The organism is Erwinia amylovora (assembly GCF_017161565.1).
In the GTDB taxonomy this organism is placed as follows: Bacteria; Pseudomonadota; Gammaproteobacteria; order Enterobacterales; family Enterobacteriaceae; genus Erwinia; species Erwinia amylovora.
Genome location: NZ_CP066796.1, coordinates 2,933,543 through 2,991,213, shown reverse-complemented (window position 1 = coordinate 2,991,213; position 57,671 = coordinate 2,933,543). Strand labels below are relative to the sequence as shown.

The following is a 57,671-nucleotide window of genomic DNA, read 5'->3' as shown; positions in this document are numbered from 1 at the left end:
CCGCGCGTCATCGTCCGCTTCTGGATTATTTCGCTGATGCTGGTGCTGATTGGCCTGGCAACGCTGAAGGTACGATAACTATGGCTGACTATCAGGGTAAAAAAGTGGTCATTATCGGGCTGGGGCTGACCGGCCTGTCCTGTATTGATTTCTTTATCGCGCGCGGCGTTGTGCCACGCATGATAGATACCCGTGTCGTGCCGCCGGGGCTGGAAAAGCTGCCGAAAAACGTTGAATGCTGGTTGGGGTCGTTCAACGACAAATGGCTGCTGGATGCCGATCTGATCGTTGCCAGCCCCGGTGTGGCGCTGGCGCATCCTTCGCTGATGGCTGCGGCGATCGCCGGGGTGGAAATCATCGGTGATGTTGAGCTGTTTTGTCGTGAAGCGCAGGCACCGATTGTGGCAATCACCGGTTCCAACGGCAAAAGCACCGTGACAACTTTAGTTGGCGAGATGGCACAAGCCGCGGGCTGGCAGGTTGGCGTGGGCGGCAATATCGGCCTGCCCGTGCTAACGCTGTTACAACAGCCCGCGCAGCTTTATGTGCTGGAGCTGTCGAGCTTTCAGCTGGAAACCACCCGCAGTCTGCATGCGGCGGCGGCGACCATCCTCAACGTGACTGAGGATCATATGGATCGCTACCCGCTTGGCATGCAGCAATATCGTGCGGCCAAGCTGCGCATTTATGAAAACGCCACGGTCTGCGTGGTCAATGCCGATGATGCGATGACCATACCGGTGCGCGGTGCGGATGCGCGCTGTCTCAGTTTTGGTGCCGACGTCGGCGATTATCATCTCACGCGCCAGCAGGGCAGTACCTGGCTGCGCGTGCAGGGCGAAAAAGTCCTGAATACCGACGAGATGCACCTGGTCGGGCAGCACAACTACACCAATGCGCTGGCCGCGCTGGCGCTGGCAGATGCGGTTGGCCTGCCGCGAGCTTCCAGCCTGACAGCACTAACCACCTTTAAGGGCTTAGCGCATCGCTTCCAGCTGGTTCATGAACATAACGGCGTGCGCTGGATCAACGATTCCAAAGCCACTAACGTCGGCAGCACCGAAGCGGCGCTGAATGGTTTGCATCCCGCTGGCATTTTATGGCTGCTGCTGGGCGGTGACGGCAAGTCGGCTGATTTCAGTCCTCTTACCCGATATCTGCAGGGCGACCGCATCCGAATTTACTGTTTCGGTCGTGATGGTGCTGAACTGGCGGCATTGCGCCCGGAGATCGCGGTACAGACAGAAACGATGGCCGCAGCGGTGCGGCAGATTGCCACGCGGGTGCAGCCGGGCGACATGGTACTGTTATCGCCAGCCTGTGCCAGCCTTGACCAGTTTAAAAACTTCGAGCAGCGCGGCGATCAGTTTGCCCAACTGGCGCGGGAGGTTAACTGATGCGTATACCAGGCATCAGCCTTGCCGGCGGTCTTTCAGATCGCCTGAGATCCTGGGTCATGGGTTCGCGCGAAAGTGATACCAGCTCAATGGTGCTGTATGACCGTACGCTGCTGTGGCTGACGTTCGGTTTGGCGATTATTGGTTTTGTCATGGTGACATCGGCATCGATGCCGGTCGGCCAGCGTTTGTCCGCCGATCCGTTCTATTTTGCCAAGCGCGATGCGTTCTACCTGCTGTTGGCGCTGGGGATGGCGCTGGTCACGCTGCGCATTCCAATGGATTTTTGGCAGCGCTACAGCAATATCATGCTGCTGGCGACGGTGGTGATGCTGCTGGTGGTGCTGGTGGTGGGCAGTTCGGTTAACGGGGCATCGCGCTGGATCGCGCTCGGCCCGCTGCGCATCCAGCCCGCGGAGCTGTCCAAGCTGTCACTGTTCTGCTATCTCGCCAGCTATCTGGTGCGCAAAGTTGAAGAAGTGCGCAACAACTTCTGGGGTTTCTGCAAGCCGATGGGCGTGATGGTGGTGCTGGCGGTACTGCTGCTGGCACAGCCGGATCTGGGAACGGTGGTGGTGCTGTTTGTCACCACGCTGGCCATGCTGTTCCTCGCCGGGGCCAAGTTATGGCAGTTCCTGGCGATTATCGGCTCCGGTATTTTCGCCGTTTGCCTGCTGATTGTGGCTGAACCTTATCGTATGCGCCGCGTGACCTCATTCTGGAACCCGTGGGAAGATCCGTTTGGCAGTGGTTACCAGTTGACCCAGTCGCTGATGGCTTTCGGGCGTGGTGAATTATGGGGCCAGGGGCTGGGCAACTCGGTGCAAAAGCTGGAGTATCTGCCCGAAGCCCATACTGATTTTATCTTCTCGATTATCGGCGAGGAGCTGGGTTATATCGGTGTGGTTTTAGCGTTGTTAATGGTATTCTTCGTCGCTTTTCGCGCGATGTCCATTGGCCGACGCGCACTGGAACTCAATCAGCGTTTTTCCGGGTTTCTTGCCTGTTCTATTGGCGTCTGGTTTAGCTTCCAGGCACTGGTCAACGTAGGAGCCGCAGCGGGCATGTTACCGACCAAAGGGCTGACGTTGCCGCTGATCAGCTACGGGGGGTCGAGTCTGATTATTATGTCGACCGCCATCGTATTTTTGTTACGCATAGATTATGAAACGCGTCTGGCAAAAGCCCAGGCGTTTACGCGAGGGTAGTCGATGAGTGGAAAGCGACTGATGGTGATGGCTGGCGGAACCGGCGGGCACGTTTTCCCCGGGCTGGCGGTAGCACGCCATCTGATGGCGCAAGGCTGGCAGGTGCGCTGGCTTGGTACCGCTGACCGGATGGAAGCGGATTTAGTGCCGAAACACGGCATCGACATTGAATTTATCCGCATCAGCGGGCTGCGCGGCAAAGGCATCAAAGCGTTACTGGCCGCCCCGCTGCGTATTTTTAACGCCTGGCGTCAGGCGCGGGCCATTATGAAGGCCTGGAAGCCGGACGTGGTGCTCGGCATGGGCGGCTACGTTTCCGGCCCGGGCGGCCTGGCCGCGTGGAGCTGCGGTATTCCGGTGGTGCTGCATGAACAAAACGGCATTGCCGGATTAACCAACAAATGGCTGGCAAAAATTGCCACGAAAGTGATGCAGGCGTTTCCGGGGGCATTTGTCGATGCGGACGTTGTCGGCAATCCGGTGCGTACTGACGTGCTGGCGTTACCGTTACCGCGCGAACGCTTAAGCGGGCGTGAAGGCCCGACCAGGGTACTGGTCATCGGCGGTAGCCAGGGCGCACGCGTGCTGAATCAGGTGGCGCCCCAGGTGGCGGCTAAGCTCGGCGACAGCATCAGCCTGTGGCATCAGGTCGGTAAGGGGGCGCTGGACGAGGTGAATCAGCTCTATATTAAGGTGAACCAGACGCAACATCGGGTGTCGGAGTTCATCGACGATATGGCAAGCGCCTACGCCTGGGCTGATGTGGTGCTGTGCCGATCGGGTGCGCTGACCGTCAGCGAGGTAGCCGCCGCCGGGCTGCCGGCGATTTTTGTGCCATTCCAGCATAAGGATCGCCAACAGTACTGGAATGCTTTGCCGCTGCAGCAGGCCGGCGCCGCGGTGATATACGAACAGCCGCAGTTTACCGCCGAGGCGGTCGCTGCGACGCTGACTGGCTGGGATCGGCCCACGCTGCTGGCGATGGCTGAAAAAGCGCGGGCGGTGGCCATCCCGGATGCGACAGCGCGCGTTGCTGCTGAAGTTTGCAAGGCGGCGCGCTAAAGATACTTTACGTGGGGCAGATAAGCCCGCCCCGGAACAAAAGGTGTGATATCACACCGGCAGGCAGAAGAGATGAATCCACAACAACTGGCAAAACTGCGTTCTATCGTGCCCGAGATGCGTCGCGTCCGGCACATCCATTTCGTTGGCATCGGTGGTGCCGGCATGGGCGGTATTGCCGAAGTGTTAGCCAATGAAGGTTATGAGATCAGCGGTTCCGACCTGGCTCCTAACGCCGTAACCCGGCATCTGAGCGCGCTGGGCGCCACGATTTATTTTAATCATCGCCCGGAAAACGTCAGCGATGCCAGCGTGGTGGTGGTATCAACCGCCGTCTCACAGGACAACCCGGAAGTGGTTGCCGCGCGTGAAGCGCGTATTCCGGTGATCCGCCGTGCCGAGATGCTGGCTGAACTGATGCGCTTCCGTCATGGTATTGCCGTGGCCGGTACGCATGGCAAAACCACCACCACCGCGATGGTGTCGAGCATTTACGCCGAAGGGGGCCTCGATCCCACCTTCGTCAATGGCGGGCTGGTGAAAGCGGCGGGAACCCATGCGCGCCTGGGAAGCAGCCGTTATCTGATAGCGGAGGCGGATGAGAGCGATGCGTCGTTCCTCCATCTGCAGCCGATGGTGGCGATTGTCACTAATATCGAAGCCGATCATATGGATACCTACCACGGCGACTTCGAAAATTTAAAGCAAACCTTTATTAACTTTTTGCACAATCTGCCGTTTTACGGTCGTGCGGTACTCTGTGTTGATGATGCGGTGATCCGCGATCTGATCCCACGTGTGGGACGCCAGATCACCACCTACGGCTTCAGCGACGACGCCGACGTGCGCGTTGAGAACTACCAGCAGCTGGGGGCGCAGGGGCACTTTACCCTGGTGCGCCATGACAAGCCGCTGATGCAGGTCACGCTCAACGCGCCGGGACGTCATAACGCGCTGAATGCCGCCGCAGCGGTGGCGGTGGCCACCGAAGAGAATATCGAAGATGAAGACATTCTCAACGCGTTGGAGAGCTTCCAGGGCACCGGACGGCGCTTTGACTTTCTCGGCGAATATCCGCTGGCGCCAGTGAACGGCAGCGCCGGTACGGCGATGCTGGTTGACGATTATGGCCATCATCCAACGGAAGTGGACGTCACCATTAAGGCGGCGCGGGCTGGCTGGCCAGATAAAAATCTGGTGATGATTTTCCAGCCGCACCGCTATACCCGTACGCGCGATCTGTATGACGATTTCGCTAACGTGCTGTCGCAGGTAGACGTGCTGCTGATGCTGGATGTCTATTCTGCCGGTGAGTCACCGATAGCGGGCGCGGACAGCCGTGCGCTGTGCCGCACCATCCGCGGTCGCGGCAAGGTGGATCCGATTCTGGTCTCCGACCACGATGCGGTGCTGGAAATGCTGTTGCCTAAGTTAACCGGCAACGATCTGATTTTGGTTCAGGGTGCCGGAAACGTCGGACGTATTGCCCGCACCCTGGCAGAGGTTAAATTACAGTTAAAGACCCACAGTGAGGATCATCATGGCTGAGAAAGTAGCGGTATTGCTGGGTGGAACCTCCGCAGAGCGTGATGTTTCGCTGTTGTCCGGCACTGCGGTCCTGAAAGGGCTGCAGGAAGCAGGCATTGATGCATATCCGGTAGACATTCGTGATTTTCCGGTGACGCGCCTGAAAGAAGAGGGCTTCGAAAAAGCTTTCATCGCGCTGCACGGGCGCGGTGGTGAAGATGGCACCTTACAGGGCGTACTGGAGTTTCTGAACATCCCTTATACCGGCAGCGGCGTGATGGCCTCGGCGATCACCATGGACAAACTGCGCAGCAAATATTTGTGGCAGGGCTGTGGGCTGCCGGTATCGCCCTTTGTGGCGCTGACCCGTGCACAGATGGATGCCGGATTGGATGCACAGGTGATGGCCAGTATCGACGCGCTGGGGTTACCGCTGTTCGTCAAACCCAGCCGTGAAGGCTCCAGCGTCGGTATTTCACGCGTGAATCAGGCGTCAGAGTTACAGGCTGCGCTGGAAGAGGCGTTCCGTTTTGACCACGAAGTGCTGGTAGAAGCGTTTCTTAGCGGCCCGGAGTACACCGTGGGCGTACTGGGCACAGACATTCTGCCCTCCATCCGTATTCAGACCGCCAGTGAATTCTATGACTACGATGCTAAATACTTTTCTGACGAGACTCAATATTTCTGCCCGTCAGGACTGAGCGCCGATCAGGAAGCGGAATTACGCGAACTGACCATTTCGGCATGGAATGCGCTCGGTTGCAGCGGCTGGGGCCGCGTAGATGTGATGATGGGGGGCGACGGGCGTTTTTACCTGCTGGAGGTTAACACCTCCCCGGGGATGACCAGCCACAGCCTGGTGCCGATGGCGGCAAAACAGGCCGGTATGAGTTTTTCGCAGCTGGTAGCACGCATTCTGGAACTGGCCGACTGATATGTCTCAGGCAGCTCTGAATGTTCGTCAGCGTGAAGCGCAGGAAAAAGCGCGCACCGGGCGCAGCAACGGCTCACGGCTTGCCGGGATCGTCTTTCTGCTGATGGTGATAGGCGTGATGCTGGCGGGCGGGTTGGTGGTACTGAAGTGGATGAACGATGCCTCACGGCTGCCGCTGTCGAGGCTGGTGGTCACCGGGCAGAAGCACTTCACCACTAATGATGATATTCGTCAGGCCATTTTATCGCTTGGCGAGCCGGGCACATTTATGGCGCAGGATGTCAATATTATCCAGCAGCAGATCGAGCGCCTGTCGTGGATCCAGCAGGTTAGCGTACGCAAGCAGTGGCCGGACGAATTGAAAATCCATCTGGTTGAGTATGTTCCGGTTGCGCGTTGGAACGATGTGCATCTGGTTGATGCGGACGGTAAATCATTCAGCGTTCCCACCAGTCATATCGGCAAGGAGAGCATGCCGATGTTATATGGGCCAGAGGGGAGTGAGTCAGAGGTGCTGGCTGGCTTTCGTCAGATGAGCGATGCGCTGGCCGTCAGCAAACTGAAAGTGAAAGCGGCATCCATGACCGCACGGCGTTCATGGCAGCTGGTGTTAGAGGACGATATCCGTCTGGAGTTAGGGCGTAACGACGATATGAAGCGGCTGCAGCGCTTTATCGCCTTATTCCCAACCCTGCAACAGCAGGCGCAGGCGGAGAATAAACGTGTTACCTATGTAGACCTGCGTTACGACTCTGGCGCGGCAGTAGGGTGGAAGACGGCTCCCGTGGCGGCCGCTGACGATAATCAGCAACAGAATCAGGCACAGGTTAAACAACAATGATCAAGTCGACGGACAGAAAACTGGTAGTTGGACTCGAGATAGGTACGGCTAAAGTTGCCGCCCTGGTAGGAGAAGTGCTGCCTGATGGCATGGTCAATATCATCGGGGCGGGCAGCTGCCCGTCGCGCGGTATGGACAAAGGCGGCGTCAACGATCTGGAATCGGTGGTGAAATGCGTGCAGCGCGCCATCGACCAGGCAGAACTGATGGCGGACTGCCAGATTTCCTCAGTTTACCTTGCATTATCCGGTAAACATATCAGTTGCCAGAACGAAATAGGGATGGTTCCTATTTCCGAAGAAGAAGTAACCCAGGAAGATGTGGAAAATGTGGTACATACGGCTAAATCCGTCCGTGTGCGCGATGAACACCGCATCCTTCATGTGATCCCGCAGGAATATGCGATCGATTACCAGGAAGGCATTAAAAACCCGGTCGGCTTATCCGGCGTGCGTATGCAGGCGAAAGTCCACCTGATCACCTGTCATAACGACATGGCGAAGAACATCGTCAAAGCGGTAGAGCGCTGTGGTCTCAAGGTGGATCAATTGATTTTTGCCGGTCTGGCATCTAGCTTTGCAGTATTGACGGAAGATGAGCGCGAGCTGGGCGTCTGCGTGGTGGATGTCGGCGGAGGGACGATGGATATTGCCGTTTATACCGGCGGCGCATTGCGCCATAGCAAGGTGATCCCGTATGCGGGTAACGTCGTAACCAGCGATATAGCCTATGCTTTTGGTACGCCACCTACTGACGCGGAAGCGATCAAAGTGCGTCATGGCTGTGCGCTTGGCTCTATCGTCGGTAAAGACGAAAATGTCGAAGTGCCCAGCGTGGGCGGCCGGCCTCCGCGCAGCCTGCAGCGCCAGACGCTGGCGGAAGTCATTGAACCGCGCTACGCCGAGCTGCTTAACCTGGTCAACGATGAGATCCTGCAATTGCAGGAACAGCTGCGCCAGCAGGGCGTTAAACACCACCTTGCCGCCGGTATCGTTCTGACCGGCGGCGCGGCGCAAATTGAAGGACTGGCGGCGTGCGCCCAGCGCGTATTCCATACCCAGGTGCGTATCGGGCAGCCGCTGAACATTACCGGATTAACGGATTATGCGCAGGAGCCGTATTACTCAACGGCGGTTGGCTTACTGCATTACGGCAAAGAATCTCACCTTAATGGCGAAGCCGATATAGAAAAAAGAGCCTCAGTCGGTAACTGGTTCAAGAAAATCAACAGCTGGCTGAGAAAAGAGTTTTAATTTTTACCAAAGGGGATCATGCTATATGCACTTAGTGATCTCCAGGCGAACGGCACATAACGGAGAGAAATTATGTTTGAACCAATGGAACTAACCAATGACGCGGTGATTAAAGTCATCGGCGTCGGTGGCGGCGGCGGTAACGCTGTAGAGCATATGGTGCGTGAACGTATCGAAGGTGTTGAGTTCTTCGCGGTAAACACCGATGCTCAGGCGTTGCGCAAAACGGCTGTGGGACAGACCATTCAGATCGGTAACGGCATCACTAAAGGCCTCGGCGCGGGCGCCAACCCGGAAGTCGGCCGCAACTCGGCAGAAGAAGACCGTGAAGCATTGCGTCAGGCGCTGGAAGGTGCAGACATGGTGTTTATCGCCGCAGGTATGGGCGGCGGTACCGGTACCGGTGCTGCGCCGGTCGTCGCGGAAGTGGCAAAAGATCTGGGTATTCTGACCGTTGCGGTGGTCACTAAACCGTTCAACTTCGAAGGCAAAAAACGCATGGCCTTTGCTGAACAGGGTATCGCCGAGCTGTCCAAGCATGTTGATTCCCTGATCACCATTCCTAACGACAAGCTGCTGAAAGTGCTGGGCCGCGGAATTTCTTTGCTGGACGCATTCGGTGCCGCTAACGATGTGCTGAAAGGCGCCGTGCAGGGTATCGCTGAACTGATTACCCGTCCGGGCCTGATGAACGTTGACTTCGCCGACGTGCGCACCGTGATGTCCGAAATGGGCTACGCCATGATGGGTTCTGGCGTGGCCTGTGGTGAGGACCGTGCGGAAGAGGCGGCTGAAATGGCTATCTCCAGCCCGTTACTGGAAGATATCGATCTCTCCGGTGCGCGTGGTGTGCTGGTTAACATCACCGCCGGTTTCGATCTGCGTCTGGATGAGTTTGAAACCGTGGGTAACACCATCCGTGCATTCGCCTCGGACAATGCGACCGTGGTGATCGGTACCTCTCTGGACCCAGAGATGAACGATGAGCTGCGCGTGACCGTCGTTGCCACCGGTATCGGCATGGATAAACGCCCGGAAATCACCCTGGTCACCAACAAACAGCCTGCTCAGCCGGTGATGGATCATCGTTACCAGCAGCACGGCATGTCCCCGCTGCCGCAGGAACAGAAACCTGCTGCGAAAGTGGTCAACGAGCCGGGTACACAACCAAACAAAGAGCCAGACTATCTGGATATTCCGGCCTTCTTGCGTAAGCAGGCAGATTAAGAATGTCCTGAAATTGGGTTGCTCCGCTCTTTGTGTTAAAATACTATCCTGTCAGTAGCATATTCTGACGGCAGTATTTCTAATTATTGCGAGATAACGAGATGATCAAACAACGGACATTAAAACGTATTGTTCAGACGACTGGCGTCGGGTTACATACCGGCAAAAAAGTCACGCTGACATTACGCCCGGCGTCGGCTAATACCGGGGTCATCTATCGCCGCACTGACTTGAATCCCCCGGTTGACTTCCCGGCTGATGCTAAATCCGTACGTGATACCATGCTGTGTACCTGCCTGGTCAACGAGCATGATGTACGGATTTCAACAGTCGAGCACCTCAACGCTGCCCTTGCCAGCCTCGGTATTGATAATATCGTGGTTGAAGTGAACGCGCCTGAAATCCCGATTATGGATGGCAGCGCGGCACCCTTTATCTATCTGCTGATGGATGCCGGCATCGAAGAACTCAACAGCGCCAAGAAGTTTGTGCGCATCAGGCAGCCTGTCCGGGTTGAAGATGGCGACAAATGGGCCGAGTTTTCGCCGCATAATGGTTTCTCACTGGATTTCACCATTGATTTTAACCATCCGGCGATTGACGCCAGCACGCAGCGCTACCGCATGGACTTCTCTGCTGAAGCCTTTGCGCGTCAGATCAGCCGTGCCCGTACATTCGGCTTCATGCGCGATATCGAAGCGCTGCAGTCCCGCGGCCTGTGCCTGGGTGGCAGCTTTGACTGTGCCATCGTGGTCGATGACTATCGCGTGTTAAACGAAGACGGTCTGCGCTTTGAAGATGAGTTTGTTCGTCACAAAATGCTGGACGCCATCGGTGACCTGTATATGTGCGGTCACAACATCATTGGTGCGTTTACCGCTTACAAATCCGGCCATGCGCTGAACAATAAGCTGTTACAGGCAGTTCTGGCTAAGCAGGAAGCGTGGGAATGGGCCACATTTGAAGATGAAGCGGCACTGCCGGTGACCTTCAAAGCACCTAATCTGGTCCTGGCATAAGCACTATTTATTACGACTGGTTGAGTTGGCACTCTCTCCGGCCAGCGAGGCCAGTCGTTCTAAAACATTTTTCAGTTTTTCCGGGCTTCGGCTCGCTACTCCGCGTAAAACCTCCGCGCTTTGTTCACTAAGCTGTCTTAAAGGCGGTTTATCTTCTTTTGCCAGCCGAGTGCTGCTTTCTTGCACAGTTTGCTGACCTTTTGCCGCCAACGATGGATTTATCCTGATGTCGATCGACGTCAATGATGGTAATATTTGCGCTCGTAAAGCTGACAGCAAACTGGATTGCTCATAGCGTAAGCGCATCATCCAGTTGGCGTTGGCCGTTTCGATCACCAGAATGCCCTGACGGAAATTGGCCACGCGGCACCAGGGATGCAGCTGTGCGGGGATCGCTCCCTGAACAGCGCGATTCAGCTTGTTCAGCGCGATGGCGCGCTGCTGCACATGTTGCAGCACGCTCTGTTCCTGAGCCTGATCGAAGAAACTTTCAATAGATTGTGGGCGACTATCGCGCATAGATAAGCTCCGGCGGAACACAGTGATCGGTATTCTAAATCGTTGGCGACAATTTGGCAGACGCTATTTCTGGCCGCATCTCCTGTTGGGGATGGTCGCGGCGAGTTTTGGTTTGCCCCAGGCGTCAGCACACGATCGCATTACCTTAGCAGAAACCTCGTCACGAAGCCTGAATATTGGCAGCGCTACGCGTATTGACCGTCTGGTCATGCAACAGGATGGCGTGCGTCGGTCCTCGTTCAGCGTGGATTACTGGCATCAGCATGCGATCCGCACGGTGATCCGCCATCTCTCATTTTCTCTTACGCCTTCTGTTTCACCGGTGGCCGCAGCCGCCCCGCTGGAAGCGCATAAGCTGGCGCTGCTGGAAACGTTAAACACCCTGTTGACGCGCGAAGCCAGGCCGCCGGTAATTATTCGCCATACCACCCGGCGCCCGATCACCGTCTCCACGCACCATCACATCGGCCTGTGGCTGGCCCAGGTTTGCGGCATTCGCGCCGGGCCGTCCACGCGACTTCGTTAACAGACGCGTCTTTTCAAATCAAATATTAAGTGCTTACTGCCTGTGGCAGTGACTGAGAGAAATTATTAACCATGTTAATCAAACTATTAACCAAAGTCTTTGGTAGCAGCAATGACCGTACTCTGCGCCGCATGCGTAAAGTAGTAGAGCAAATCAATAAAATGGAAGCGGATTTCGTCAAGCTGTCCGACGACGAGCTGAAAGCGAAAACCGTTGAGTTCCGTGCGCGTCTGGAGAAAGACGAAGAGCTGGAAAGCCTGATCCCGGAAGCATTTGCCACCGTGCGCGAAGCCAGTAAGCGCGTATTCGGCATGCGTCACTTCGATGTGCAGCTGCTGGGCGGCATGGTGCTGAACGATCGCTGTATTGCCGAGATGCGCACCGGTGAAGGTAAAACCCTGACGGCCACGCTGCCTGCTTACCTTAACGCGCTGTCCGGCAAAGGGGTTCACGTTGTTACGGTTAATGACTATCTGGCCCAGCGCGACGCGGAAAACAACCGCCCGCTGTTCGAATTCCTTGGCCTGAGCATCGGCATTAACCTGCCGGGCATGCCGGCACCGGCCAAGCGTGAAGCCTATGCGGCAGATATCACTTACGGCACTAACAACGAGTATGGTTTTGACTATCTGCGCGATAACATGGCTTTCAGCCCGGAAGAGCGCGTACAGCGTAAGCTGAACTATGCGCTGGTGGATGAGGTCGATTCGATCCTGATCGACGAAGCGCGTACGCCGCTGATTATCTCCGGCCCTGCCGAAGACAGCTCAGAGTTGTATATCAAGGTTAACAAAATCATCCCCAACCTGATCCGTCAGGAAAAAGAAGATTCCGACAGCTTCCAGGGAGAAGGTCACTTCTCGGTGGATGAAAAGGCGCGTCAGGTGCACCTGACCGAGCGCGGGCTGGTTGCCGTTGAAGAGCTGATGGTCAGCGAAGGGATCATGGCCGAGGGCGAATCGCTCTACTCGCCGGGCAACATCATGATGATGCACCATGTGACCGCCGCGCTGCGCGCCCATGTGCTGTTTACCCGTGACGTTGATTACATCGTCAAAGAGGGCGAGGTGATCATTGTTGATGAGCACACCGGCCGTACCATGCAGGGTCGTCGCTGGTCTGACGGCTTGCACCAGGCGGTGGAAGCCAAAGAGGGCGTGGAGATCCAGAACGAGAACCAGACGCTGGCCTCTATCACCTTCCAGAATTACTTCCGTTTGTACAACAAACTGGCCGGGATGACCGGTACGGCGGATACCGAAGCCTTCGAATTCAGCTCCATTTATAAGCTGGACACCATCGTTATCCCGACTAACCGTCCAATGGTGCGTAAAGATCTGTCCGATCTGGTCTATATGACCGAAATGGAGAAGATCGGCGCGATTATTGAAGACATCCGTGAGCGTACCGCAAACGGCCAGCCGGTGCTGGTCGGCACCATTTCGATTGAGAAATCTGAACTGGTGTCGCGTGAACTGACCCGCGCCGGTATTAAGCACGAGGTGCTGAACGCCAAATTCCACGCGCGTGAAGCTGACATTGTTGCCCAGGCGGGCCAGCCGGGCGCGGTGACCATTGCCACCAACATGGCGGGTCGTGGTACGGACATCGTGCTGGGCGGCAGCTGGCAGGCAGAGATTGCCGCGCTGGGAGAAGACGCCAGCGCTGAACAGATTGAAGCGATTAAAGCCGCGTGGAAAATTCGCCACGATGCGGTACTGGCCTCCGGCGGTTTGCATATCATCGGTACTGAACGCCATGAATCACGCCGTATTGATAACCAGCTGCGCGGCCGTTCGGGCCGCCAGGGGGACCAGGGCTCTTCCCGCTTCTATCTGTCGATGGAAGATGCGTTGATGCGCATTTTCGCCTCGGATCGCGTCACCAATATGATGCGCAAGCTGGGGATGAAGCCAGGCGAAGCGATCGAGCACCCGTGGGTGACCAAAGCGATTGCCAACGCCCAGCGTAAAGTCGAGAGCCGCAACTTTGACATCCGTAAACAGCTGCTGGAATACGATGATGTGGCTAACGATCAGCGCCGGGCCATCTACTCGCAGCGTAACGAACTGCTGGACGTTTCGGATGTGTCAGACACCATCGCCAGCATTCGCGAAGACGTCTACAAAACCACCATCGATAGCTATATTCCGCCGCAGTCGATGGAAGAGATGTGGGACATCGCGGGCTTGCAGGAGCGCTTAAGCAATGACTTCGACCTGACATTGCCGATTGACGAATGGCTGGTTGCAGAACCCAATCTGCATGAAGAGACGCTGCGTGAGCGCATCATGCAGCAGGCGCAGGAGCAGTATCAGCGTAAAGAAGAAGTGGTTGGCGCGGAGATGATGCGCAACTTCGAGAAGGGCGTGATGTTACAAACCCTCGACTCGCTGTGGAAAGAGCACCTCGCGGCGATGGACTATCTGCGTCAGGGGATCCATCTGCGTGGCTACGCGCAGAAAGATCCGAAGCAGGAGTACAAGCGTGAATCCTTCGCCATGTTTGCTGCGATGCTGGAATCACTGAAATATGAAGTGGTCAGCACCCTGAGCAAGGTACAGGTGCGGATGCCGGAAGAAGTGGAGCAGATGGAAGAGCAGCGCCGCCAGGAGTCCGAACGCCTGGCGCAGCAGCAGCAGCTTAGCCATGTGGACGCCGATACCGAAGCAGCGCAGTCGCTGGCTGAACAGAGCGGAGAGCGCAAAGTTGGGCGTAACGACCCTTGTCCGTGCGGTTCGGGTAAAAAATATAAGCAGTGCCACGGTCGCCTGGCGTAACAACGCCAGCCTGGCAGCACAGAGGGGACGAGCCTGGCTCGTCCCTTTTTTTATCGCTAAACCGCTGACGGTCACTCATCTTGACCTGCCGGCTCCCGCCCGTCGATGCACCTGCATCACTCATCCCGCTTTGCTCTGCCGCCCGGTTTGTATCGCGATGAGTCAAAAGCTTGTTATCAGATAGCACTGCCCTTGATGGCTGCATGGCTGGCGGGTTATCAGCGGGCGGACAGGCTGCCAGCCGCCCTTGATCGTCACAGCCTGGCAAGCGACGATAACATCGCGTCAGTATGGCATGTCACCCTCCTGATGCAGGCCGTGACACGGGTTTGTACCAACAACAGCGGCAGACAGCATTCCCCGTCAGGTGCAGATGGTCGCAGTAGAGGGGTTAAGGCGGTCAACTGAGTGAGTTCAGCGCGGCTAAGCTGGCGGTGTCACCACGCAGTGATCCGTTTTGATGCGGTAAGCGATATCAGAGGGAAAGGCAATCAGGCGCAGCGTTATTGCCGACTGGCAGGGAGATAAAAAAACGCCCTGCCAGCGAATGCTGACAGGGCGTGGGTGACCATCTTAATCAGGCCCGTACTGCGGCCAGATGGTTATTCAACATCACGGATAACTGGGTGAGTCTTATTTAGCTGCGCCCACTTCGGTCCATGCATCACCCCAGTTAGAACCTAAGCCTGGCTCATAGTGGTTAGCGCTTTTAGCGTAAATTTTGCACCAGCCAGCGACCGGACCTTCTTTACACTGATAGACTTTACCATCTGCAGGCTGCAGTACTTTCGTTCCGGCCACGTAGCTGCCGATGTTATCAGGATAGGTAAAGTCAGCGTCAACATTGCCGCCACCTGCATTTTCCACCAGCTTAATGCTCTGGTTTTTCGCCACAGGTTCAGCATTACCAGCCCTGACGGCAACAGCCACGGTATAGTCGCCCGCTTTCAGCTTAGAACCTTCAAGTGACAGAGCAAATTTACCATCTGCACCGACGATCACTTTTTGGGAGTCTATCTGCTTACGAGTTTTGCTGGTTAAGGTTGCGGTGAGATTGGATTGAGCAGTTGCAGTACCGGTAACTTCAATCTTCGCCGCTCCTTTATTCAGCTTGTACTCATTGTTCAGTTTATTGACGTCCAACTCCAGCTGCATAACCTGCTTGCTGTCGATGTCAATTTCAACAGACTGAATTTTGCTGTCTTTCTTGGTATAAATGGTGTTTACACCAGCAACCGCCTCTACGCCACCATCGTCATTTGGTGAACCGGCACGCAGGTCTTGATACTCCTTGTTGATTTTTTCCGCCAGCGCCTTACTCCAGAGATCTTTTTTACCAGCGGCATCGCTGTCGATATTCAGAGTGATGCTGCGCTCGGTCATTTCGGTGTCTTCGAATACGCGGACCTTCACGCTGTCACCCGCTTTCAAATCCATATATGGATTAACTGTACCGACCTGTTTTGGCCATTCAGAAGACACGGCGCCATCAAATTCGACATCAATCACTTTATAGAAGGTGTTGGAGGTATCCGCGACTTCCCATGTGGCATAAATCACATGATAACCGGTACGTTCCGGGACGACACATTCATGAGTCGGTTTTGGCTCTGGAGTTTCGCCATTGCCCTCAATAGTACAGAACGGTACTAAATCAAATGACGCGCGCGTCAACGGCTTATTAGCATCCCAGCCCTGCTTGGTAATAAAGTATTTGAAGTTGGCCGTTTTATGCGGGGCAGTCAGCTCCCATGTGAAATTGTTTTTACCCGCGGTAATTTTGTTTTTGGTCCAGATATCGGCATTTTGTACGTTAAGTGCATAGCCCTTCGCATTGTCACCGCTGGCAAGGAAGCCGTCTGGCGGCGTACCTTCAGCCGGGAAGCCTTTCGTTGACTCACCGATGGCTGATGTATCGTAACGTACTGAGGAACTGCAGATCTCCTCGCTATTTTTAGACAGTTTGCACATGGTGTCACGTGAAGGTGGGTTAGTGACAAAACCGTGCGCAAAAACACTGCCGCTGACTAATAAAGTAGTAATGGCAAGGGCGAGTTTGTTAACTTTCATCATTTCAAATATTCCGTATTTGCTAATATCTATAAATAGAGGCCGGACGATCCATGCCTCTGGCTACAACTGCAAACCGCAGCTAAGCCAGTGAAGAATAGGGGTAAATTCAGGAGGGCGGTACTTAATGATTCTTATAGCGCGTTAAAATCCCCTTTCCCTGTTTTTAGCGCGAAATTCTGTTTATTGGATTTGTTTAGGATGCCTTATTTTCCTGTTTCCTTAAAAACGCTTAAATCAACTTATTAAAACGCCAACAAATCCTGACAAAGGTATAATTACTTATCTTCTATCGGTGTGATGATTATGAATATTAAAAACCTGAGTCCCATTCTGCTGTTTCCCTTGTTGACCTTAGTCAGCTGTCAAAACCAAAACAGTGGCAAACACGCCACGGTACCGGTGGCCAGTCAGCTGGATCAACTTTCTTCCCTGGTTGCTTCTGCCAGCTGGCTAAGGCAGCACTGTGACCGTAATGATATTCCTGCGGACGCGACATTAGCGACTAAGGCGCTGGCGCTGGCGAAAGAGCGCGGATGGCCGGTTGATAGCAGCTTCCGTCAACAGCTGGCACAGCAGGTCTCAGTGCGTATCAGCGCACTGGACGCAGATCGGCCGTCGCAGTCGGCGAAATGTGCCGCGCTGAATCAGGCTGCCGTTCCTTTTATTCAGTACGTGCAAAAATAAGCCTGGCCGCTGGCAGCGAACGCCGGCAGTCAACGCATGGCCGCAAGGAAGGGGCCAAAAGTCAGTGGGATATTGATTTACCGGACTGGATCAGGCCACGGGGCCTGATGCAGAGGTTCAGAAAAATGCGAAGCGGTTAGCAGAGATCAACAGCAGCAGGCCAGCGGCGGCCAGCAAGGGGCCAAAAGGTAGCGGCGCATTGAGCGAACGCCGGAACAGCAGACGGGCTACCAGCACCCAGACAATACCGCTAACGGAAGCCAGCAGCAGCAGCAAGGGCAGCGGCTGCCAGCCCAGCCAGGCACCCAGTGCCGCCAGCAGTTTGGCATCCCCCAGTCCCAGCGCATCCTTACCTGACAGCAGACGATAACCCTGTGCCAGCAGCGCCAGGCTTAGATAGCCTGCTATCGCTCCACTTACCGCAGCAGTAAGGGTGAGGTGGGGCAACCACTCCAGCAGGTTGACCAACAAACCAAGCCACAGCAGGGGCAGCGTCAGCGCATCGGGCAGCAGCTGGTGTTCGGCATCAATCAATACCAGCGCCAGTAACAGCCAGCTAAACAGCAGCACCGCCAGCAATAACCCGCCAACAGGAAACAGCCAGCCGATCGCCAGCGTTAACAGCAGCGTGGCGAACTCGGTCAGCGGATAGCGGCGCGATACCGGCTGGCAGCAATGACGGCAGCGCCCTTTAAGCACCAGCCAGCTCAACAGCGGAATGTTGTCACGCCAGCGTACCGCCGTTTTACATTGCGGGCAGTGCGAAGCGGGCAGCCACAGGTTGAAGCCCGGCGGGGCATCCGCGCCGATCATCAGCGGCAAGCGGTACGTCACCACATTGATCAGGCTGCCTGTTGCTGCCCCCAGCAGGCCCAACAACAGCCAGTAACAGCCATTATCGGTCACGGTTAAGTTCCATATGCACCAGATGCAGCTGGGGGCCTTTCTGTTCCATCAGCAACCGCGATGGCTGCAGCGCGTAGCGCTGCTCCAGTTTCACCAGCGCGCTCAGCAAAGGCCCCAGCGAGACAGCCCCCCTGGCAGCCACCCAGATATCGGGTGACGGTTGCGACAGCACTAACCCCGGCGGCAGCAGCTTATTCAGCTGCTCAAGACCGGGGTTTTTTTCTGGCTGGCGAGCCAGCACCGCCTGCATGCGGTTTTCCAGCTGCTGTATTTGCTGCGACTCAAGCTGGCGTTGTTGCAGATGATTCGCCGCCCGCTGTTGCCAGGCAATCGCCTGCTCTCTGGCGATATAGAGCCCGGCAGCGATGGCGCTAATCAGGCAGAGAACCAGCAGCCAGCGCTCACGGGGCTGTCTGCGTTGCCAGAAGTTAAGAGGTTTGTCGCTCATGATTTCCTGCCAATAGTGATGCTGCGCTTACCCTGTCGGGTCAGCTGTAAGCCCTCTGGTGCCACCAGCGGGTTATCGGTTGGTATGACTGCAGCGAAGTGTAAACTTAGCTGCTGTTTTTTCGCATCCCACTCCAGCGTTTGCAGCGGGATTTCTTTCACATTTGCGAGCAGCTCCGAACATTCAGTCAGAAGTACCAGCAGGCCAGCGGTGGGCTTATGGGTTTCCTGTTGCTGTATGTGCTCAAGTAGCGCCTGAGCGGGTTTGACCGGTCGCTCATGCGGAAAATAGCGCTGATAGCGTTGTAGCGTCTGTTGGGTAAGCTGTTCAGCGGCCATATTCAGCTGCCAGCCGTGATAAAGCGGGAACGCCGCCAGACAACAGCCGGAAAGCAGCAGCGCAACGATCAGGCAGCCTATGCTGTTACGCCAGCTGACCGTCGGGCCAAACTCACCGTGCAGCAGTGAAGGCAGGCTGGTTTTCCCCGTTTCCTGCGTTAACCACTTACGCGTTTGCTGCTCCTCAACCTGCCCGGCAAGCGTGCTGTCGTGAGCGGTAAGCAGCGGCAGGTCGGCAACGGCGACGCTAACGCCGCTGAACGGTTCGGTGCGTGCCAGCCACTGCTCCTCCAGACGAAAAGCCTGGCCATGCGGCAGCATTAACACATCCGGCAAGGCGTAGTCGGGGGTGAAACCGCTCTGTCTGACCGCGTTGATGGCGGCCCGCAGCCTGGCCGGTTCAATGGCTACCAGGTGATTGTCCTGCGCGGTGCGTGCCAGCACGGTGATGTGTAACGCATCAACATCACCGATCGCGGTTCCTTCCAACTGCCATTTGAGCGCTTCTGCCGGCATTTTGCCGCCGCTCACGCAATAAAACAGGCAGTGCCCGGCGGGGATGGCCAGCCATACGCTGTCTTTCTTACCGCCGGGGATCGGATCGTCCGCCGTGCCGCTGCTGTATGCGCCGCCAGCGCTGCGGTATTCCCAGCGCAGCCTGTCGCGCGGCTGCCCGCTAAAATAAAAACAAAGCAGCCCCTTGTTTTTTCGTGGTTTTTTGGCCATCTGATTTACTCGCTTAATCCATAGAGACGTGCGGTGACGTGGTATTGCTCGTCCTGTTTTTGAATACGACTGCGCAGCGCGGCAAATATCGTCGGATGATCGCTCCACATCAGCAGCTCGTAGTAATCACTGCGGGTCGCCAGCACGCTTTGCAGCGTGACGATCGCCGGGGCGATAGTGGTCATACTGAGGGATTTGGTCAGTGCGCTAAGATCCGCCCAGCCCTGCTGCGGACGCGAGTTGAGCAGAGAATCGAGCTGCGACACAGACAGGGTATTGGCAAATAGTGCCCGCATCAGGGGTAATTGCCGGGTGGTCAAACCGTTAACATTGACTGCCAGCCTGGTTTCCGGCATGACGCACAGCAGCGGTTGCAGCTGCCGCCACCGTTCGGGCGTGACCGCTGGCAGCTGTTTTATCTGGCTGATTTCATCAAACAGACGCCATTCATTCACCAGCGGATCGGGTTTGACGAGGGCAATCACCTGCTGCATTAACGCTTCAGCCTGCGGTTTAGCGAGGTCAAGATTGACTAACATATGCAGAAAAACCTGACGCGCCATTGAGGGTGCCACCTGGGGATCTTTTTCCGCAACCCGCTGTGGCAGCAGGGCGTTGAGATTAAAGCACGCCTGACGGTCCAGCAGTTCAAAGTGGATGAGCTGTTCGCCGAACTGACGCTGGCGCACCAGAGTATGGGGTTGATCCAACTTTTGTGAGGTGGTAAACCAGCGTTCAGCGCTCAACAGGTTCCATTTACTGTGCTGGAATGCCTGGCTGCTTTCCGCGCGCATAAACGCCTGCATCCCATACTGGTTAGCGGTGGTGGCCAGCAGTGCCATAATGGCGATCATCAGCAGAACTACCAGCATCGCCATTCCCCGTTGCAATCCCGGCATTATTTTTCCCCGCTCAACAGGATGACCCGCGTCAGCTTGCCGTAATCGGCAATACTCAGGGTCACTTCAATGGCTTGCGGCAGTGAAAATGCGGCGGACCACTTTGGCGTCCATTTGCCCGCAGACCAGTAACGCATACTGACCTGCTTAATCTCCCTGAAACGGGCGGTGATAATGCGGTCGTCCACGGTTTCCCGTATCAGCTCGTTATTCACCAGCCGCCAGCGGATGGTTTGCAGGGTTGAGCGTGCTAACGGCGAGCCGGGCAGGGTGCCGTTTCGGCGGGTCAGCTGCAACAGCGCTTCTGGCTTCTCGCTGATAAAGCCCGGCTGGTTGAGCGATATTTTCTCGTCCTGAGCCGGGATCATCGCCTGCGAGATATCGCGATCGAGCAGGGAGAACAGGCGCTGCATCTCTTCCAGCCGCGTCACATGCTGGCGCGTCAGCTCTCCGTTGCGCATCACCCCTTGCAGTATTTGATAACCCATCAGGCTGAGCACTGAAAAGATAGCCAGCGCCAGCATCATCTCAATCAACGTAAAGCCATGTTGTTTGTGCATTATTCCTTTACCTGCCAGCTGTGCAGCGCGGCGATAGCATGCTGACTGCTTTCATCAAGACGTACTTCAATCTCCAGCCCGCGAATGCCGGGATCGCCGGTACTGACACCTCGCCAGCGCCAGAACCAGCGCTGTTCTGCCATCAGGGTATTGCCGTGCTGCCACTGCTGTGCCGGCCACGTACGTTGCAGATAAAGTTGAGCCAGCTGGTTGTCCGCCACCCAGTGAGCAAACTGCTTCTGCTCCAGCCGGGTCAAGTTACGTACCTGCTCCCCGCTGGTTTTCATTAATGCCAGCCCGGCAATCGCCAGTATCGCCATTGCCACCATCACTTCCAGTAGCGTCATGCCCCGCTGTTTCATGGTAACTCCCGTAGCACCAGCTCGCCCTCTGCCGCGCCGATTTCACTGCCTGTGAGATCGGCTCCGTTCAGTTGCAGGGTAAAGGGCGGCTGGTCACCATCGGGCAGAAACAGCAGCGTGGCCGGCAGCGTCATCACTTTTCCCTGCTGGCGGAGCGTGAAAGACATATTGCCCGGCAGGCGAAAACGTGCCAGCCGGTTTTTGATCGGCTGCCAGTGATAGCCGTAAAACAGGCTGTCGCCAGAGGTTTTGCCCGGTGCCAGGCGCGCCAGATCTACCCGGTGAGGGTTCAGCTGCAAACGGATCACCGCCCCGTCAAGCTGCGCCTGGCCAGCGGCCCAACGCATCATCACCAGCAGTTTTTCTGCTTCGGGACGGGTGCTGGCAGCGGGCTGTGTTGCCACGGCCAGCAGCGCAATGCCACTGAACAGCAGCAGTACCAGCATCACTTCCAGCAGGGTAAATCCGGCGTGGCGCTGCATTACGGCTCTTCGGTATCTGGCTGCCAGTTAGTCACGTCGTCTGCCGTCTGTGGTGCGCCATCAGGGCCGGCAGAGAAAATATCTACCGGACCATGCTGACCGGGGCTGATCAGCTGGTAATCATTACCCCACGGGTCCTGCGGCAAACGGCGGACATAGCCATCGCTGCGGTAATTACGCGGCACCGGTTCTGCCGTTGGCCTGGTCACCAGCGCTTTCAGCCCCTGTGCGGTGGTGGGATAGCGGCTGTTATCCAGCCGGTACATATCCAGCGAGTTTTCCAGGGTAATAATGTCACTGACGGCTTTCTGGCGATCGGCGCGGTCCTTATTGCCCATCAGGCTGGGGATCACCAGGCTGGCAAGAATGCCAAGAATGACGATCACCACCATAATTTCCAGCAGGGTGAAGCCGCTCTGTTGGCGGCGGCGAGCAGATGATTGTTCCATTGAGATTTATCCTATCAGGCTGTTGAGTTGTAAAATGGGTTGCAGAATGGCCAGCACGATAAACAGCACCACGCCAGCCATCACCACCACCAGCAGGGGTTCAAACAGGCTGACTGCCAGCGTCATCTGGCTAAGAAAGGCGCTGTCCTGAATATCGGCCGCTTTGGTCAGCATGCTGTCCAGTTCACCGCTGCTTTCGCCGCTGGCGATCATATGGCCCATCATTGGCGACAGCAGCCTGGTTTGTTCGAGCGCCAGCGTCAGGGTGGTGCCTTCGCGTACCCGTTCGGCGGCGAGCTGTAACTGTTGGCGTATAAACAGATTGGTTAATACGGTGGCGCTGATATGCATGCCTTCCAGCAGCGGTACGGCGCTGTTGGTCAGGATGCTCAGGGTGCGCGCATAGCGTGCCAGGTTGAGATTAAGGACGATACGGCCAATGAGCGGCAGCCGCAGCTTGGCCTGGTGCCAGCGTAACTGCTGTGCCGGGCGGCGCAGTATGATGCGGGCGCAGAAACCCGCCAGCAGAATAACCAGCAGCACCGGCAGGCCGATGGCGCGCGTTATTTCGCTGATGCTCATCAGCAGGCGGGTAGACAGCGGTAAAGCCTGTTTCATGTGTACGAACTGTTCGACCACGCTGGGCACCACGGCGGTCAGCAAAATGGTGATCACGCTGATGGCCACCAGCGTCAGCAGCAGGGGGTAGATCATTGACTGGGTAAGCTTACCTTTGATCTGCTGCGTCTTTTCGCTGTAATCAGCTAATTGCTCCAGCACGTTATCCAGTTTGCCCGATGCTTCTCCGGCGGCGATCATCGCCTGATAGAGCGGAGGGAACGTGGCAGGATAAAGGCCAACGGCATCCGCCAGTGAAGCACCTTCCAGCACCTTCTGGCGGATGGCATGCAGCATGGTGCGCCCCGCTGGTTTGGTAGTCTGCTTTTCCAGCGCCAGCAGCGCCTGTTCCAACGGCAACGCCGCGCCAACCAGCGTTGCCAGCTGGCGCGTCATCAATACCCGCTCGCTGGCAGACAGCGAACGGCGTGACGACGATCCAGAACGCAGTACGCCCGGTTTTACCGGCTGTAAGCGCAATGGCTGTAGCTGCTGTTCGCGCAGCAGCTGGCGTGCCTGCTGTGGCGTATCGGCTTCGGTTTCGCCCTGAACTTTGACGCCACGCTGATTGAGCGCCTGATAGCGGAAACGCATATCAATGTGCCTCGCGCGTGACGCGAAGGATCTCTTCGAGCGTGGTCATACCGCTGAGCACCTTTTGCAGGCCGTCCTGTTGCAAAGAACAATAGTCCGCGTTGACCAGCTGGCTCAGTGCATTCTCACTTTTGTTCTGACCGATCGCCTGGCGGAGTGCATCATCAATGGTCAGCAACTCATAGATGCCGACGCGCCCGCGATAGCCGTTGTTATTACACTGTTCGCAGCCGACAGCGCGCCACAGCTGAATGCCAGACGGTGGGCTGGGAGAAAAATGCGCCAGCTCAACGGCGGTTGCCGCGCCCGGCTGACGGCAGGCGGGACACAGCCTGCGTACCAGGCGCTGGGCCAGCACGCCTATCAGCGAGTTGGCGAGCAGGAAGGGCTCGACCCCCATATCGCGCAGACGCTCAATGGCGCCAAAAGCGCTGTTGGTGTGCAGCGTCGAGAGCACCAGGTGCCCGGTGAGTGAAGCCTGAACGGCGATCTGCGCGGTTTCGCCATCGCGGATCTCACCAATCATCACGATGTCCGGGTCCTGGCGCAGAATGGCGCGCAGACCACGAGCAAAGGTCATATCGACCTTGCTGTTGACTTGCGTCTGCCCAATTCCTTCCAGTTCGTACTCCACCGGATCTTCAATGGTCATGATATTTTTGTCGTCGCTATGGATAAGCTTAAGCCCGGCATACAGGGTGGTACTTTTTCCCGAACCGGTAGGTCCGGTTACCAACAGGATGCCATGCGGCGTCTTCAGCAGGCGGTTCATCGCTTGCTCCGCCTGTGGGGACATACCGATATCGGCAAGGTTCAGCGTCAGCCCGTTCTTGTCCAGCACGCGCAGTACGATGCGCTCACCATGCCGCGAAGGCAGAGTGGAGACACGCACATCGATATTTCTGCCGCCCAGGCGCAGAGAGATACGCCCATCCTGCGGGATGCGTTTTTCGGCAATATCAAGCTTTGCCATTACCTTAATTCGCGATAACAGGTAGCGACTGAGCTGCGCTGGCGGGGACAGAATGGTGCGCAGCATCCCGTCAACGCGGAAGCGCACGCTTAGCTTCTTCTCGAATGGCTCAATATGAATATCGGAGGCCCCTTCTTTGATCGCCTCACTGAGAATGGCATTGATCAGGCGGATAACCGGGGCGCCATCGTCACTGTCAAGCAGGTCATTATCTTCAGGCAGGCCGTCTACCAGCTGGTCGAGGTCAAACTCGCTACCCAGCGTCTCGAACATCTGCGTTGAAGACGTATTTTGCTGATAGGCGTCGCTCATCTTCTGACGGAAAACGTCTTCGGAAAGCAGTTGCAGACTGGCTTCGGGAGCATGGCGGCGAGCTTCCAGAATGGCAGTCATACTGCTGCCAGAATGGAAGCACAGCGCCACGGATTCGCCATCCGGTGCCAGCAGCACGTTATGCTGTTGTACCCAGCTGAATGGAAACAGTGGCTGACTCATTACGCTTTTTTCCGGTAGAAATCAGCGATGTGCTTCTGTATTTCCACCAGCGCCTGGTTACCCTGCTTTATTAACAGATTTTCATCGATGGCTTGAGCAACGCGTTTGTCGCCTTCGCCGTTGCCGAGCTTCTCGCGGAATTTCTCCAGCTTGCTGCCGCTGGTGAGGTCAAATTTATCCTGCTGACGAATGATGGTTGGACGGATAAACAGCATCAGGTTGCGTTTACTCTTTTTATCAGAGGTATAGCGGAACAGTCTGCCAATCAACGGGATCTGGCCGAGTACCGGGACGCTGCTCTCCACGTTGCTATGCGTGGTGTCGAGAAGCCCACCGACTACCACGGTCTTGCCGCTTTCAACCAGTACCGCATTCTTCACCAGGCGGGTATTAAAGGTCGCTCCCAGCGGATCGACCGAGCTCTGTTCGGCTACGCTCGACACTTCCTGCTCAATCTCCATCAGCACCGAGTCGCCTTTATTGATTTGCGGCTTCACTTTCAGTTTGATACCGACGCTTTTGCGGTCGACCGAGTTGTACACGCCGTCGGTGTTGGTGGTTTGCGTGCCGGTAAGAATGGGCACATCCTGGCCCACGGTAAATTCGGCCTCCATGTTATCCAGCGTCACAATACTTGGCGTTGCCAGAATATTATTCTGGCTGTTGGTTTGCAGCGCGGTGAATAATCCTGCCCAGTTACCGTGGTAGAATCCGGCGGCCAGACCGTTGGTTTTACTCAGCGCTTCGGCAATGGTACTGCCAATCAGATTACTGACCGGAGCATCGCTTGCCGGGAACTGCGTTCCGCCGCCGTTTTTGTTGAACCACTGTACTCCCAGCGCCAGGCCGTCCGCATCCTGTACCTCAACGATGATCGCTTCTACCTGCACCTGAGCACGGCTGATATCGAGTCGGTTAATAATTTCTTCGAGATCGCCCATCACATCCGGCGGCGCGTTGATAATCAGTGAGTTGGTATAGGTGTCGGCCTTCACAACGATGTCTTTTGACATCGCAACCGGGCTGGCGGATTTAGACTCAGATTTGTCCTGTATGTTACTGCTTACGCCGCTCAGTACCTCTACCAGGTTTTCGGCTTTAGCGTGCTTCAGATAAAACACCCTGGAGTTGCTGCTGCGGTCTTTCTCTTCATCCAGATTTCTTGCTGCATCAACCAGCTGTTGACGTGCCAGCTCGTCGCCGGTAATCAGTACGGCATTGGTGCGCGTATCCGCGACGGCTTTGGCGAACGGTTTATTGCTGCCCGCTGTTTTGCTATCACCGTTGATAAAATTGAGTATTTCCGCAACCTGTGGGGCCGATGCCCACTGCAATTTGACCGTATCGACCGTGGTGTCTTCAGGCAGGTCGATACTGCCGACAATGGCCATCAGCTGGCTGATCACCGCTGCCCGGCCGGTCATTAATAACACGTTACTCGGGTCGTAATGCACCACGCTGCCCGCAGCAGCATCGTTAAGCTGGCGCAGTAAGGGCGCCAGGTCTTTTGCCGTGACGAACTGCAGTGGTACTACCCGGGTAATCACTTCATCGCCGACGGCATTGCTGCCAGCGGTAACAAAGGGTACGGCGGCACCTTTGGTATTTTTAGACGGAATAATTTTAAGGACGCCATTATCCATGCTGATCGCGGTGTAGCCGTAAACCTCAAGCACACTGAGGAAAAACTGATAATACTGTTGCGCATCCAGCGTTTCATAGCTGCGCACGCTGATTTTTCCTTTCACCGCAGGATCGATAATGATGGTTTTATTCAGTGACTTACTCACGGTGTTAATAAATTCTTCGATCTCGGTATTTTTGAAGCTCGCCTGATAGCCATCCGCCTGCACAGGCGCAGAAAATAACGTGCAAATCAGCAGCAGCGGTAACAGCCGCCGGATGCTGGTAGCGGATTGGGGGGATCTCTTCTTCATAAGCAGTCCTTGTTATAATTCGGCTTAATCACTTCATGGTTAAGGCTTCAAACTTTCCCCGGTGACGAATGATGATCCGTTGCGGAAAGATACGCACGATGGTTGCGGTTGTGTCAGGCAGGGCCTCGCCAACGCCGAGAGTCAGCTGTTGCTGGTTGTGTTGCACAATCGCGATGGAGTGCGATTCAACATTACTGCTTAGCAAACCGGTCACCTTGACCGGCAGGGTACTCTCCGGCGCCCGCAGCATTTGATCGTCACTCTCGTCCTGTTGCAGAGGGGCAGGTTCCTTTTGCGGACGCGGTGCAAATAATGAGAGCACTGAAAGCCTGGTGTAGCCATCCGGGGCATTTCCCGCCTCAGGTTCAGGCAGCGGCTGTTGTACAACGGTCAGAGGCAACGGCGGTGGCGCAGAGAACTTAAATGAAAAACCCAGCACGGCGAGCGGCAGCATCACGCTAAGAAAATAGAGTGCGCCAGGTGATGCCATTCTCTTTAAATAAGATATCAGCGCAGAGTCAGACAATGAGTTCATGCTAAAGCCCACAAATTATGTTGTGATAAAAAGAATTAGCGTATTGCATTCAACAGCCATTGCTTCAGCGATGGTTTGTTGTCTTTATCTGTTACATTGTTCTGCGAGGCGAGGGGGGCAGGATCGTGGTGCAGTGCCTCTGCCTCGATCTTTCTTAAAAGAGGCTCATTGATTTTTAAACCGTAGTAAGGGACGGTAATAAGTATGTTAGTGGGTAATTGGTTACGTTGCAGAAGTGCACGTAACTGAAATACCAGCTGATGATAATTGTTATCACGAACGCATTGATGGTTTTCATACCAGACAATATTAATGATGTCTCGCTTGTTGTTAATTTTTTGTGTCAGGCAGATTAGGAGTCTTTTTTGCGTTTCGCTAAGAGATATTGTTAGCTTCTTACAGGGGATCTCAAGCGTGTTCATCTGGCAATCCAGATTGAAAAATGTACCGTAGTGAATGTTTTCAATGTCGAGTATTTTTTCGCATTGTTCAACGCTTAACATTTTCTTTGTTCCTTATGATGTCTCCGCCAGCTGCATAAGTTAGCAGCTATACGGGAGAGAGAATTTCCCATGAAAAACGTTTCTAATAACCTGTCGCTTTTTCTTTAATTGGATTGTTCAGGACCATAACTTGACGGCAAGCATAGGGGGTTAGGTAGTTTTTTTGCAACACGCAATAAGTTTAATTTTTCATTAAAATTTGCCAGCTTATTGATTTTTATCATTTTGTTGTCCTGTTATTTAACGGATAATAAGGTCTTAATCCCTATTAAATTGCCTTATAAAAACATTTGCGATTTGTTTTTGTGCCCTACTTACATAATCTGACAATTATTATTTTCCACTGATTTAATGTGCAGGTTGTGGCGTTGCTTCTTTTTTAATCCGTAAGGTTATATTTTTATTGTCTGCGAATTAGAGGAAATATCATCACCATAGAAATAATATGCAGGGTTGGTAATAAAATGGTGAGGCAGTCTTCTGTATTGTTGCTGGATGAATTTCAATCAATGAAGATTAGGTGGTGAAGGGGACAATGTAACAAATACCGGGAGGGATCATCTGGCTTTGCTATCTGAATTTAACCTGTGAAATATTAATTGTGTTACTGAGTCCAATTGTTGCTGCCGCACGTAACAGATATGTTGCTGTGTTTACAAGCCGACGATGAATAGCAATAACGCCTACCAATGCCCGGTTCAGGGTGAAATTGGCAATCCACTGACAGCGATTGGGTGGTGAAAGTGCCCTGAGGGCCAAGACAGCAACAGGCATCAATGATATTGTTTGTCGCCATTCGGCTTGAATCTTTCTGGAGTGAACGGTGATGAAACATTTACAGGTTGCGGTAGGTATTATCCGCAATAGCCAACGGCAGATTTTTTTAGCTCAGCGTTCAGCCAGCGCGTATATGGGGAATATGTGGGAGTTCCCCGGCGGGAAAATTGAAGCGGGTGAAACGCCTGAACAGGCTCTGAAACGTGAATTGATGGAAGAAACGGGTATCGCAGTGCTGCATGCCGAACCCTATGATATTGTCGACCATACCTACCGCGATCTACATGTGACACTGCATTTTTTTATCGTAGACCGCTGGCAGGGCGAGCCTTATGGCCGCGAAGGACAGCCGCAGCGTTGGGTTGCGCAGAGTCAACTTAACGCTGCGGATTTTCCGCCCGCAAATGCTGAAATTGTGGTCAGGCTGCAAGCAGGCATCTGATCGACTACGCCACTTCAGGCTGCTCAATGGCTATCGAGCGGCTGTTCACTCCAGTCATCGCTGTCATTGAGATCGCTGCTGCTGGGAATACGCTTTTCTTCAGCGGCCCATTCCCCCAGGTCGATAAGCTGGCAGCGTTTACTGCAAAACGGTCGCCAGGTGCTCAGTTCATCCCAGATTACCTGCTTGCCGCAGGTTGGGCAGTTGACTACGGTTACATCATTCATGATACCTACCTTAACAACAAGCCAGCTCAAAATTGAAGCGGGCAGGGACTTCGCCTCGTTCACTGTCCAACGGCAGAAAACGGATGGCATAACGACTCTTATGGCCGGAGACCTGAGGATATAACGCATCCTGAAGCTGAAGCTGCAAGCGCAACAAATCAGCACCTTCAGCATTGTCCTGGAAAAAACCATTGAGGCTGGTGTGGGTGCGTAATATCCCGGACTGACGAATCAGTTCAAGGATAAGCGTTAGCGCATCGCGAATCGGGGCTAACGAATCAAGCCATACAGCTACCTGTTGGTCACGCTGCTGCTGTTCAATATGAAGCCAGATATGCAGGGTGGGAAGATCAAAGCTACAGCAGCCCCCGGGTATGCTTAAGCGCTGGCGTACCAGGCTTATAAGGCGTTCTTCGCGCAACAGTTGCCCCATGCGCGGGGCAGCAATTAAGCAGGCTGCACAGCTTTTAAGTTCAGTTCTGAGCGTATCAATTCGCGTCATATCAACGCCGGGGATTTCAGCCCATGAAAGCAACTTTTGCTGCTGGCGTTCCAGCTCTTTGAGGATCTCGGTACGCAGTTCTCCACGTTCAAACACGTCCAGCAGTTCGGCAGCATTACGGAAGAATGTCAGTGCGCCCAGATGATCGACAATTATCTGGCTGGCAGTTAGCTGTTTTAGCAAAAACTCGATACGCAGCCAGGTACGCATTTTCTCATTCAAAGGGTGCTCAAAAAGAACCGTTGTGCTCATACTGTTAATCCCGATCGGTTGCCGCAGCCAGAGCCGTGTAACGCTCATTAAGTTCGGCAACGCGCGCAATCACCGTTTCCGGCGACCCGCAGTTATCAATAATGTCATCTGCCACGGCCAGACGTGCTTCACGCGTTGCCTGGGCAGCAAGTATGTGTTCAACCTGTTCACGACTGATGTTATCGCGCTCGGTGGTTCTGACTATTTGGGTTGCGCGGTCTACATCTACCAGCAATACGCGATCGGCATGATGCTGCAAATGGTTTTCTACCAGCAGCGGGACAACCCACAAGCACCATACAGAGCGCGCTAATGCTAACTGCTGCTGCGTCCTGCTGTGGATAAGAGGATGTAACAGATTATTAACCCAGCGTTTATCCGCCGCAGAGCTGAATATTTTGTTACGCAAATCTGCCCGGTTCAAGGTGCCATCCGGCATCAGTATTTCATCACCAAAATGCGTATGAATGGCAGCCAGTGCTGGCTGGCCCGGCTCGACAACCTGACGCGCAATAACATCGGCATCAATAATATCGACGCCCAGCCCGGCAAAAAGGTTAGCAATGGTACTTTTCCCGCTGCCGATACCACCGGTCAGCGCCACGATATAGCGCATAGTTCTCCGCTCTCGCTGCCTTGACTGCCCATTATTCGCTGAATGGAAGCAGATAATGTGGCGCAGATCACACGAAAATTCACAGGTAAATTTAGTCAATTGTAACGTAAATAAAGCAAATTTCGCAGTCTTGTCTGCGCGTTTTTAGCGCGTATGATAGCGTCACTGGAGCTGGCACTTTGCCTGCGACCGCAAGCGCAACCCAGACAGGGAACGTATTCGGATCCACGCCATCAACCAGGAAAATTTGTTATGCGCATCGAAGAAGATATTAAGTTAGGTTTTAAAGACGTTCTTATCCGGCCAAAACGCTCGACGTTGCAAAGCCGTTCTCAGGTTGAACTGGAACGCCAGTTCACCTTCAAACATTCGGGCATTGCCTGGTCTGGCGTACCGATAATCGCGGCCAATATGGATACTGTCGGTACTTTCAGCATGGCGGAAGCGCTGTCCTCTTTTGATATTCCCACCGCCGTACATAAACATTACAGCGTTGAGCAGTGGCGGGCGTTTGTTGAGCGTGTCTCGCCAGCGGTGTTGCGCCAGGTGATGGTCTCTACCGGCACTTCAGAAGCTGACTTTACCCGGCTACAGCAGATCCTCGCGCTGTCACCGATGCTTAACTTTATCTGCATCGATGTGGCTAACGGCTACTCTGAACATTTTGTGGCCTTCCTGCAGCGCGCGCGCGAAGCCTGTCCGGGTAAGACCATCTGTGCCGGCAATGTGGTAACGGGTGAAATGGTCGAAGAACTTATCCTTTCCGGTGCTGATATGGTTAAAGTCGGTATCGGTCCCGGATCTGTATGTACGACCCGGGTTAAAACCGGTGTCGGATATCCACAACTGTCTGCGGTTATTGAGTGTGCTGATGCGGCGCATGGCCTTGGCGGTCAGATTGTCAGCGATGGCGGCTGTTCGGCTCCTGGCGATGTGGCGAAAGCCTTTGGCGGCGGCGCCGATTTTGTCATGTTAGGCGGTATGCTGGCCGCCCATGATGAATGTGAGGGTACGCTGGTAGAAGAAAACGGCGAACGGTATATGCTGTTCTACGGTATGAGTTCTGAATCTGCCATGAAGCGGCATGTGGGGGGCGTGGCGCAATATCGTGCGGCAGAAGGTAAAACCGTCAGGCTACCGCTGCGTGGGCCGGTGGAAGAGACCGCGCGCGATATTCTGGGCGGCCTACGGTCGGCCTGTACCTATGTAGGTGCCGAACGGCTGAAAGAGTTAACCAAACGCACTACTTTTATCCGCGTCAACGAGCAGGAAAACCGCGTGTTTAATCGTTAGTTTCCTGACCTGCCCCCGTCTGAACTCTGGCCGGGAGAAGTGCTTACCCAAGCGCATCTTCCAGCCTGAACTCTGGCCGGGAGAAGTGCTTACCCAAGCGCATCTCCCAGTCTGAACTCTGGCCGGGAGAAGCGCTTACCCAAGCGCATCTCCCGGCCTGAACACGGGCCGGGAAAAGTGCATACCCAAGCGCATCTCCCAGCCTGAATCTGGCCGGGATAAGTGCTTACCCAAGCGCATCTCCCAGCCTGAATACGGGCAAATACATGGCCACCACCAGGGTTCCCACAATCCCTCCGATCACTATCATCATCAGCGGTTCCAACGCTGCTGCCAGCGTATCTGCCAGTTGATGAGTTTGCTGTTCATGCCACACTGCGAGCCTGACCAGCAACGAATCCAGCGAGCCTGATTCTTCCCCGACCTTAACCAATTGATAACACAAGGGAGTAAATAAAGGATGCGACTTTAGCGCCTGGTGCAGCGGGTAACCCGCCGCAATATGCTGTTGCAAGTGTCTGACAGCCTCACGCCACAACAGTGGGGAAAGGGTTTGCTCTATTGCTTGCAGGCTGTGTAACAGGGTTAATCCGGCATGTTGGGTCAGCGAAAGGGTGGTAAATATCTGGCTCAACAGGCTGCCGCGATATAGTCTGGCCACCAGCGGTAGCCGGAGCAGCAGGCGTTGCTCATAGCGCTGCCAGGCAGGATATTTAAGGCGCTGCGTTTTCCACAGCAGGGACCCCGCGACGATAATGCCGGTCAGAGGTAATGCCTGTTGCTGTAATATTCGCGAGCACGTAATCACAGCTTGAGTAAATCCCGGAAGCGGCGCGTTAAAAGAGCGATAGATAGCGACAAACTCTGGCAGAACAAAAACCAGCATGCCGATGCTGACCAGCAGAGCAACTGCCATAATTACCAGCGGGTAACGCAGCGCTTTTTGCACCTTTTGCCGCAGCAGTTGCTGTTTGTCCTGCTGTATTGCCAGCTGCAGGCAGCATTCGTCCAGCTCCCCGGTTAGCTCCCCGATATGAACCAGCGCTGGGATCAGCGGTGGAAAAACGTCGGGCCACTCGCGTAACGCCTGTGAAAAAGGTTCCCCGGCGCTGATCCGTTGATGCAGATGGATTAGCAGCGCCTGCCAGCCCGCTTCGGGATGCCCGTCAGCCAGTAGCTGCAAACATGCGGGCAGGGGCATTCCTGCTTTGAGTAACGTGGCGAGCTGGCGTAAGAATGCGGTCTTTTGTTGCCATAGCCAGCGGCGAGAGCCGTAGCGGCGGCCCCGCGAAATCTTCAGCGGCATCTGGTGTTGTGCGGCCAGTTCTTCCGCTACCTGAACAGGGCTGGCAGCAAAGCTGCATCCATGGTGGAGTTGCCCACTATCGTCAATAGCCTGCCAGCGGAAAAGTAAGCGTTCACCCATCGCTGCCCCCGGCTACACGGGTGAGCTCCTCCAGCGTTGTTTCTCCGCGATTGACGCAATGCAGTCCTTCAACGAACAGCGTGTTCATTCCCTGCTGCCGTGCAATCTTAGCCAGTTCCTCCGGTTGGGCCGATTTTGCCAGTGCGTTTTGCAGTCGTGCGGAGATGGGCAGCAGCTCAAACAGAGCAAGACGGCCATAGAAACCCGAGAAACAACGTTCACAGCCCACCGCCAGCCAGTTTTGCACGGTTCCTGGCCAGATATGGGGAGGAAAATGGGAAACTGCCGTAGCAGGTTGACGGCAGTGAGGACAGAGCTTTCTTACCAGCCGCTGCGCGATCACAAGTTTAAGAGCCGAAGCCAGCAAATATCCAGGCACGCCCATCTGACCCAGCCGCACCAGCGTTTCGGTAGTTGAATTAGTATGCAACGTTGAAAGCACCAAATGCCCTGTCTGCGCGGCTTTTATGGCGATCTCGGCGGTTTCACCATCTCGGATCTCGCCGATCATAATCACGTCGGGATCCTGGCGCAGCAGCGCACGTAACACACGTTGAAAATCCAGCCCTGACTTAGCGTGGATCTGAGTTTGATTGACACCCACCATGGGGATTTCCACCGGATCCTCCACGCTGCACAGATTACGCGTGGCGATATTCAACCAGCTTAGTCCACTATAGAGCGTGAAGGTTTTGCCACTGCCGGTGGGGCCGGTGACCAGGATCATCCCTTGCGGACGAGCCAGCGCTTCGCGGTAGCGCTTCAACAGCGAGCCGGGCATACCCAGGTTTTCCAGCGCAATGGCATGGCTATCGCTTTGCAACAGACGTACCACGGCTTTTTCACCAAATCGCGTTGGCAGGGTCGAGAGACGGAACGACTCGTTATGACCTTTCAGCAACAATGAAAACTGTCCATCCTGTGGCACCCGACGTTCGGAGATATCCAAACTGGCAAGAATTTTCAGGCGAGCGATCAGCGGCGCGCTGTTGTCCACCCCGGCCAGGGGCAAGTGCTGTAATACGCCGTCGACACGTAAGCGCAGCCGCAGGCTACCTTCCTGCGGCTCAATGTGAATATCAGATGCACGTTTTTGTAACGCTTGCACCAGTAAGGCGTTGATGATCTCTACTGCCGTCCCGGTATGCTCCGGCCCATCCTCTGCCGCAGCCAGATCCGGAAGTTTCTCCCGTTGGTGGGATTGCTCCAGTCTTGCTTTCGGCCAGCATTCAACTTCAATAGGACAGTGGGCGGCAAAACGCAGTTCGGCCATCAGCGTATGGCTGGGTGTCTCAGCTACCGCGATATGTAGCCGCTGTGCGTTGAACTCAACTATTATTGCCTGATGAGCCTGACAAATCGCTTCGACCGCTCGTTGTGTTGCCGGTGTCATGGCAACTGCTCCTCATCAAAACGGAACATATCCAGGCAAGCGTCCTTCAGTGCGGAAGCTTCGCTTTCACAGCTGCGTCGCCAGCTTAACTGCCCGTCCTTATTATCCCACTGTGGCGTAAGCTTAACGCTTAACCCCTTCAGGCTTTCCTGACCGGTCAGGGTAATGACCCCTGCATTGACCTTGAGGGCAGAAACATAGCGCGAGGTGCGTTCGGTGGGGACACCATTGCTGCCTGCGCTGCAGTTGCCGCTGCCACCACGTTCGATGGCACAAAGCTCGACAGCCGTTTTATATGGCATGGTGCTCTGTAGCATATCTGTCAATGCGGCCTTTTGCAGATAGCTCTGGTAAGCGGGCAGGCCGATAGCGCTAAGAATAGCGATGATAGCGATGACAATCATCAGTTCGATCAGGGTGAATCCCTGTTGGTGGGTCATGACAAACCTCCTTGTGGTTAAGAGCTAAGCACGATAGTTCGCGGCTGGTAGCCTGTGCCAGAGTCAAACGGCCAACTTCAGGCGGAGGCCGCAAAGTATTTGCGCCCGTTACATTGCAGAACCTGCTTGCCTGAAGTAGTCCCGCAAAAACAGCATTCTGAGTGTAAAAAGGCCAGCGCTGACGGCTGGCCTGAAGTAAAAACAAGATGACGAGTTAACGGAAGCGCATCACGGTGCGCAAAAGGGTTCATGCGCACTATGCCGGTCGGGAAAGCCGACCGGCAAGTAGCCGTTTTACCGCGTGCAGGCAATAATAATACTCATTTCATAACCGGCTGGTAGCCGGAAGTGATACGGCAAGTCAATCATGGACATTTCTCTGCAGGCCAGGGAAAGGTTCTACCGCTGGTGGATGACCATTCATATGGCTACGTCAAGCTGACAGCAACCATCACATCTTCCGGTGGTAACGGATGGCTCATGAGCAGGCTACCGCGACAGGTGATGATAAACGGCTGCTTGTGCTGCACTGAGCGCGGCCTGACTGCGATGATATGAAACGAGATAAAATCCGTCAGAGCGTGGTCCGCCGGGGTGGTAACCCGGTTACACGCGCATGACCGGCGCGTATTCGTAAACAACTGAAAGCAGGCATCGGGCGGCATATCGGAAAATCGACCAGCGCGCACTGCAAAATATCAGAAAGACTGTGCTGGAAGCCTGGGAAGTTGCGCAGCGTGAAGAAATTCAGCTGATAGGCATCGTTGACTTCTTTACATAAAAGGAAGACTACGGGAGGAGAGCGATCGCGGAAACGGCGGCGGGACAGCCGCAGTAAAAAGTCAGATGAGTCATTACCCGGGTCGGTTCTCAATTACTGATGCCGTGCTGACGTTAACCGAAACGGTAAGCTGCGTTGCCTGCTGGCACAGCTGGATCCAGGGCTGTCATAGAATGGCGTACCTTAATCAGGAGAACCAAAGTGCGGTGGTGCTGAAGCTTGATTAAATAGAAAACATTCATGCTAACCTGTATCTATCAGAATACAGGAGACCAGGGTATGCAGCTGCAAGAAGGTTGGATCGCGGGCATACGGCGCGTGCCGTCGCCGCATTTCAATCAGCGACCATATGATGAAACGCCTTCACTGTTAGTCATTCACAACATCAGTCTGCCGCCCGGTGAGTTTGGCGGCCCGTGGATTGATGCGCTGTTTACCGGGCGGCTTCATGCGGGCGATCATCCCTGTTTTGCCGGCATATGCCAGCTGCAGGTTTCTGCGCACTGTCTGATCCGCCGTGATGGCGAGATCGTACAATATGTTCCTTTTCACCTGCGGGCCTGGCATGCTGGCGTCTCCAGCTATCAGGGGCGCGAAGCCTGCAATGATTTTTCGATTGGTATTGAACTGGAAGGCACGGATACGCTGCCTTATACCGATGCGCAATATCAGGCTTTACGCGCGGTCACTGAATTACTGGTTCAGCATTATCCATCGATTGCCCAGCATATTGCCGGCCATAGCGACATTGCTCCACAGAGAAAAACCGATCCCGGGCCATCTTTCGACTGGGCGCGGTTTCGCGCCGGTCTGGTATCCCACATCCAAACAACGGGAGTTAAGGAATGACATTAGTTAGTCTGTTACTGGTTCTCGGATGGGAACGTTTATTCAAACTGGGCGAGCACTGGCATTTCGATCACCATCTGATACCGCTGTTCCGTGCGCGTAAGCATTTTTCTCTGGCGCGTACTTTGCTCATGTTGTTGGTGTTCATGGGGCTGGTGGCGCTTTGTTTGCTGGCATTGAAAGGGCTGTTTTTTGGCGTTCCCAAGCTACTGTTTTGGATACTGGTGGGGCTTTTATGTATCGGGGCAGGATCGGTACGCCTGCACTACCACGCCTATCTTAAAGCAGCTGCTCACAACGATACTGCGGCGCACAATGCTATGGCCGAAGAGTTAACATTAATCCACGGCGTGCCCGTTGACTGTGACGAGCGTGAGTATCTGCGCGAGCTGCAAAATGCATTATTGTGGATTAACTACCGCTTTTATCTGGCTCCGTTGTTCTGGTTTGTGGTTGGTGGCCCATGGGGGCCGGTGCTGCTGGTGGGATACGCATTTCTGCGCGCCTGGCAAAGCTGGCTGGCGCGTATACCTGATCCTCTGGCTCGCGCTCAGTCTGGTGTTGATGCCATTCTGCATTGGGCAGACTGGGTGCCGGTTCGGCTGGCAGGCGTTGCCTATGCGTTACTGGGTCATGGTGAGCGTGCGCTGCCTGCTTGGTTTGCTTCACTGGGCGATCGTTATACCTCGCAGTATCAGGTGTTGACCACTCTGGCGCAGTTCTCGCTGGTACGAGATCCGCATCTGGATAAGGTTGAAACGCCACGCGTGGCGGTAGCACTGGCAAAAAAAGTATCGCTGGTACTGGTGGTTGTGGTGGCGTTACTGACAATTTACGGCACGTTGGTCTGATGCGGGCTGCCGGCGGTTTTCCCGGCAGGAGGGAAATACCAACGCACTGATATTATGCCAGTCAGCTGACCGGACTCACGGCAACGGCCTAAATGATGCGTTTTTGGCAGAACGTGGTGCCGCAGCGATAAAGACTAAGCCAAGATAGCGATAATTATCGCTGTCCAGGCTATTCACTTTATCCGCACCTCTTTTAGACATTTTATTGTGGTCCAGATTTGCCAGGTGTTTAACATGAGCAACGAAGGTATCAGCATTATCCATGATCAAGTTTGATTTTAATATCGGGGTGGTTTTAAGTATATTCAAACTCGTTTCAGCATTAACGAACTGGTTTATCCCAAAGTGATGATAAACATCATTCATAAATTTTTTAAAATAAATATTATTTTTTATTTCTCCGTTGTCTATTTCACTATTAATTTTCCGGCGCAGTGCACGAGTATCACCAGGTAAGAAATTTTCTTCGTAGATATCATTATAGCAAACATCCAGGGTATTAGACGTTAAGTGAGAGGTTTCATGGATGAACGTGGAATCAAGGTAGTTAACGTTCATCCCCATTATGGAACTGCCGATGGGTCTGTTCTCTACATTAGAGTCAAGCATGATAAATATTCTACGATAAGGATCTTCCAAAAAAGTAAAAGCCAGTGGGATCTTCCGGAGGTGGTTTAGATCCTGAATGATACTCTGAGAATTAAATGGATTAACCGCATCTACAATCCGCCGGGTGGAAACGATAATGATATTGTTGTAATCAATTCTTTCAGATTCATTCAAAAAATCACGAGCGCGCCATAGTTGCCCCTTAAGTCTGAGCATCGCTTGAGTAATTATTCTTTCACTACGAGTGTTAAGAGACAGACAAAGGTATTCCCTGATTTTAGTTTCATAAGAAACGTCATTTATCCTGGTGATTGCCAGCGCAATATTTTCCTGAGCGGATCTGAAGGCTATTTTGTACTTTACGCGTGCAAGCGTTATAAACGGGGGGGCTGAATTATCTTGAGGAAAACCGTAAAATAAATCATATGTATTACCCTGTAGATCACGGGTAATGAAATTATTTATATCTCTGCTCAGAGCCGGCAAATCTGCGGTAAATGGCACTTTTCTTATCGGTAAAAATGTATTTATGCCCTTGACCCGTTCAATCTGTTCAGCGGTTAACGCCCTGGCGGTGGGGGCTTGTCGATAAATATATCTAACTTCATCGGTTGTTAATTCACCATTTTTTTTCAATCTTTCATTGAAAACGCTCAGGCCAGAGGTATCAACTTCATTTTTTACCGACGCTATAAACTTATAGCCCTCCGTGTCAGGTAATGTTATTGCCTTATCCAGAACAACCATTGTGATGAGGCTAACAGCGTCATTTTTGATCTTACCCCATGCTTGCATCTGCTCATCATAGGTGACAGCATCGATAGCATGCTCAATATGAATAGCCAGGGTCAGAAAGGGGGATAGCGGATTAGGAATGATATTTGATGCTTCAATCATCTCTTCATAGATATCACGCTCGACCCTTAAATCTGATTTTATCTGTGAACTGAGGTCAGATAATTCTTTATTTTTTACGCTTTTGAAAAAATCTGCAAAGAAGTGATTAGGCGAAATGAAGGCTGATTTGATTGCAATTCTTTCAGAGTAACTATTATCATTATTAATTGTATTTAACCAGGCATCAATACCATCGTAAAACAGATTGTTCTGCCTGTTTGCTATGGTAAAGTGAGAGGCTATCATAGCCCGACGCTCTTCGGTCGCGCAGGCATTGGCAACCCATGACCGCATCTCAAAAGCTCCCCTGAAGGAGAATAACTTAAAGTCACTTTTGGGAAAATATAGCGTTACCCGACCACTAAGACTATTCTTGAAGATATAAGCATTTGCCGCACTGTAGCCGTTAATATCAAAAAGAGCAGCGGTGACGTTACTGTTTTTTAACAAGCCCACCCCGCTTAGCACATCTGTAGCTGAATTATGGTCAATCTGACTAATGTCAAGATGATTGATAAAAGAAATAAAGAGATTTTTGATATGCTCGTTTTTCTGACCGTAGCGGTCGGTGAGTTTTTGTTTAGCATAATTATAAAAATCAATCTTCCAAACCAGATCGCCGAACTTACTGGGCTCTATTTTTATCCTGTCGCGATATTCAAAATTATTGATATGGCTGTCCAGATACGAGACATCATAAATTGCACTTACCGCATCTACCCGCACGTAGTATTTCCAGAAGTCGCTGCCAAAATTGGTAAAAAGGCATTCTGTGAGCGTTTTCTTGATTAAAGGTTTAAAATAAGTCATGTTAACGCCATCATCAAAGCGCTCCATAAATGTGATAAAATAAGTCCGATCTGGATTGATATCTAAATGAAATTGCTGATTGATCCTTTCACGTAAAATATGAGAGGCAATAACTTTAAGTGCTGGATATTTAATATTGTACTTTTTAAAATATGCAATCAGCGCCTCACGCCCAGCTTTAAAAAAGGAAGAGAGGGGGGCTTCATTTACTGTGGCATTATGGCCAGTTTTTAAACTAAGAATGTTATCTGTAAATTCCTGAATAATACTTTGCGTATCATTTTCTTTGCCATCAGGCGTCTTTTCGCTAAGGGGGGATGCCAGGGCGAAGCGGGCGTTTAGCGGATCATGGCGATTGATGAAATCGCCAACCTGATCCAAAGCAGTTGCAATGTGACTCAGCAGATTGCTGAACTTATTGCCAGCCCAGTTTTCTCTTACTGTTGACTTAACGGAGGAGGGAATGATTTTAGTGCGCGGCTTGTTCAGCGTCTTCTCTGCTGCTTGCAATCGGGTAAGCTTATCGAGAGCCAGACAGACTTTACGATCCAGCCGCTTTAATTCCGGGCAGAAGTTATCATTGAGCTGCCGTTTTGCCATAAGTCCGCCTTTGCTGCTATTTTCCCCGCTCGTATCTTGTGCCAGTGCATGCTGATTGACGAAAGTCAAATCATATGGTGATGGATAAATGATTGCAGGCGTATTCACCGGGCTGTTGATTGTTGAAACATTATTGTAGCTTTGCTGTGCACAGGTAGCGCGTGACAGGCAATGTAGAAATACATTGGACAAATCCTGGCGAATTAAATTACCGCTATGTCTCCCTGGATTTTTCGCCATTTTTTTTATCGACTCTTGCTGTACTATCTGCTCGTAAGCCAGGCGGGCATTCTGCTGAAATGAAGGGATTGTCATTTTTTACGTCCTGTACTTTCTCTGGGGTGATAAGGAATGGGTATTCTCTGTGAAAATGTCTTCTCAGGTGATGTGAGCGGGTAAATGAATTTTTTGTTAACGGGAGAAAATTCATAGAGAGGGCGTACGCATAAGCGGCCTGTGCGGCGATCTGCTCAGGTGTAAAACATACGATGACTCACAAGAGGTAACAGCAGGGTAGTTGTGATAAAGGCTGGAATTGATGTCCTCTACCACAATGATCACGGCTAACGCTATTCTATATCATTAGCATGATTCCTTTATCGGGAGGTGAGGTTAAGGGCTGAGAGAAAATGATCACGGCTTGAAGTAAGTATGAGCATAATAAAGGTATCAATATCAATATCAATATCAATATCAATATCATATTTTTTATTTACAGATCGGGTATGCCTTATATTATTATTCAAAGCAGACAAATATTTAACGAACGTAACAAAACTATCGGCATTGTTCATCAGCATATTTGCTTTTAGCATAGGATCCTTTATCACCATCTTGTTTGCCACATTAGCATTATAGGGCGTAGTGATACCAAGGTATTTATAAGCCTCGCGCATAAAAACTTCAAAATCTTTATTTTCTTTCAGCAGATTATTGGTAAGTTTGTGATTAAATTTTTCCAAAATGGTTGTAGGGTTACCCGGATCGAAAACCCTGTCAAAACATTCGTTGTAACAAAAGTCCATCGTATCAGACGACAGATGGGATGCCTCATGTATAAATACGCCATCGACCAAATCAATATTTCTGTTAAGAATATTGTCTCCTGAAGCTCTCAATTCCTGACTGGCATCGAGCATGAGGAAGATTCTTCTGTGAGGGTCAAATTTACTGGAAAAACCCAGTGGCAGACTTTTAAGATACGCCATATCCTTAATTTTACTTCTAAACAAAAACTTATTACTTCGGTTGACGACCTGTCTTGTTGAAACAAAGCCTATATTTTCAAAACCCCTGGATTCACATTCGATTAGGTAACTGTCTGCACGTTGAACCTGATATTGTAGTCTTAATACTGCTTCTGTCAGTATATTTGGGTCGGAAGTATCAAGGGCAGTAGATAAATACGCCTTTATGTTGTTTTCAAATTCTAAGTTATTCAAATTACCGAAGGCCGATTTTACGTGTTCTTTGGCTGACTCTAAAGCAGTCCTGCTTCTTATTCTGGCATGCTTTATATATTCGGGAATAGCTACTTCATGATTTTCCAACCCATAGTAAACATCGAAAGCGTTTTCCTGGAGATCTTTGTAAATATGGTCGCCAATAATATGGTCTAACAATTCAATGTTGCTGGTATGTGGTATGCTTTTTGGGGGTAAAAATCTCGTCAGATAACGTATTGTCAGGGGGGGATCTTGTTTTTCTTCAAAAAGCCACCCCCATGACGGCGAGCCGGGATCACAATACTGGTCTTCATTGACAGTAAGATGAGTGTTTTGCGGGGAAGGTGGAGCATTTTCCTCGTCATCGAATAGCCAGTTCCATCCCGGTGACTGCGGATCAAAGATATGATATCCCGGCAGGGAGGGTTCACCGCTTTCCTGAAGCATTTTGCTAAGGCCTCTGATGTTTTCCTCATCGAATCCTTTCACTACAGCATCTATAAATTCGTAGCCTTTAATATCAGATAATTTTATCGTCTTGTCCAGGATCACCAGGGCGATGAGATTAACAATATCATTTTTAATCTTACTCCATTCCTGCATTTTCTCTGCATAGGTATCAGCATTTATAGCATGTTCAATATGCATCGCCAGAGACAGAAACGGTGATACCGGATTAGGCAGAATATTCGATGCGTCTGCCATCTCTTCCCACATATCACGCCTGACTTCTGCATCTGACTTTATCTGCGAGTCGAGGTCGGAGAACGTTTTAGCCTTAATGTTGTTATATAACACGGTAAAGAAATGCGCTGACGGGACTTCAGTTGACGTGATGGCAATCCTGTCACAGTAATCATTATCAAGATTGATCGAGTTCAGCCAGGCGTCCACACCGTAGTAAAACAGGCCATCCTGTCTGTTCGCTATGGTGAAGTGAGCAGCCAGCATTTTCCTGTGCTCTTCAGTAGCACAGGCATTGGCTACCCATGCGCGCATTTCAAAATCTCCTCTGAAAGAGATGAATTTGAAGTCACTCGCAGGGAAATACAGCGTCACCCGGTTGTTGTCTTTATTTCTGTATACGAATGCGTTAGCTGCACTATACTGATTGATATCAAAAAGGATTACGCTGACATTGTTATCTTTCAATACTCCCACCCCGTTCAGCACGTCTCTGGCAGAATCACTGTCAATCTGGCTGCTATCCAGGTGGTTTATAAAAGAGAGAAAATGGTTTTTAATATGATCATCTTTATGGTTGAAATAATCTGTGAATTTGACTTTCGCATAATTGTAAAAATCGATATCCCATATCAGTTGAATGAAGTCCGTGGGCTTTATTTTTATCGCATCGGATGAATCGTGCACTAAAAAGTTTACCTGTGAAATATCATAGATCCCACTCGCCACGTCCACATTTACCAGATAATCCTGAACTTCGCGACCAAAATTGGTAAAGAGATATTCGGTTAGCGTTTTTTTTGCTACAGGCGGGCCGTACTGAAGCAACTTATCTCCTTCATAGATGCTGACTTCAAACTGCATAAAATACACCTGGTCGGGATTAATAGTTAAGTGAAAGCGTTGCTTTATTTTTTCCTTCAGAATGGTACTGGCAAGCTGTTTGAGTGTTGGGTATTTTTCATTGTATCTGTGATAGAATCGACTCATCTCCTTCTGACCAGCATCTATAATCTTGCGGAGGTCAGGCTCGAATTTTTCATTATAATTTATTTGGTTAGTATCAGCTGTCTTAGTATCGTTGCCATCATTAGTTATCCACGGATTTAATTTTTCCTGTACCTGTTTTTTGGTGTGGTAAGAAAAGGCTTGTACCTGCTGAATGCGTAGCGGGTCATAATAAGAGATAAATTCACTGGCCTGATATGCAATCCTTTCAATCTTATTCAGCAGCGCGGTGATGCTATCGCCAACTCTTTTGGCTGTGGTCACTGGCTGGTGGCCGGGCAGTATAATTTTCGCGTCCGGCTCACTGAAAGACGGATCGGCTGTTTGCAGGCGGGTGAGTTTATCGATTGCCTGAAATATTGCCTGTGAACGCTCGTTAGTAAGGTGGCTCGGGCAATGGTTGTTCTGGATTTTTTTTGTGCCGTTGCTGCATGTCCTTGATCGCAAGAGCGCATACTGGCTGGCGCAGACAGCATGATGTGCAGAGGGGTAAATCACGGCAGTCAGGCTGCTCCCGCTGCTGGCTGTTGTGCTATCGCTTTGCTGCGAGCTGGTAGCCTGAAAAAGGCAATGAAGAAAAACTTTGGACAAATCCTGGCGGATAATATTACTGCTGTTTCTTCCGGGATTGTTAGCCATTTGTCTGACAAAATCATCATGACTACTCTGGTTGCTGGATCCGCAGAAACTTCGATGGTGTGAGGGTATTGGCATATTTTATCTCCCGTGTGCGAGGATAAATCCACAGAAAATTATCAACGCGCGTGTAGTTTGCTGTTTCTTAATTTTCTTCTTTTGAGTGGTTATCTATTTCGTAAGTCAGTCATGTACATCAGGGCTAAGGATCGGTGTTATTTGCGCATTCTGCTGATTGTGGTTGGTGTTAAGATAGAGAGTTTACAGGGCCAAATAAGTAAAAGATGTGATTGGTGCCCATAATAAGACGGTATTACAGACTTATTTGCCACTCATTTTCCTGGTAAGATTATTTATTCTTCAAGGTTAATCGAAAATCACCTGGGAATAATTATTCTAAATGTATCAATTGCCAGACTTTTCGTGCTCCTGGCGGGTATTTTTTCACTAGTATAATGATGCGATTAATCCCGATTAAAATAATAGCGTGCAGATTTGAATTTCACTGCCAAAAAACGGTTTATTGTCGTTAATGATACCGATCGTTTACGTCACGCCGTCTGCCGTGGGCGTAGCGAACTGCGGCATGCCTTTTGCATCCCAGTCAAAGCGTTTGATCCGCGTATGGCGGCCGGGATCATAAATCGGGTCGCCGTCTATTTCGCTATATCTGCGTGCGTGATACACCAGCACATTCTCGCCATTATTCCTTTGGAAACGCGGTTATCAGCAGGAAAAAGCGAAGAAGAGAAGCTGGACGTGAAGTCCAGCTAACTGACATTAAAAAGTATATTTAAGGCCGATCGTAGTGGTCAGGCTATAGTTCTCAATGCCGCTGGGGAAATGATCGTCTTGCGCAGTGCCTTCAACGTGATCGTACCTGACGCTTTTGCCCGTGTTATTGGTTGTGCGGCTCCAGACCCCCTCCAGATAAACCATAGCGTTGGGAGTGACGTAGTATCCGGCGTTCGCACCGAGAGAGAGGTAATTCTGATTCCGTATTTTACTGCTGAAAGAAATGTTGTTACCGGATTCGTCCTCGTTGTCATAAGAACGCCCCCATCTACTGTATTTTAAGCTACCGCCTAATTCGTAACGTTCGTAGCGGTAGCTACCTACGAGGCCGACGTAAGGCATTTTAAAACGCTGGTTGTAGCCGTTCACAACGTCGTAGGGGACAGTATACGAGACGCGTGTGCCCCCATCGTTATAAAAGCCAAAACCACCGTTAGTTTTAAAGCTATAGCGGCTCTCCTGATAGCCTGCTGTGACACCGAGGCGGTAACCAGGTTCGTTTAAAAACCATGCCTTGATATTGAGATCGAACTGGTTTGCGTAGTTTAAGCGCATGTACGGAGAATAAAATTCACCCTCCGGTTGATTATCAAAGGGGTCTTCAAAATAGCTGATATGCTTGTCGCCGCCACGGCTGGCAATGGTCGTCCAGCCCGAAGCGCCAAGAGATATCCATGGCATGACATCCCAGTCAAGTGAACTTTTGACGATTGCCGCGTTATTGTATTTCCAGGTGGCCTGGTAGATTTCCTTTCCACCAAAATCTGGCTCATAAACGTGCGCCTTGGTCTGGCCGCTCAGGGTACCCAAAGCAATATCAGCGCTGACTTTCTCAGGGGTAAATAGACCTTGCCCCGCGTCGGCCACAGCGGCAAAGGCCACCGGTGCGCAAGCGAATAAGGCCATCATTTGGCGTAGTATCATCATTTATCCTCATTAATTACTTCATCAACGTTTCTTTATTTTTGACCACCACCTGCTGAGTTGACCTCCTGTCAACAGGGAAGTAGCCAGTATTGATATGTGGATCGAAAGCTATCGAGGGTAAAGCGATCCTTGAGGATGACGCGCTCCATCTTTCGCCAATGATGCAAGGCCATACCAACATCCTTTGGCCCTATAGGATTACGCTACCTGAATAGACTTTTTACGCAAACTACAGACGCTGAACTTCAATATAAACAAGATATTGCTTACGCATAACGTATTAAATATGTGCGTTGATAAAGTAGTTAATAGAAATACGTTAACTAACCCCACGCAAGAGAGTGCAGGCGGTCATCAGTTCTGAAGATGACCCATATTTGGTCGACTTTAACAGTATTAGCAGGATGATAATACCGTGTACAGTTTTAAACTGTTTTTTTAATATTATGTGATGCGCGTCACATTATAAGATGCAGGTGCGTTTTGTTATAATGTTAATTTCGCAATGCAACATTTATTTCAAGTACATAAAAAATAATGAAGTTTTAGCTTAGCGTCAGTCGTTATTGATTTATGAAAACGGGTTAAAGTTTCTGTTTTTTCGCCGCGCCGCGCAAAGTACATCTGGCTTAATTAACTGCGTAGCTTAAGTTAAGACATTCTGAAGAAAGACAGGCTTAATGTCTGAAATCAGGACTGACTTACAGGGGAACAGCTGTCTGAGACAATGGATTAAGCATAGTAATGATTTATCGCCGGGGGAGAAAACGTGCCAGCGGCAGAGAGATAGCCTGTGCCATATTGAACAAACCCTGGCGGATTATATTACCGCTATGAAATCCGGGTTTTTTTTGCCAGCTTTTTAACAAAAGCATCATGACTGTGCTGACTGGTAAATGTGTCGTTATTGTGATGGCCCGAAGGTATTGGCATGCTTAATGTTCTGTAATTATAGTAACTATTGCTTCTCCACGGTAAATAATATTTGTTGATTAACAGGCTTAAGTTGTTATTTTACTTATTGATCAGATATAAGATTAATAAGAGGCTTAGGCAAAAAAGCTTCACACCACGTCCTGTCAGAGGTGCGAAGGGAAGAGAGATTACAGGGAGAAAATAACAGATGTGATCCGTACCCTTCTTGCCGTTATATAAAGTTATTTTTAATCTTTTTTAATATAAGTGGCATAAAGTCTGTCGAAAATTATCGGATGGCATGCTTTTTGATGTTTTTAATCTCATGAAACGTTAAGCTTTTTCTTGGGAGAGACTATTTTTTTAGCGGGTTTAACGTTGAAAGGACCCCTGATTAAAACAATAGCGTGCAGATTTGAATTCCACCGCCAAAAAACGGTTTATCGTCGTTAATGATACCGATCGCTTACGTCACGCCGTCTGCCGGAGGCGTAGCGAACTGCGGCATGCCTTCTGCATCCCAGTCAAAGCGTTTGATCCGCGTGTGGCGGCCGGGATCATAAAGCGGGTCGCCGTCAATTTCGCTATAGCTGCGTGCGTGATACACCAGCACATTCTCGCCGTTATTCCTTTGGAAACGCGGTTATCAGCAGGAAAAAGCGAAGAAGAGAAGCTGGACGTGAAGTCCAGCTAACTGACATTAGAAAGTATATTTAAGGCCGATCGTAGTGGTCAGGCTATAGTTCTCAATGCCGGTGGAGTGTTGATTGTCTTGCGCAGTGCCATCAAAGTGATCGTATATGACGCCTTTGCCCGTGTTATGGGTTGTGCGGCTCCAGACCCCCTCCAGATAAACCATAGCGTTGGGAGTGACGTAGTATCCGGCGTTCGCACCGAGAGAGAGGTAATTCTGATTCCGTATTTTACTGCTAAAAGATAAGTTGGTATCGGATTCGCTCTGGTTGTCATAAGAACGCCCCCATCTACTGTATTTTAAGCTACCGCCTAATTCGTAACGTTCGTAGCGGTAGCTACCTACGAGGCCGACGTAAGGCATTTTAAAACGCTGGTTGTAGCCGTTCAAAACGTCGTAGGGGACAGTATATGAGACGCGTGTGCCCCCATCGTTATAAAAGCCAAAACCACCGTTAGATTTAAAGCTATAGCGGCTCTCCTGATAGCCTGCTGTGACACCGAGGCGGTAACCAGGTTCGTTTAAAAACCATGCCTTGATATTGAGATCGAACTGGTTTGCGTAGTTTAAGCGCATGTACGGAGAATAATATTCACTCTCCGGTTGATTATCAAAGGGGTTTTCAGAAAGGCTGTTATGCCTGTTACCGTCACGGCTGGCAATGGTCGTCCAGCCCGAAGCGCCAAGAGATATCCATGGCATGACATCCCAGTCAAGTGAACTTTTAACGATTGCCGCGTTGTCGTATTTCCAGGTGGCCTGGTAGACTTCCTTTCCACCAAGAGCTGGCTCATAATTGAGCGCCTTGGCCTGTCCGCTCAGGGTACCCAAAGCAATATCAGCGCTGACTTTCTCAGGGGTAAATAGACCTTGCCCCGCGTCGGCCACAGCGGCAAAGGCCACCGGTGCGCAAGCGAATAAGGCCATCATTTGGCGTAGCATCATCATTTATCCTCATTAATTACTTCATCAACGTTTCTTTATTTTTGACCATCACCTGCTGAGTTGACCTCCTGTCAACAGGGAAGTAGCCGGTATTGATATGTGGATCGAAAGCTATCGAGGGTAAAGCGATCCTTGAGGATGACGCGCTCCATCTTTCGCCAATGATGCAAGGCCATACCAACATCCTTTGGCCCTATAGGATTACGCTACCTGAATAGGCTTTTTACGCAAATTACAGACGCTGAACTTCAATATAAACAAGATATTGCTTACGCATAACGTATTAAATATGTGCGTTGATAAAGTAGTTAATAGAAATACGTTAACTAACCCCACGCAAGAGAGTGCAGGCGGTCATCAGTTCTGAAGATGAGCCATATTTGGTCGACTTTAACAGTATTAGCAGGATGATAATACCGTGTACAGTTTTAAACTGTTTTTTTAATATTATGTGATGCGCGTCACATTATAAGATGCAGGTGCGTTTTGTTATAATGTTAATTTCGCAATGCAACATTTATTTCAAGTACATAAAAAATAATGAAGTTTTAGCTTAGCGTCAGTCGTTATTGATTTATGAAAACGGGTTAAAGTTTCTGTTTTTTCGCCGCGCCGCGCAAAGTACATCTGGCTTAATTAACTGCGTAGCTTAAGTTAAGACATTCTGAAGAAAGACAGGCTAAATGTCTGAAATCAGGACTGACTTACAGGGGAACAGCTGTCTGAGACAATGGATTAAGCATAGTAATGATTTATCGCCGGGGGAGAAAACGTGCCAGCGGCAGAGAGATAGCCTGTGCCATATTGAACAAACCCTGGCGGATTATATTACCGCTATGAAATCCGGGGTTTTTTTTGCCAACTTTTTAACAAAAGCATCATGACTGTGCTGACTGATAAATGTGTCGTTATTCTGATGGCCCGAAGGTATTGGCATGCTTAATGTTCTGTAATTATAGTAACTATTGCTTCTCCACGGTAAATAATATTTGTTGATTAACAGGCTTAAGTTGTTATTTTACTTATTGATCAGATATAAGATTAATAAGAGGCTTAGGCAAAAAAGCTTCACACCACGTCCTGTCAGAGGTGCGAAGGGAAGAGAGATTACAGGGAGAAAATAACAGATGTGATCCGTACCCTTCTTGCCGTTATATAAAGTTATTTTTAATCTTTTTTAATATAAGTGGCATAAAGTCTGTCGAAAATTATCGGATGGCATGCTTCTTGATGTTTTTAATCTCATGAAACGTTAAGCTTTTTCTTGGGAGAGACTATTTTTTCAGCGGGTTTAACGTTGAAAGGACCCCTGATTAAAACAATAGCGTGCAGATTTGAATTCCACCGCCAAAAAACGGTTTATCGTCGTTAATGATACCGATCGCTTACGTCACGCCGTCTGCCGGAGGCGTAGCGAACTGCGGCATGCCTTCTGCATCCCAGTCAAAGCGTTTGATCCGCGTGTGGCGGCCGGGATCATAAAGCGGGTCGCCGTCAATTTCGCTATAGCTGCGTGCGTGATACACCAGCACATCCTCGCCGTCCTCCCCCTTGGTAAAGCTGTTGTGGCCGGGGCCGTACTGTCGGTTCTTCCAGCTGCTGGTAAATACCGGCGCGGCAGATTTATGCCAGTTAGCGCTAACCAGCGGGTCGGCATCCGCATCAATCCACAGCAGCCCCATACAGTAGTTCTCATCGGTAGCGCTGGCCGAATAGCTGACAAACAGTCTCTGCCCGTGGCGGATCACCGCCGGGCCTTCATTGACGCTGAATCCGGCGCATTCCCACTCGTATTGCGGGCGGCTTAGCACGACAGGCTGGCCGCTGATTTGCCAGGGGGTAAGCAGTTGCGCCAGATAGAGATTAGAGTTACCGGGGATCGCCGGGTCTTTCTGCGCCCACAGATACCAGTTCTTGCCCTGGTGCACAAAATGGGTGGCATCCAGTGAAAAGCTGTTGATGGGGGTGTGGATCTGGCCGCGTTCCACCCAGTCACCCGTGAGCGGGTCGTCAGCATCGCAGGTCAGGGCAAACATGCGGTGTTGAAACAGGCCAGCTTTGATCTCCGGTGACAGGGCGGCGGCAAAATAGATCACCCACCGCCCGTCGATACGGTGCAATTCTGGTGCCCAGATCAGTGCACTCATTGGCCCGTCATCTGGTTTTCTCCATATCACTATCGCCGCCGCCTTTGCCAGCCCCGCCAGCGTATCAGCCCGGCGGATTTCCAGTCGGTCATATTCCGGTACCGAGGCAATAAAGTAGTAGCTGTTTTGATAGCGCAAGATAAAAGGGTCCGCGCGCTGTTCGATTAGCGGATTTGGCCAGTGGCTCATGGTATCTCTCCTTGTGATTGCGTGTTCAGCGCTTTGCCGTGCTGGTAATCGTTAAGTTCCTGATAGTTGGCGCGGCGCTGTTGCAGGTCGACCTGGATCTGCTGCATCAGCTGGCGGTCCACTTTTAACAGCCTGACCACGGCAGCAGTCATCAGGTAACCCAGCGCCGGAATGGCGGTAAACAGCAGCACAATACCGTTAAGTGCCGAAGGACTTTGTTGTTTCGCTGCGGCGTCGTAGCCGTACCAGGAAAGCAGGAAACCCACCATCGCTCCGGCCACCGCCAGGCCAACTTTAAGGAGGAAAAGATTGCCGGAGAAGCTGATGCCGGTAGTACGCTTACCGGTTTTCCATTCGCCGTAGTCATCCACGTCTGCCATCAGCGACCAGTGCAGCGGAGACGGGATTTGATGCAGGATGTTGAGCAGAAAATACATCACCAGGATCAGAATGGTGGCCTGCGGATCGAGGAAGTAAAAGCCGCCGGAAAAAGCGGCCAGCGCGATATTGGTCCAGAAGAAAACCTTCAATTTGCACCAGCGGTCGGTCAGCACTTTCGCCAGCGTGCTGCCGATCATCATGCCGATAACGCCGAGGCTGATAAACAGCGTAGCGAATTGGGTAGACTGCTGCATCACCCAGGTGACGTAGTACATGGTGGCCGCCATGCGAATAAAGCCGGGGCAGACGTTACACAGCGTTAGCAGCAAAATGCGCACCCACTGGTCATTTTTCCACACGTCACGCAGATCGGCTTTTAAATCATCATGACTCGGCACCGCCGGGTGAATACGCTCGCGCACCGTGGCGAAGCAGAACAGAAACATAAACAAACCAGTCAGCGCCAGCACGCTCATCGCCATCTGATAGCCGCGTGCTTTGTCCGCGCCGCCAAACCACTCGGCCAGCGGCAGCAGTGATAGCGAAAGGATCAACGTGGCAATCCCCACCATCACAAAACGGTAAGACTGGCAGGAGACGCGCTCGCCCGGATCGTTAGTCATCACGCCGCCCAGCGAGCAATAGGGAATATTGATGGCGGTGTAGGTCAGCGACATCAGGAAATAGGTAACAAAAGCGTAGATAACCTTGTTGTCATAGCTCCAGTCCGGGGTGGTGAACATCATGACGCTGAACAGCACGTAGGGCAGGGAGATCCACAGCAGCCAGGGGCGGAAACGTCCCCAACGACTTCGGGTGCGATCGGCGATAGCACCCATTATCGGGTCGGTGACCGCATCCAGCACCCTGACCGATAGCAGCAGCACGCCCACCAGCGCCGGGGCAAGGCCAAAGACATCGGTATAAAAGTAGTTAAGAAAAAGCATGATGGCACCGCCGATCATATTGCACCCGGCATCGCCCATTCCGTAGCCAATCTTCTCTTTAACAGTGAGTGCAGCGCCATTCATGGATGATCCTCCCGCTGTGGTTGGTACAGCAGAGTATTGACCCTTAACGGCCACCATGTGCAGGTACAAAACGTCGCAGAGATGGATAAAACGCGTGGGGAGTATTTAATGTGAAGCAGATAACAATTCGGCCAGCATGGCTGGCCGAATCAGAAGCGTGCGTGAAGATTACGCGCGCTGGGTACGGGTTTTAATCCAGTAACCAACGCCAAGGATCAGTACCCACACCGGGATCAGCCAGACGGAAATCGCCATACCCGGCGTGATGGCCATTAGCAGCAGGATCCCGGCCATAAACAGCAGGCAGAGCCAGTTACCCAACGGGTAGAACAACGCCGGGAAGCGGGTTTTTACCCCCTGATGGTCTTTTTTACGGCGGAATTTCATATGCGCCAGGCTGATCATTGCCCAGTTGATCACCAGAGCAGACACCACCAGCGCCATCAACAGAGCAAAAGCCCCAACGGGCATCAGGTAGTTGAGCAGTACACAGAGGCCGGTAGCAAAGCCAGAGAACAGAATTGACGCCACCGGCACGCCGCGACGGTCCACTTTCAGCAGCGCTTTGGGCGCATTGCCCTGCTGCGCCAGTCCAAACAGCATGCGGCTGTTACAGTAAACGCAGCTGTTATATACCGACAGCGCAGCGGTCAGGATCACCACGTTAAGGGCGTTTGCTACCAGCGCATCGCCCAGCTCGTGGAAGATCAGCACGAACGGGCTGGTATCGGCTGTGACTCGTGTCCACGGCAGCAGCGAGAGCAGCACGGCCAGCGAGCCGACATAGAAAATCAGGATGCGGTAAATCACCTGGTTAGTGGCTTTAGGAATGCTGGTTTCCGGGTTATCCGCTTCGGCAGCGGTAATGCCGACCAGCTCCAGGCCGCCGAATGAGAACATAATGATCGCCATCATCATCACCAGCCCGGTGAAACCGTGAGGCAGGAAGCCGCCCTGTTGCCACAGGTTACGCACGGTGGCTTGCGGCCCGCCGTGACCACTAAACAACAGCCAGCAGCCAAACAGGATCATCGCCACCACCGCCACCACTTTAATGATGGCGAACCAGAACTCCATCTCACCAAATACTTTTACATTCGTCAGATTGATGGCGTTGATCAGCACGAAGAACGCAGCGGCAGATATCCAGGTGGGGATCTCCGGGTACCAGAATTGTATATATTTACCGACGGCGGTCAGTTCAGCCATGGCGACCAGCACGTACAGCACCCAGTAGTTCCAGCCAGAGGCGAAACCGGCAAAGTTGCCCCAGTATTTATAGGCAAAGTGACTAAAGCTACCGGCTACCGGCTCTTCCACGACCATTTCACCCAGCTGGCGCATAATCAAAAATGCGATAAAGCCAGCGATGGCATAGCCAAGAATGACGCCCGGACCCGCGGATTGAATCACCGATGCGCTGCCCAGAAAGAGGCCGGTACCAACGGCCCCGCCCAACGCGATCAGCTGAATATGGCGATTTTTTAAGCCGCGTTTCAGCGTGTCGCTTTGCTGTTGTTGCATAGAAACCTCGTTCTTATGAGTGCCTTTGTCAGGCTTTAAACTCTGCCTTGCCCTATTCGCAGAGTTATTAGCTGTGCTTTTCGTCCTGATGATGTCGCGATATCAGCTCATCCTGGTGAGAGAATTTGCCCACTTCCTGTGGCCAGAAGCGTGACATTTTCGTTGTGGTGTATTGGAAACTTTACGCCAGGTTTTGAGTTAAATATGAGGCAAAAGCTACCCCAGCGCAGAGAATAGTGATATGCGCGCACTAATGCACCTGGTTTCGACTTATATAAGCAAGCTTGCCTAAAAAAGAAGCGATCGCACCAGGTTTACCTATCTTCATCTTTTGTCACAAATTCGCCAGAAAGATGAATAACGTTCTCTTATAAGCCGCCGGCGTTTCATCCACTAACTTGCTGGCTGGTTTCAATAAAGCGATCGGATTTAACAATTTTTTTACACCTGAAGCTACGCCAACTATACGCCTGAGCAAGCCAGGGTATGAGAACCAGCTCCGGTTTCCATGGGTTACCATATGGACATCAAGTGAATACTTTGTTAGTTTACTGGCACCTTTAATAAATTGGTATTACCAATTTACTCTGGCTAATCGTATAGAGAAGGGATGATGGCCTACAGCAAGATCCGCCAACCAAAGCTCTCTGATGTGATAGAGCAACAGCTTGAGTCCCTGATTATGGAAGGCACGCTGCGTCCCGGGGAGAAACTCCTGCCTGAACGCGAGCTGGCATTGCAGTTTGATGTCTCACGTCCTTCGCTGCGTGAGGCTATCCAGCGTCTGGAAGCAAAGGGGCTGCTGCTGCGCCGTCAGGGCGGTGGCACATTTGTGCAGAAAAGCTTGTGGAAAAGCCTGAGCGACCCGCTGGTTGAATTACTGGCCGGCCACCCTGAATCCCAGTTTGACCTGTTAGAAACGCGTCATGCGCTGGAAGGGATTGCTGCCTATTACGCAGCACTGCGCGGCACGGAGGAAGATCTGGCGCGTATTCGCGACTGCCATCTGCATATTCAGACCGCCCAGCAAAGCGGCGATCTGGATGCGGAAGCCAATGCTGTGATGCAGTATCAAATAGCTGTCACAGAAGCGGCGCATAATGTGGTGCTGCTGCATTTATTACGCAGCATGGGGCCGATGCTGGAACAGAACGTCAGACAGAACTTCGAAATGCTCTATTCGCGCCGTGAAATGCTGGTGCGGGTGAGCGAACATCGCGCCAGCATTTTTACGGCGATTGTGGCACGCGAGCCGGAAAGGGCGCGTGAAGCCTCACACCGCCATCTGGCGTTTATCGAGGAAGTATTGCTGGACAGAAGCCGGGAGCAAAGCCGCAGAGAACGCTCCCTGCGCCGTTTACAGCAACGTAAGGACTAACGCGTAGCTAAAAACGCGAAGCGTACCTGATAAAGGTATGTTACCCACGAAGGGCCTGTCTCCCCGTGCTTTGCAGTCAATCAGAGCACAGAGAGACAGGTTCCAGACAATTCAACGAAATTAGACACAGATAAGGAATACCCCCATGTCAGAACGTTTAATCAATGACGTGGATCCGATGGAAACTCGCGACTGGTTAGAAGCGATCGAGTCGGTCATCCGTGAAGAAGGTGTTGAGCGCGCACAGTATCTGATCGACCAGGTACTGAGCGGAGCACGTAAAGGCGGCGTTAAAGTGGCTGCCGGTGCGTCCGCCAGCCACTATATCAACTCTATTGCCGTTGAAGATGAGCCGGAATACCCTGGCAACGCTTCTTTAGAGCGCCGCATCCGTTCCGCTATCCGCTGGAATGCGATCATGACCGTTCTGCGCGCGTCGAAAAAAGATCTGGAACTGGGTGGTCACATGTCCTCCTTCCAGTCTTCTGCCACCGTATATGAGGTGTGCTTCAACCACTTCTTCCGTGCGCGCACCGACAAAGACGGCGGCGATCTGGTTTACTTCCAGGGCCACATTTCTCCGGGTGTCTATGCCCGCGCCTTCCTTGAAGGCCGTCTGACTGAAGAGCAGATGAACAACTTCCGTCAGGAAGTGCACGGTAAAGGCCTGTCCTCTTACCCGCACCCTAAACTGATGCCTGACTTCTGGCAGTTCCCGACCGTTTCTATGGGCCTTGGCCCGCTGGGGGCGATCTATCAGGCTAAATTCCTGAAATACCTGGAACATCGTGGCCTGAAAGACACTTCTGCCCAGACCGTTTACGCCTTCCTGGGTGACGGAGAGATGGACGAGCCGGAATCCAAAGGGGCGATCACCATCGCCACCCGTGAAAAACTGGATAACCTGGTGTTCATCATCAACTGTAACCTGCAGCGCCTTGACGGCCCGGTTACCGGTAACGGCAAGATCATCAACGAACTGGACGGCATCTTTGGCGGCGCCGGTTGGGAAGTGATCAAAGTTATCTGGGGCGGCCGTTGGGACGAGCTGCTGCGCAAAGATACCAGCGGTAAACTGATCCAGCTGATGAACGAAACCGTTGACGGTGATTATCAGACCTTCAAATCGAAAAACGGTGCCTACGTTCGTGAGCACTTCTTCGGTCGCTATGCGGAAACCGCCGAGCTGGTAAAAGATATGACCGACGACGAGATCTGGTCACTGAACCGTGGCGGCCACGATCCGAAGAAAATCTATGCCGCGCTGAAAAAAGCGCAGGACACCAAAGGTAAGCCGGTGGTGATCCTCGCGCATACCGTTAAAGGTTACGGCATGGGTGAAACCGCGGAGGGCAAAAACATTGCTCACCAGGTGAAGAAAATGAACATGGATGGCGTGCGCTACATCCGCGATCGCTTCAACGTGCCGGTTGACGATGCCAACATCGAAAAACTGCCGTATGTGACGTTCGAAAAAGGTTCAGACGAATACAACTATCTGCACGGTCAGCGTGAGAAGCTGGGTGGTTACCTGCCAACGCGTGAAGCGACATTCAGCGAGAAGCTGGAAATGCCGGCGCTGGAAGATTTCCGTCAGCTGCTGGATGAGCAGAACAAAGAGATCTCAACCACAATCGCCTTCGTGCGCGCCCTGAACGTGATGCTGAAGAACCCGTCGATCAAAGATCGCCTGGTGCCGATCATCGCCGACGAAGCGCGTACCTTCGGCATGGAAGGTTTGTTCCGCCAGATCGGTATCTACAGCCCGAATGGCCAGCAGTACACGCCGCAGGATCGTGAGCAGGTTGCTTACTATAAAGAAGACGAGAAAGGTCAGATCCTGCAGGAAGGCATTAATGAACTGGGTGCAGGCGCATCGTGGCTGGCGGCGGCAACGTCTTACAGCACCAACAATCTGCCAATGATCCCGTTCTATATCTATTACTCGATGTTTGGCTTCCAGCGTATCGGCGATCTGTGCTGGGCAGCGGGCGACCAGCAGGCGCGCGGCTTCCTGGTTGGCGGCACCTCCGGCCGTACCACGCTGAACGGCGAAGGTTTGCAGCATGAAGATGGTCACAGCCATATTCAGTCGCTGACCATCCCGAACTGTATCTCCTACGATCCGGCTTACGCTTATGAAGTAGCGGTCATCATGCATGACGGCCTGGTGCGTATGTACGGCGAAGCGCAGGAAAACATTTACTACTACATCACCACGCTGAACGAAAACTACCACATGCCTGCCATGCCGCAGGGAGCAGAAGAAGGTATTCGTAAGGGTATCTACAAGCTGGACACCCTTGAAGGCAGCAAAGGTAAAGTACAGCTG

Annotated in this window: 49 protein-coding genes and 2 pseudogenes (2 of these 51 running past the window's edge); 21 read left to right on the top strand and 30 right to left on the bottom strand. The window is 52.2% G+C overall.

The features are described from left to right. The 10 genes from mraY to lpxC all read left to right on the top strand — a co-directional run. Positions 1 to 78 carry the 3' portion of a phospho-N-acetylmuramoyl-pentapeptide-transferase gene (gene mraY, locus JGC47_RS13705; protein WP_004159716.1) on the top strand. It extends 1,005 nt beyond the left edge of the window, so 78 of the gene's 1,083 nt are visible here — the last part of the coding sequence; the start codon falls outside the window, past its left edge; it ends in the stop codon at positions 76 to 78. A gap of 2 nt (positions 79 to 80) precedes the next feature. Beyond that, positions 81 to 1,397: a UDP-N-acetylmuramoyl-L-alanine--D-glutamate ligase gene (gene murD, locus JGC47_RS13700; RefSeq protein ID WP_004159715.1), complete on the top strand. Its 1,317-nt coding sequence runs from the start codon at positions 81 to 83 to the stop codon at positions 1,395 to 1,397. Then, positions 1,397 to 2,605, top strand: a complete 1,209-nt coding sequence (ftsW, locus tag JGC47_RS13695; protein WP_004159714.1) for a cell division protein FtsW — start codon at positions 1,397 to 1,399, stop codon at positions 2,603 to 2,605. Before murD ends, ftsW begins: the two co-directional genes overlap by 1 nt. A 3-nt stretch (positions 2,606 to 2,608) precedes the next feature. Then, positions 2,609 to 3,667 (top strand): undecaprenyldiphospho-muramoylpentapeptide beta-N-acetylglucosaminyltransferase, encoded by a 1,059-nt coding sequence (gene murG, locus JGC47_RS13690; protein ID WP_004159713.1) that lies wholly within the window; start codon positions 2,609 to 2,611, stop codon positions 3,665 to 3,667. 72 nt (positions 3,668 to 3,739) lie between these two features. Further along, positions 3,740 to 5,215 (top strand): UDP-N-acetylmuramate--L-alanine ligase, encoded by a 1,476-nt coding sequence (murC, locus tag JGC47_RS13685; RefSeq protein ID WP_004159712.1) that lies wholly within the window; start codon positions 3,740 to 3,742, stop codon positions 5,213 to 5,215. Further along, complete coding sequence (locus JGC47_RS13680; protein WP_004159711.1) at positions 5,208 to 6,128, top strand: D-alanine--D-alanine ligase; 921 nt, start codon at positions 5,208 to 5,210, stop codon at positions 6,126 to 6,128. The genes murC and JGC47_RS13680 overlap by 8 nt, the downstream gene beginning before the upstream one ends. Position 6,129: 1 nt before the next feature. Next, on the top strand, positions 6,130 to 6,969 hold the full coding sequence (ftsQ, locus tag JGC47_RS13675) for a cell division protein FtsQ (protein ID WP_004159710.1): 840 nt from the start codon (positions 6,130 to 6,132) through the stop codon (positions 6,967 to 6,969). Next, positions 6,966 to 8,222: a cell division protein FtsA gene (gene ftsA, locus JGC47_RS13670; RefSeq protein WP_004159709.1), complete on the top strand. Its 1,257-nt coding sequence runs from the start codon at positions 6,966 to 6,968 to the stop codon at positions 8,220 to 8,222. The genes ftsQ and ftsA overlap by 4 nt, the downstream gene beginning before the upstream one ends. A gap of 72 nt (positions 8,223 to 8,294) precedes the next feature. Then, the gene (ftsZ, locus tag JGC47_RS13665; protein ID WP_004159708.1) at positions 8,295 to 9,449 is read left to right on the top strand and encodes a cell division protein FtsZ; all 1,155 of its coding nucleotides are present in this window, start codon (positions 8,295 to 8,297) and stop codon (positions 9,447 to 9,449) included. A gap of 101 nt (positions 9,450 to 9,550) precedes the next feature. Further along, positions 9,551 to 10,468: a UDP-3-O-acyl-N-acetylglucosamine deacetylase gene (lpxC, locus tag JGC47_RS13660; RefSeq protein ID WP_004163035.1), complete on the top strand. Its 918-nt coding sequence runs from the start codon at positions 9,551 to 9,553 to the stop codon at positions 10,466 to 10,468. Between the two features lie 3 nt (positions 10,469 to 10,471). Here lpxC and JGC47_RS13655 read toward each other — a convergent pair whose 3' ends face one another. Further along, complete coding sequence (locus JGC47_RS13655; protein WP_004159705.1) at positions 10,472 to 10,987, bottom strand: DUF721 domain-containing protein; 516 nt, start codon at positions 10,985 to 10,987, stop codon at positions 10,472 to 10,474. A 22-nt stretch (positions 10,988 to 11,009) separates the two neighbouring features. Here JGC47_RS13655 and secM point away from each other — a divergent pair, with 22 nt between their 5' ends. From secM to JGC47_RS13640, 3 genes are all read left to right on the top strand, one after another. Further along, positions 11,010 to 11,513, top strand: a complete 504-nt coding sequence (gene secM / locus JGC47_RS13650; protein WP_004159704.1) for a secA translation cis-regulator SecM — start codon at positions 11,010 to 11,012, stop codon at positions 11,511 to 11,513. Between the two features lie 71 nt (positions 11,514 to 11,584). After that, positions 11,585 to 14,293: a preprotein translocase subunit SecA gene (gene secA, locus JGC47_RS13645; RefSeq protein ID WP_004159703.1), complete on the top strand. Its 2,709-nt coding sequence runs from the start codon at positions 11,585 to 11,587 to the stop codon at positions 14,291 to 14,293. 105 nt (positions 14,294 to 14,398) lie between these two features. Beyond that, a complete protein-coding gene (locus tag JGC47_RS13640; RefSeq protein ID WP_004159702.1) occupies positions 14,399 to 14,701 on the top strand; it encodes a hypothetical protein in 303 nt (100 codons plus the stop codon). A 225-nt stretch (positions 14,702 to 14,926) separates the two neighbouring features. Here the strand turns inward: JGC47_RS13640 and gbpA are convergent, their stop codons facing one another. Then, positions 14,927 to 16,366 (bottom strand): N-acetylglucosamine-binding protein GbpA, encoded by a 1,440-nt coding sequence (gene gbpA / locus JGC47_RS13635; RefSeq protein WP_004159701.1) that lies wholly within the window; start codon positions 16,364 to 16,366, stop codon positions 14,927 to 14,929. A gap of 303 nt (positions 16,367 to 16,669) precedes the next feature. On the opposite strand from gbpA, the gene gspS reads away from it, so the two are divergent. Next, a complete protein-coding gene (gspS, locus tag JGC47_RS13630) occupies positions 16,670 to 17,050 on the top strand; it encodes a type II secretion system pilot lipoprotein GspS (protein WP_004159700.1) in 381 nt (126 codons plus the stop codon). A gap of 117 nt (positions 17,051 to 17,167) precedes the next feature. On the opposite strand, the gene JGC47_RS13625 is transcribed toward gspS, so the two are convergent. Genes JGC47_RS13625 through JGC47_RS13565 form a run of 13 tightly spaced genes read right to left on the bottom strand, consistent with a single transcriptional unit; the run spans position 17,168 to position 27,875 of the window. After that, positions 17,168 to 17,956, bottom strand: coding sequence for a prepilin peptidase (locus tag JGC47_RS13625; protein ID WP_004159699.1), 789 nt, complete (start codon positions 17,954 to 17,956; stop codon positions 17,168 to 17,170). Further along, positions 17,946 to 18,404, bottom strand: a complete 459-nt coding sequence (locus tag JGC47_RS13620) for a hypothetical protein (protein WP_004159698.1) — start codon at positions 18,402 to 18,404, stop codon at positions 17,946 to 17,948. The genes JGC47_RS13625 and JGC47_RS13620 overlap by 11 nt, the downstream gene beginning before the upstream one ends. Next, the gene (gene gspL, locus JGC47_RS13615) at positions 18,401 to 19,468 is read right to left on the bottom strand and encodes a type II secretion system protein GspL (protein WP_004159697.1); all 1,068 of its coding nucleotides are present in this window, start codon (positions 19,466 to 19,468) and stop codon (positions 18,401 to 18,403) included. The genes JGC47_RS13620 and gspL overlap by 4 nt, the downstream gene beginning before the upstream one ends. A 5-nt stretch (positions 19,469 to 19,473) precedes the next feature. Further along, the gene (gene gspK / locus JGC47_RS13610; RefSeq protein WP_004159694.1) at positions 19,474 to 20,367 is read right to left on the bottom strand and encodes a type II secretion system minor pseudopilin GspK; all 894 of its coding nucleotides are present in this window, start codon (positions 20,365 to 20,367) and stop codon (positions 19,474 to 19,476) included. Next, the gene (gene gspJ, locus JGC47_RS13605) at positions 20,367 to 20,927 is read right to left on the bottom strand and encodes a type II secretion system minor pseudopilin GspJ (RefSeq protein ID WP_004159693.1); all 561 of its coding nucleotides are present in this window, start codon (positions 20,925 to 20,927) and stop codon (positions 20,367 to 20,369) included. The genes gspK and gspJ overlap by 1 nt, the downstream gene beginning before the upstream one ends. After that, on the bottom strand, positions 20,927 to 21,289 hold the full coding sequence (gene gspI / locus JGC47_RS13600; protein WP_004159692.1) for a type II secretion system minor pseudopilin GspI: 363 nt from the start codon (positions 21,287 to 21,289) through the stop codon (positions 20,927 to 20,929). Before gspI ends, gspJ begins: the two co-directional genes overlap by 1 nt. Then, entirely contained in the window at positions 21,286 to 21,771 is a 486-nt protein-coding gene (locus JGC47_RS13595) for a prepilin-type N-terminal cleavage/methylation domain-containing protein (RefSeq protein WP_004159691.1), read from the bottom strand. Before JGC47_RS13595 ends, gspI begins: the two co-directional genes overlap by 4 nt. Next, the gene (gene gspG, locus JGC47_RS13590; protein ID WP_004159690.1) at positions 21,771 to 22,220 is read right to left on the bottom strand and encodes a type II secretion system major pseudopilin GspG; all 450 of its coding nucleotides are present in this window, start codon (positions 22,218 to 22,220) and stop codon (positions 21,771 to 21,773) included. Before gspG ends, JGC47_RS13595 begins: the two co-directional genes overlap by 1 nt. 6 nt (positions 22,221 to 22,226) lie before the next feature. Then, positions 22,227 to 23,432 (bottom strand): type II secretion system inner membrane protein GspF, encoded by a 1,206-nt coding sequence (gene gspF, locus JGC47_RS13585; RefSeq protein WP_004159689.1) that lies wholly within the window; start codon positions 23,430 to 23,432, stop codon positions 22,227 to 22,229. 1 nt (position 23,433) lies between these two features. Continuing rightward, positions 23,434 to 24,900 (bottom strand): type II secretion system ATPase GspE, encoded by a 1,467-nt coding sequence (gene gspE, locus JGC47_RS13580; protein WP_004159686.1) that lies wholly within the window; start codon positions 24,898 to 24,900, stop codon positions 23,434 to 23,436. After that, positions 24,900 to 26,837 (bottom strand): type II secretion system secretin GspD, encoded by a 1,938-nt coding sequence (gspD, locus tag JGC47_RS13575; RefSeq protein ID WP_004159685.1) that lies wholly within the window; start codon positions 26,835 to 26,837, stop codon positions 24,900 to 24,902. Before gspD ends, gspE (JGC47_RS13580) begins: the two co-directional genes overlap by 1 nt. 28 nt (positions 26,838 to 26,865) lie before the next feature. Beyond that, positions 26,866 to 27,372 carry a type II secretion system protein N gene (locus tag JGC47_RS13570; RefSeq protein ID WP_004159684.1) on the bottom strand — a complete coding sequence of 169 codons (507 nt, stop codon included), beginning with the start codon at positions 27,370 to 27,372 and terminating at the stop codon, positions 26,866 to 26,868. A 35-nt stretch (positions 27,373 to 27,407) separates the two neighbouring features. After that, complete coding sequence (locus JGC47_RS13565) at positions 27,408 to 27,875, bottom strand: winged helix-turn-helix domain-containing protein (RefSeq protein ID WP_004159683.1); 468 nt, start codon at positions 27,873 to 27,875, stop codon at positions 27,408 to 27,410. A gap of 826 nt (positions 27,876 to 28,701) precedes the next feature. Between JGC47_RS13565 and mutT the strand changes: the two genes are divergently transcribed. Beyond that, entirely contained in the window at positions 28,702 to 29,094 is a 393-nt protein-coding gene (gene mutT, locus JGC47_RS13560) for an 8-oxo-dGTP diphosphatase MutT (protein ID WP_004159680.1), read from the top strand. Between the two features lie 23 nt (positions 29,095 to 29,117). Here the strand turns inward: mutT and yacG are convergent, their stop codons facing one another. From yacG to coaE, 3 genes are read right to left on the bottom strand one after another with little or no spacing between them, the layout of a single operon-like run. Beyond that, positions 29,118 to 29,321 (bottom strand): DNA gyrase inhibitor YacG, encoded by a 204-nt coding sequence (gene yacG, locus JGC47_RS13555; RefSeq protein WP_004159679.1) that lies wholly within the window; start codon positions 29,319 to 29,321, stop codon positions 29,118 to 29,120. A gap of 10 nt (positions 29,322 to 29,331) precedes the next feature. Further along, positions 29,332 to 30,075 carry a cell division protein ZapD gene (zapD, locus tag JGC47_RS13550; protein WP_004159677.1) on the bottom strand — a complete coding sequence of 248 codons (744 nt, stop codon included), beginning with the start codon at positions 30,073 to 30,075 and terminating at the stop codon, positions 29,332 to 29,334. A 4-nt stretch (positions 30,076 to 30,079) separates the two neighbouring features. Further along, positions 30,080 to 30,691 carry a dephospho-CoA kinase gene (gene coaE, locus JGC47_RS13545; protein WP_004159676.1) on the bottom strand — a complete coding sequence of 204 codons (612 nt, stop codon included), beginning with the start codon at positions 30,689 to 30,691 and terminating at the stop codon, positions 30,080 to 30,082. A 252-nt stretch (positions 30,692 to 30,943) separates the two neighbouring features. On the opposite strand from coaE, the gene JGC47_RS13540 reads away from it, so the two are divergent. Further along, the gene (locus JGC47_RS13540) at positions 30,944 to 31,984 is read left to right on the top strand and encodes a GMP reductase (protein ID WP_004159675.1); all 1,041 of its coding nucleotides are present in this window, start codon (positions 30,944 to 30,946) and stop codon (positions 31,982 to 31,984) included. Between the two features lie 226 nt (positions 31,985 to 32,210). On the opposite strand, the gene hofC is transcribed toward JGC47_RS13540, so the two are convergent. The 3 genes from hofC to ppdD are packed head-to-tail and all read right to left on the bottom strand — an operon-like array spanning position 32,211 to position 35,243. Further along, positions 32,211 to 33,410 carry a protein transport protein HofC gene (gene hofC, locus JGC47_RS13535; RefSeq protein ID WP_004159674.1) on the bottom strand — a complete coding sequence of 400 codons (1,200 nt, stop codon included), beginning with the start codon at positions 33,408 to 33,410 and terminating at the stop codon, positions 32,211 to 32,213. Continuing rightward, positions 33,403 to 34,803 (bottom strand): type II secretion system protein GspE, encoded by a 1,401-nt coding sequence (gene gspE / locus JGC47_RS13530; protein ID WP_004159672.1) that lies wholly within the window; start codon positions 34,801 to 34,803, stop codon positions 33,403 to 33,405. Before gspE (JGC47_RS13530) ends, hofC begins: the two co-directional genes overlap by 8 nt. Further along, on the bottom strand, positions 34,800 to 35,243 hold the full coding sequence (ppdD, locus tag JGC47_RS13525) for a prepilin peptidase-dependent pilin (RefSeq protein WP_004159671.1): 444 nt from the start codon (positions 35,241 to 35,243) through the stop codon (positions 34,800 to 34,802). The genes gspE (JGC47_RS13530) and ppdD overlap by 4 nt, the downstream gene beginning before the upstream one ends. A gap of 846 nt (positions 35,244 to 36,089) precedes the next feature. Here ppdD and JGC47_RS13520 point away from each other — a divergent pair. Genes JGC47_RS13520 through ampE form a run of 3 tightly spaced genes read left to right on the top strand, consistent with a single transcriptional unit; the run spans position 36,090 to position 37,724 of the window. Beyond that, a complete protein-coding gene (locus JGC47_RS13520) occupies positions 36,090 to 36,251 on the top strand; it encodes a hypothetical protein (protein WP_004159668.1) in 162 nt (53 codons plus the stop codon). Between the two features lie 52 nt (positions 36,252 to 36,303). Next, entirely contained in the window at positions 36,304 to 36,873 is a 570-nt protein-coding gene (ampD, locus tag JGC47_RS13515; RefSeq protein WP_004159667.1) for a 1,6-anhydro-N-acetylmuramyl-L-alanine amidase AmpD, read from the top strand. After that, positions 36,870 to 37,724 carry a beta-lactamase regulator AmpE gene (gene ampE / locus JGC47_RS13510; protein ID WP_004163027.1) on the top strand — a complete coding sequence of 285 codons (855 nt, stop codon included), beginning with the start codon at positions 36,870 to 36,872 and terminating at the stop codon, positions 37,722 to 37,724. The genes ampD and ampE overlap by 4 nt, the downstream gene beginning before the upstream one ends. A 75-nt stretch (positions 37,725 to 37,799) precedes the next feature. On the opposite strand, the gene JGC47_RS13505 is transcribed toward ampE, so the two are convergent. The 9 genes and pseudogenes from JGC47_RS13505 to aroP form a co-directional block, all read right to left on the bottom strand. Continuing rightward, positions 37,800 to 40,955 (bottom strand): dermonecrotic toxin domain-containing protein, encoded by a 3,156-nt coding sequence (locus tag JGC47_RS13505; protein WP_004163026.1) that lies wholly within the window; start codon positions 40,953 to 40,955, stop codon positions 37,800 to 37,802. A 281-nt stretch (positions 40,956 to 41,236) separates the two neighbouring features. Then, positions 41,237 to 44,491, bottom strand: a complete 3,255-nt coding sequence (locus tag JGC47_RS13500; protein WP_004164762.1) for a dermonecrotic toxin domain-containing protein — start codon at positions 44,489 to 44,491, stop codon at positions 41,237 to 41,239. A 468-nt stretch (positions 44,492 to 44,959) separates the two neighbouring features. After that, a pseudogene (locus JGC47_RS13495) lies at positions 44,960 to 45,126 on the bottom strand (alpha-N-arabinofuranosidase); the annotation flags it as partial. A gap of 67 nt (positions 45,127 to 45,193) precedes the next feature. Then, positions 45,194 to 46,132 (bottom strand): omptin family outer membrane protease, encoded by a 939-nt coding sequence (locus JGC47_RS13490; protein WP_004167089.1) that lies wholly within the window; start codon positions 46,130 to 46,132, stop codon positions 45,194 to 45,196. 1,384 nt (positions 46,133 to 47,516) lie between these two features. Beyond that, positions 47,517 to 47,683, bottom strand: a pseudogene (locus JGC47_RS13485) (family 43 glycosylhydrolase); the annotation flags it as partial. Between the two features lie 67 nt (positions 47,684 to 47,750). Continuing rightward, positions 47,751 to 48,689, bottom strand: a complete 939-nt coding sequence (locus JGC47_RS13480; protein WP_004159658.1) for an omptin family outer membrane protease — start codon at positions 48,687 to 48,689, stop codon at positions 47,751 to 47,753. 1,385 nt (positions 48,690 to 50,074) lie between these two features. Beyond that, positions 50,075 to 51,025, bottom strand: coding sequence for a glycoside hydrolase family 43 protein (locus tag JGC47_RS13475; protein ID WP_004159653.1), 951 nt, complete (start codon positions 51,023 to 51,025; stop codon positions 50,075 to 50,077). Then, the gene (locus tag JGC47_RS13470; RefSeq protein WP_004159652.1) at positions 51,022 to 52,437 is read right to left on the bottom strand and encodes a glycoside-pentoside-hexuronide (GPH):cation symporter; all 1,416 of its coding nucleotides are present in this window, start codon (positions 52,435 to 52,437) and stop codon (positions 51,022 to 51,024) included. The genes JGC47_RS13475 and JGC47_RS13470 overlap by 4 nt, the downstream gene beginning before the upstream one ends. A gap of 168 nt (positions 52,438 to 52,605) precedes the next feature. Continuing rightward, positions 52,606 to 53,961, bottom strand: coding sequence for an aromatic amino acid transporter AroP (gene aroP, locus JGC47_RS13465; protein WP_004159650.1), 1,356 nt, complete (start codon positions 53,959 to 53,961; stop codon positions 52,606 to 52,608). 613 nt (positions 53,962 to 54,574) lie between these two features. Between aroP and pdhR the strand changes: the two genes are divergently transcribed. Together pdhR and aceE are read left to right on the top strand one after the other, a co-directional pair. Next, entirely contained in the window at positions 54,575 to 55,339 is a 765-nt protein-coding gene (gene pdhR, locus JGC47_RS13460) for a pyruvate dehydrogenase complex transcriptional repressor PdhR (protein ID WP_013035873.1), read from the top strand. A gap of 145 nt (positions 55,340 to 55,484) precedes the next feature. After that, positions 55,485 to 57,671: the 5' portion of a pyruvate dehydrogenase (acetyl-transferring), homodimeric type gene (aceE, locus tag JGC47_RS13455; protein WP_004159647.1), read on the top strand. It continues 477 nt past the right edge of the window; 2,187 of the gene's 2,664 nt are visible here — the first part of the coding sequence; its start codon is at positions 55,485 to 55,487; the stop codon falls past the right edge of the window.

What these genes read in the sequence shown, in the direction of transcription:
- gspD (WP_004159685.1), bottom strand. Translation starts at nt 26,837, where the DNA reads ATGAAGAAGAGATCCCCCCAATCCGCTACCAGCATCCGGCGGCTGTTA.
- JGC47_RS13490 (WP_004167089.1), bottom strand. Translation starts at nt 46,132, where the DNA reads ATGATACTACGCCAAATGATGGCCTTATTCGCTTGCGCACCGGTGGCC.
- JGC47_RS13620 (WP_004159698.1), bottom strand. Translation starts at nt 18,404, where the DNA reads ATGAGCGACAAACCTCTTAACTTCTGGCAACGCAGACAGCCCCGTGAG.
- murC (WP_004159712.1), top strand. Translation starts at nt 3,740, where the DNA reads ATGAATCCACAACAACTGGCAAAACTGCGTTCTATCGTGCCCGAGATG.
- JGC47_RS13565 (WP_004159683.1), bottom strand. Translation starts at nt 27,875, where the DNA reads ATGTTAAGCGTTGAACAATGCGAAAAAATACTCGACATTGAAAACATT.
- JGC47_RS13655 (WP_004159705.1), bottom strand. Translation starts at nt 10,987, where the DNA reads ATGCGCGATAGTCGCCCACAATCTATTGAAAGTTTCTTCGATCAGGCT.
- murD (WP_004159715.1), top strand. Translation starts at nt 81, where the DNA reads ATGGCTGACTATCAGGGTAAAAAAGTGGTCATTATCGGGCTGGGGCTG.
- JGC47_RS13470 (WP_004159652.1), bottom strand. Translation starts at nt 52,437, where the DNA reads ATGAATGGCGCTGCACTCACTGTTAAAGAGAAGATTGGCTACGGAATG.
- zapD (WP_004159677.1), bottom strand. Translation starts at nt 30,075, where the DNA reads ATGAGCACAACGGTTCTTTTTGAGCACCCTTTGAATGAGAAAATGCGT.
- ftsA (WP_004159709.1), top strand. Translation starts at nt 6,966, where the DNA reads ATGATCAAGTCGACGGACAGAAAACTGGTAGTTGGACTCGAGATAGGT.
- gspI (WP_004159692.1), bottom strand. Translation starts at nt 21,289, where the DNA reads ATGAAACAGCGGGGCATGACGCTACTGGAAGTGATGGTGGCAATGGCG.
- aroP (WP_004159650.1), bottom strand. Translation starts at nt 53,961, where the DNA reads ATGCAACAACAGCAAAGCGACACGCTGAAACGCGGCTTAAAAAATCGC.
- ftsW (WP_004159714.1), top strand. Translation starts at nt 1,397, where the DNA reads ATGCGTATACCAGGCATCAGCCTTGCCGGCGGTCTTTCAGATCGCCTG.
- pdhR (WP_013035873.1), top strand. Translation starts at nt 54,575, where the DNA reads ATGGCCTACAGCAAGATCCGCCAACCAAAGCTCTCTGATGTGATAGAG.
- secA (WP_004159703.1), top strand. Translation starts at nt 11,585, where the DNA reads ATGTTAATCAAACTATTAACCAAAGTCTTTGGTAGCAGCAATGACCGT.
- JGC47_RS13640 (WP_004159702.1), top strand. Translation starts at nt 14,399, where the DNA reads ATGCACCTGCATCACTCATCCCGCTTTGCTCTGCCGCCCGGTTTGTAT.
- JGC47_RS13680 (WP_004159711.1), top strand. Translation starts at nt 5,208, where the DNA reads ATGGCTGAGAAAGTAGCGGTATTGCTGGGTGGAACCTCCGCAGAGCGT.
- mutT (WP_004159680.1), top strand. Translation starts at nt 28,702, where the DNA reads ATGAAACATTTACAGGTTGCGGTAGGTATTATCCGCAATAGCCAACGG.
- ampD (WP_004159667.1), top strand. Translation starts at nt 36,304, where the DNA reads ATGCAGCTGCAAGAAGGTTGGATCGCGGGCATACGGCGCGTGCCGTCG.
- gbpA (WP_004159701.1), bottom strand. Translation starts at nt 16,366, where the DNA reads ATGATGAAAGTTAACAAACTCGCCCTTGCCATTACTACTTTATTAGTC.
- gspE (WP_004159686.1), bottom strand. Translation starts at nt 24,900, where the DNA reads ATGAGTCAGCCACTGTTTCCATTCAGCTGGGTACAACAGCATAACGTG.
- gspS (WP_004159700.1), top strand. Translation starts at nt 16,670, where the DNA reads ATGAATATTAAAAACCTGAGTCCCATTCTGCTGTTTCCCTTGTTGACC.
- gspK (WP_004159694.1), bottom strand. Translation starts at nt 20,367, where the DNA reads ATGCCGGGATTGCAACGGGGAATGGCGATGCTGGTAGTTCTGCTGATG.
- JGC47_RS13480 (WP_004159658.1), bottom strand. Translation starts at nt 48,689, where the DNA reads ATGATGCTACGCCAAATGATGGCCTTATTCGCTTGCGCACCGGTGGCC.
- gspL (WP_004159697.1), bottom strand. Translation starts at nt 19,468, where the DNA reads ATGGCCAAAAAACCACGAAAAAACAAGGGGCTGCTTTGTTTTTATTTT.
- JGC47_RS13475 (WP_004159653.1), bottom strand. Translation starts at nt 51,025, where the DNA reads ATGAGCCACTGGCCAAATCCGCTAATCGAACAGCGCGCGGACCCTTTT.
- JGC47_RS13500 (WP_004164762.1), bottom strand. Translation starts at nt 44,491, where the DNA reads ATGCCAATACCCTCACACCATCGAAGTTTCTGCGGATCCAGCAACCAG.
- gspG (WP_004159690.1), bottom strand. Translation starts at nt 22,220, where the DNA reads ATGGAACAATCATCTGCTCGCCGCCGCCAACAGAGCGGCTTCACCCTG.
- coaE (WP_004159676.1), bottom strand. Translation starts at nt 30,691, where the DNA reads ATGCGCTATATCGTGGCGCTGACCGGTGGTATCGGCAGCGGGAAAAGT.
- murG (WP_004159713.1), top strand. Translation starts at nt 2,609, where the DNA reads ATGAGTGGAAAGCGACTGATGGTGATGGCTGGCGGAACCGGCGGGCAC.
- JGC47_RS13540 (WP_004159675.1), top strand. Translation starts at nt 30,944, where the DNA reads ATGCGCATCGAAGAAGATATTAAGTTAGGTTTTAAAGACGTTCTTATC.
- ampE (WP_004163027.1), top strand. Translation starts at nt 36,870, where the DNA reads ATGACATTAGTTAGTCTGTTACTGGTTCTCGGATGGGAACGTTTATTC.
- ftsZ (WP_004159708.1), top strand. Translation starts at nt 8,295, where the DNA reads ATGTTTGAACCAATGGAACTAACCAATGACGCGGTGATTAAAGTCATC.
- gspF (WP_004159689.1), bottom strand. Translation starts at nt 23,432, where the DNA reads ATGCGTTTCCGCTATCAGGCGCTCAATCAGCGTGGCGTCAAAGTTCAG.
- hofC (WP_004159674.1), bottom strand. Translation starts at nt 33,410, where the DNA reads ATGGGTGAACGCTTACTTTTCCGCTGGCAGGCTATTGACGATAGTGGG.
- ftsQ (WP_004159710.1), top strand. Translation starts at nt 6,130, where the DNA reads ATGTCTCAGGCAGCTCTGAATGTTCGTCAGCGTGAAGCGCAGGAAAAA.
- yacG (WP_004159679.1), bottom strand. Translation starts at nt 29,321, where the DNA reads ATGAATGATGTAACCGTAGTCAACTGCCCAACCTGCGGCAAGCAGGTA.
- ppdD (WP_004159671.1), bottom strand. Translation starts at nt 35,243, where the DNA reads ATGACCCACCAACAGGGATTCACCCTGATCGAACTGATGATTGTCATC.
- JGC47_RS13505 (WP_004163026.1), bottom strand. Translation starts at nt 40,955, where the DNA reads ATGACAATCCCTTCATTTCAGCAGAATGCCCGCCTGGCTTACGAGCAG.
- lpxC (WP_004163035.1), top strand. Translation starts at nt 9,551, where the DNA reads ATGATCAAACAACGGACATTAAAACGTATTGTTCAGACGACTGGCGTC.
- JGC47_RS13595 (WP_004159691.1), bottom strand. Translation starts at nt 21,771, where the DNA reads ATGCAGCGCCACGCCGGATTTACCCTGCTGGAAGTGATGCTGGTACTG.
- gspE (WP_004159672.1), bottom strand. Translation starts at nt 34,803, where the DNA reads ATGACACCGGCAACACAACGAGCGGTCGAAGCGATTTGTCAGGCTCAT.
- JGC47_RS13520 (WP_004159668.1), top strand. Translation starts at nt 36,090, where the DNA reads ATGAGTCATTACCCGGGTCGGTTCTCAATTACTGATGCCGTGCTGACG.
- gspJ (WP_004159693.1), bottom strand. Translation starts at nt 20,927, where the DNA reads ATGCACAAACAACATGGCTTTACGTTGATTGAGATGATGCTGGCGCTG.
- JGC47_RS13570 (WP_004159684.1), bottom strand. Translation starts at nt 27,372, where the DNA reads ATGAACTCATTGTCTGACTCTGCGCTGATATCTTATTTAAAGAGAATG.